General features: G+C 67.8%; 39 protein-coding genes and 1 pseudogene. 26 read left to right on the top strand and 14 right to left on the bottom strand.

The window, feature by feature from the left end; all coding sequences use genetic code 11:
- The first annotated feature begins 50 nt into the window (after positions 1-50).
- The 12 genes and pseudogenes from ACWDSJ_RS24980 (at position 51) to ACWDSJ_RS24925 (ending at position 11449) form a co-directional block, all read left to right on the top strand.
- Positions 51-974 carry a Cas10/Cmr2 second palm domain-containing protein gene (locus ACWDSJ_RS24980; protein WP_450034633.1) on the top strand — a complete coding sequence of 308 codons (924 nt, stop codon included), beginning with the start codon at positions 51-53 and terminating at the stop codon, positions 972-974.
- A gap of 3 nt (positions 975-977) precedes the next feature.
- A complete protein-coding gene (locus tag ACWDSJ_RS24975; RefSeq protein ID WP_450034631.1) occupies positions 978-2072 on the top strand; it encodes a type III-B CRISPR module-associated Cmr3 family protein in 1095 nt (364 codons plus the stop codon).
- Complete coding sequence (cmr4, locus tag ACWDSJ_RS24970; RefSeq protein ID WP_450034629.1) at positions 2054-3064, top strand: type III-B CRISPR module RAMP protein Cmr4; 1011 nt, start codon at positions 2054-2056, stop codon at positions 3062-3064. The genes ACWDSJ_RS24975 and cmr4 overlap by 19 nt, the downstream gene beginning before the upstream one ends.
- Positions 3051-3494, top strand: a complete 444-nt coding sequence (locus ACWDSJ_RS24965) for a type III-B CRISPR module-associated protein Cmr5 (protein WP_450034627.1) — start codon at positions 3051-3053, stop codon at positions 3492-3494. Before cmr4 ends, ACWDSJ_RS24965 begins: the two co-directional genes overlap by 14 nt.
- On the top strand, positions 3491-4399 hold the full coding sequence (gene cmr6 / locus ACWDSJ_RS24960; protein ID WP_450034625.1) for a type III-B CRISPR module RAMP protein Cmr6: 909 nt from the start codon (positions 3491-3493) through the stop codon (positions 4397-4399). The genes ACWDSJ_RS24965 and cmr6 overlap by 4 nt, the downstream gene beginning before the upstream one ends.
- Positions 4396-5361 carry a hypothetical protein gene (locus ACWDSJ_RS24955; RefSeq protein WP_450034623.1) on the top strand — a complete coding sequence of 322 codons (966 nt, stop codon included), beginning with the start codon at positions 4396-4398 and terminating at the stop codon, positions 5359-5361. Before cmr6 ends, ACWDSJ_RS24955 begins: the two co-directional genes overlap by 4 nt.
- The gene (locus tag ACWDSJ_RS24950) at positions 5358-6767 is read left to right on the top strand and encodes a hypothetical protein (RefSeq protein WP_450034622.1); all 1410 of its coding nucleotides are present in this window, start codon (positions 5358-5360) and stop codon (positions 6765-6767) included. The genes ACWDSJ_RS24955 and ACWDSJ_RS24950 overlap by 4 nt, the downstream gene beginning before the upstream one ends.
- Positions 6764-8017 (top strand): type III-B CRISPR module RAMP protein Cmr1, encoded by a 1254-nt coding sequence (cmr1, locus tag ACWDSJ_RS24945; protein ID WP_450034620.1) that lies wholly within the window; start codon positions 6764-6766, stop codon positions 8015-8017. The genes ACWDSJ_RS24950 and cmr1 overlap by 4 nt, the downstream gene beginning before the upstream one ends.
- Positions 8018-8520: 503 nt before the next feature.
- Positions 8521-10047, top strand: a pseudogene (locus ACWDSJ_RS24940) (ISL3 family transposase); the annotation flags it as partial.
- Positions 10048-10252: 205 nt separating this feature from the next.
- Entirely contained in the window at positions 10253-10558 is a 306-nt protein-coding gene (locus tag ACWDSJ_RS24935; protein ID WP_450034619.1) for a transposase, read from the top strand.
- Positions 10559-10560: 2 nt separating this feature from the next.
- Positions 10561-10962 carry an IS3 family transposase gene (locus ACWDSJ_RS24930; RefSeq protein WP_450034617.1) on the top strand — a complete coding sequence of 134 codons (402 nt, stop codon included), beginning with the start codon at positions 10561-10563 and terminating at the stop codon, positions 10960-10962.
- Positions 10910-11449, top strand: coding sequence for an IS3 family transposase (locus ACWDSJ_RS24925; protein ID WP_450034644.1), 540 nt, complete (start codon positions 10910-10912; stop codon positions 11447-11449). The genes ACWDSJ_RS24930 and ACWDSJ_RS24925 overlap by 53 nt, the downstream gene beginning before the upstream one ends.
- A 379-nt stretch (positions 11450-11828) precedes the next feature.
- Here ACWDSJ_RS24925 and ACWDSJ_RS24920 read toward each other — a convergent pair whose 3' ends face one another.
- Positions 11829-12893, bottom strand: a complete 1065-nt coding sequence (locus tag ACWDSJ_RS24920) for a hypothetical protein (RefSeq protein ID WP_450034615.1) — start codon at positions 12891-12893, stop codon at positions 11829-11831.
- 103 nt (positions 12894-12996) lie between these two features.
- On the opposite strand from ACWDSJ_RS24920, the gene ACWDSJ_RS24915 reads away from it, so the two are divergent.
- Together ACWDSJ_RS24915 and ACWDSJ_RS24910 are read left to right on the top strand one after the other, a co-directional pair.
- Entirely contained in the window at positions 12997-13866 is an 870-nt protein-coding gene (locus ACWDSJ_RS24915) for a hypothetical protein (RefSeq protein WP_450034614.1), read from the top strand.
- A gap of 1189 nt (positions 13867-15055) precedes the next feature.
- Complete coding sequence (locus tag ACWDSJ_RS24910; RefSeq protein ID WP_450034613.1) at positions 15056-15568, top strand: hypothetical protein; 513 nt, start codon at positions 15056-15058, stop codon at positions 15566-15568.
- A 203-nt stretch (positions 15569-15771) separates the two neighbouring features.
- Here the strand turns inward: ACWDSJ_RS24910 and ACWDSJ_RS24905 are convergent, their stop codons facing one another.
- On the bottom strand, positions 15772-16104 hold the full coding sequence (locus ACWDSJ_RS24905; protein ID WP_450034612.1) for a hypothetical protein: 333 nt from the start codon (positions 16102-16104) through the stop codon (positions 15772-15774).
- Between the two features lie 339 nt (positions 16105-16443).
- On the opposite strand from ACWDSJ_RS24905, the gene ACWDSJ_RS24900 reads away from it, so the two are divergent.
- On the top strand, positions 16444-17001 hold the full coding sequence (locus tag ACWDSJ_RS24900; protein WP_450034611.1) for a hypothetical protein: 558 nt from the start codon (positions 16444-16446) through the stop codon (positions 16999-17001).
- Positions 17002-17456: 455 nt separating this feature from the next.
- On the opposite strand, the gene ACWDSJ_RS24895 is transcribed toward ACWDSJ_RS24900, so the two are convergent.
- Positions 17457-17975 (bottom strand): KR domain-containing protein, encoded by a 519-nt coding sequence (locus tag ACWDSJ_RS24895; protein WP_450034610.1) that lies wholly within the window; start codon positions 17973-17975, stop codon positions 17457-17459.
- Between the two features lie 143 nt (positions 17976-18118).
- Here ACWDSJ_RS24895 and ACWDSJ_RS24890 point away from each other — a divergent pair, with 143 nt between their 5' ends.
- Together ACWDSJ_RS24890 and ACWDSJ_RS24885 are read left to right on the top strand one after the other, a co-directional pair.
- Positions 18119-18382 (top strand): 3-keto-5-aminohexanoate cleavage protein, encoded by a 264-nt coding sequence (locus ACWDSJ_RS24890; protein WP_450034609.1) that lies wholly within the window; start codon positions 18119-18121, stop codon positions 18380-18382.
- A 66-nt stretch (positions 18383-18448) separates the two neighbouring features.
- Positions 18449-19669 (top strand): TrmH family RNA methyltransferase, encoded by a 1221-nt coding sequence (locus ACWDSJ_RS24885; protein WP_450034608.1) that lies wholly within the window; start codon positions 18449-18451, stop codon positions 19667-19669.
- 11 nt (positions 19670-19680) lie between these two features.
- Here ACWDSJ_RS24885 and ACWDSJ_RS24880 read toward each other — a convergent pair whose 3' ends face one another.
- A complete protein-coding gene (locus ACWDSJ_RS24880; RefSeq protein WP_450034607.1) occupies positions 19681-20250 on the bottom strand; it encodes a TetR/AcrR family transcriptional regulator in 570 nt (189 codons plus the stop codon).
- 125 nt (positions 20251-20375) lie between these two features.
- On the opposite strand from ACWDSJ_RS24880, the gene ACWDSJ_RS24875 reads away from it, so the two are divergent.
- Positions 20376-21380, top strand: a complete 1005-nt coding sequence (locus tag ACWDSJ_RS24875) for an NAD(P)-dependent alcohol dehydrogenase (protein ID WP_450034605.1) — start codon at positions 20376-20378, stop codon at positions 21378-21380.
- A 101-nt stretch (positions 21381-21481) separates the two neighbouring features.
- Here the strand turns inward: ACWDSJ_RS24875 and ACWDSJ_RS24870 are convergent, their stop codons facing one another.
- Positions 21482-23035 carry an MFS transporter gene (locus tag ACWDSJ_RS24870; RefSeq protein ID WP_450034603.1) on the bottom strand — a complete coding sequence of 518 codons (1554 nt, stop codon included), beginning with the start codon at positions 23033-23035 and terminating at the stop codon, positions 21482-21484.
- 71 nt (positions 23036-23106) lie between these two features.
- On the opposite strand from ACWDSJ_RS24870, the gene ACWDSJ_RS24865 reads away from it, so the two are divergent.
- On the top strand, positions 23107-23601 hold the full coding sequence (locus ACWDSJ_RS24865) for a GbsR/MarR family transcriptional regulator (protein ID WP_387366249.1): 495 nt from the start codon (positions 23107-23109) through the stop codon (positions 23599-23601).
- Positions 23602-23657: 56 nt separating this feature from the next.
- On the opposite strand, the gene ACWDSJ_RS24860 is transcribed toward ACWDSJ_RS24865, so the two are convergent.
- Complete coding sequence (locus tag ACWDSJ_RS24860; protein ID WP_450034602.1) at positions 23658-24137, bottom strand: nuclear transport factor 2 family protein; 480 nt, start codon at positions 24135-24137, stop codon at positions 23658-23660.
- A gap of 65 nt (positions 24138-24202) precedes the next feature.
- Here ACWDSJ_RS24860 and ACWDSJ_RS24855 point away from each other — a divergent pair, with 65 nt between their 5' ends.
- Positions 24203-24727 carry a winged helix-turn-helix transcriptional regulator gene (locus ACWDSJ_RS24855; protein WP_450034601.1) on the top strand — a complete coding sequence of 175 codons (525 nt, stop codon included), beginning with the start codon at positions 24203-24205 and terminating at the stop codon, positions 24725-24727.
- Positions 24728-24742: 15 nt separating this feature from the next.
- On the opposite strand, the gene ACWDSJ_RS24850 is transcribed toward ACWDSJ_RS24855, so the two are convergent.
- Positions 24743-25855, bottom strand: coding sequence for an NDMA-dependent alcohol dehydrogenase (locus tag ACWDSJ_RS24850; protein ID WP_450034600.1), 1113 nt, complete (start codon positions 25853-25855; stop codon positions 24743-24745).
- 35 nt (positions 25856-25890) lie between these two features.
- A complete protein-coding gene (locus ACWDSJ_RS24845) occupies positions 25891-27384 on the bottom strand; it encodes an aldehyde dehydrogenase family protein (protein WP_450034598.1) in 1494 nt (497 codons plus the stop codon).
- 268 nt (positions 27385-27652) lie between these two features.
- Between ACWDSJ_RS24845 and ACWDSJ_RS24840 the strand changes: the two genes are divergently transcribed.
- Both ACWDSJ_RS24840 and ACWDSJ_RS24835 read left to right on the top strand, forming a co-directional pair.
- Positions 27653-28468, top strand: coding sequence for a GntR family transcriptional regulator (locus ACWDSJ_RS24840; RefSeq protein ID WP_450034597.1), 816 nt, complete (start codon positions 27653-27655; stop codon positions 28466-28468).
- A 91-nt stretch (positions 28469-28559) separates the two neighbouring features.
- Complete coding sequence (locus tag ACWDSJ_RS24835; RefSeq protein WP_450034595.1) at positions 28560-28853, top strand: putative quinol monooxygenase; 294 nt, start codon at positions 28560-28562, stop codon at positions 28851-28853.
- A gap of 360 nt (positions 28854-29213) precedes the next feature.
- Here ACWDSJ_RS24835 and ACWDSJ_RS24830 read toward each other — a convergent pair whose 3' ends face one another.
- Positions 29214-30686, bottom strand: coding sequence for an MFS transporter (locus tag ACWDSJ_RS24830; protein ID WP_450034593.1), 1473 nt, complete (start codon positions 30684-30686; stop codon positions 29214-29216).
- Positions 30687-30740: 54 nt separating this feature from the next.
- Between ACWDSJ_RS24830 and ACWDSJ_RS24825 the strand changes: the two genes are divergently transcribed.
- Positions 30741-31145, top strand: coding sequence for a MerR family transcriptional regulator (locus ACWDSJ_RS24825; RefSeq protein ID WP_450034591.1), 405 nt, complete (start codon positions 30741-30743; stop codon positions 31143-31145).
- A gap of 116 nt (positions 31146-31261) precedes the next feature.
- On the opposite strand, the gene ACWDSJ_RS24820 is transcribed toward ACWDSJ_RS24825, so the two are convergent.
- From ACWDSJ_RS24820 to ACWDSJ_RS24800, 5 genes are read right to left on the bottom strand one after another with little or no spacing between them, the layout of a single operon-like run.
- On the bottom strand, positions 31262-31558 hold the full coding sequence (locus tag ACWDSJ_RS24820; RefSeq protein ID WP_450034590.1) for a WXG100 family type VII secretion target: 297 nt from the start codon (positions 31556-31558) through the stop codon (positions 31262-31264).
- Between the two features lie 18 nt (positions 31559-31576).
- Entirely contained in the window at positions 31577-32401 is an 825-nt protein-coding gene (locus tag ACWDSJ_RS24815; RefSeq protein WP_450034588.1) for an ESX secretion-associated protein EspG, read from the bottom strand.
- A complete protein-coding gene (locus ACWDSJ_RS24810; protein WP_450034586.1) occupies positions 32398-34959 on the bottom strand; it encodes a hypothetical protein in 2562 nt (853 codons plus the stop codon). Before ACWDSJ_RS24810 ends, ACWDSJ_RS24815 begins: the two co-directional genes overlap by 4 nt.
- A 57-nt stretch (positions 34960-35016) precedes the next feature.
- Positions 35017-41538: a WXG100-like domain-containing protein gene (locus ACWDSJ_RS24805; protein ID WP_450034585.1), complete on the bottom strand. Its 6522-nt coding sequence runs from the start codon at positions 41536-41538 to the stop codon at positions 35017-35019.
- A gap of 14 nt (positions 41539-41552) precedes the next feature.
- Entirely contained in the window at positions 41553-42053 is a 501-nt protein-coding gene (locus ACWDSJ_RS24800; protein ID WP_387366305.1) for a YbaB/EbfC family nucleoid-associated protein, read from the bottom strand.
- A gap of 226 nt (positions 42054-42279) precedes the next feature.
- Between ACWDSJ_RS24800 and ACWDSJ_RS24795 the strand changes: the two genes are divergently transcribed.
- The 3 genes from ACWDSJ_RS24795 to ACWDSJ_RS24785 all read left to right on the top strand — a co-directional run.
- Entirely contained in the window at positions 42280-42696 is a 417-nt protein-coding gene (locus ACWDSJ_RS24795; RefSeq protein WP_387366308.1) for a hypothetical protein, read from the top strand.
- Positions 42697-42706: 10 nt separating this feature from the next.
- The gene (locus tag ACWDSJ_RS24790; RefSeq protein ID WP_450034584.1) at positions 42707-43012 is read left to right on the top strand and encodes a hypothetical protein; all 306 of its coding nucleotides are present in this window, start codon (positions 42707-42709) and stop codon (positions 43010-43012) included.
- Between the two features lie 7 nt (positions 43013-43019).
- Positions 43020-45896: WXG100-like domain-containing protein (locus ACWDSJ_RS24785; protein WP_450034583.1), on the top strand; the 2877-nt coding region annotated here is incomplete at its 3' end.

Here is a 45896-nt window from a genome sequence, read left to right as displayed (position 1 = left end):
GCTCTCCCGTGGGGCGGTGGCGTCTTTTGTGGGGGGGGGGGGTGCCTGGGGTGGTGGGCCCCCCGGGGGGCCGGCGCCGCCACACCGGGCCGTCGGTGACCGCGGCCGCGGTCACCGACGGCGCGAGAGCGGCCCGGGAGATCGCGAATCTCGCCGCGGGTGTGGGGATCGCGGCGCCGTCGCCGTGGTTCGCGGTGGTGATGCAGGACCTGGACCGGCTGGGGCGGGCGCTGGGGAACTTGGACGCCGACGGGCAGGCGGAGGCATCGCGCATGCTGGTCGGGTTGGCGGGGGCGCATCGCGCGGCGATCGAGCGGGACGCGGTGCCGGGGGTGGCGATCTACACCGGCGGTGACGATGTGCTGGCGTTCTGCCCGCCCCAGCGCGCTCTGGAGTTGGCGCGGCAGTTGCGGGACCTGACCACCCGGCATGTGGGTGCCAGTGGGTTGCGTGATGAGCGGGGGGCGCCGGTGACGGCGTCGTCGGCGGTGGTGTTCGCGCCGGTCGGAATGGGTATGCAGGCGGTGCTCACTCATGCTCGGGAGGCGTTGGAGGAGGCGAAAACCGCGCGGGGGCACGGGGTTTCGGCGAATCGGGACGCGGTCGCGGTGGTGGGGTTGCTGGGTGGGGGTGTGCGGGTGCGCAGTGTGCAGCCGTGGTCGGTGGATCCGGTGGCCCAGTGGTCGATGTTGCGGCCCGACGCTGCGGTGCTGTCGGCGGGGCTGGCCGCGCAGCTCGAACGTGACCGCACCGAACTCGAGGAACTCGCCGCCCACGCGACGCTGGCGCCGGTGTTGCGGGCGGAACTGGAGCGGTTGATCGGCCGCCGCGGCGGCGACCCCGCCCACGCCGAAGCGCTGCTGACCCTGGCACGCCACGAACGCCACCACCCCGACACCGCGGGAGAGCGGGCGTGGTTCGCGCCGGTGCCCGCGGTGGTGTTGGCGCGGTTTCTGGCGCAGAAGGCGAGCTGAGCGATGACCGACACCGAACCGGCAACCACCGAACCGGACGCGGGCTCGCGCGCTGGGGTGGGGGCGTGGTTGGCGGTGGAGCCGCTGGACACGGTGCGGGTGCGTGACGGGCGCGGCGCGGACGCCGGGGTGGAGACGGTGGCGGCGACGGTGACGCCGTTGCCGAGCACGGTGGGCGGGGCGGTCGGCGCGGCCGTCGGTGGTGAGATCGGGGAGAGCTTGTTCGGGCCGCTGCTGGTGGCCGATGACACGGTGTTCCCGGTCCCGCGCGATCTCGCCGTCGACGACTACGGCGACACCACCCGGCTGCGGGTGCGGGCCCGCGCCGAGGGGCAGAACTGGGATCTGCCGCAGGAGCTCGATTGTGTGCTCGCCGGGGACGGGGACGCCGTCGACGGATTCTGCACGGCCGAGGCGATGACGGCGTGGCTGCACGACGACGCGCCGCTGGCCGCGGGCGACTGGGTGGATCCGCAGTGGTGGGGCGCCCACCGTCGGCCGTCGCCGTGGGCGGTGGAACCGCGGATCGGGTTGACCCTGCGCGCGGAGGGCGAGTTCGCGGGCACCGCCGCGCCGGGGCTGCTGTATTCGGGCCCGCACCTGCGCCCCGTCGACGGCACTCATTTGGTCGTCGGGTGTGTGGGCGCGTCCGCGGTGTCGGTGAGCCGGGAGATCGTGCCGTTCGGGGGCCGCACCCGCCACGCGGTGGTGCGGGTGGTGGGGGCTCCGGAGTTGCCGGTGTCGCCGCCGTCGTATCCCGGGGGGCGGGTGGCGGTGTATCTGGCCACGCCTGCGCTGCTCGAGCGGGTGTTGTGGGCACCGGCGGGGGCGCGGTTGCGGGCGGTGGCGACCGCGGGCCCGCTGCCGGTGGCGACCGCGTCGACGCGCGGCGGGTTTTGGGGGTCGCGGCGGCTGGCGTGGGCGGTGCCGGCGGGCAGCGTGTTCTATCTCGACTTCGGCAGCGACGACACCGCGACCGCGTGGGTCGCCGCGCATCGGTGGCGGCCGCTGCCGGGACAGACCGCGGGGTTGCGGATGGTCGATGCCGGTTTCGGCACCTTTTTCACAGGAAGATGGTCATGTACCGACGATTGCTGATCCTGACCGCGGAGTCCCCGGTCCACGCCGGCGGCGCCAACGCCGAAGGCGCCCTGGACCTGCCGATCCAACGCGAAACCTCCACCGGCCTCCCGGTCATCTGGGGCCAGAGCCTCAAAGGCGCCCTGCGCGACGCCGCCCGCGACCAACCCTGGGAAACCGCCGTGTTCGGCGACCGACCCCCCACCCCCACCGCACCGACCGCCACCGCCCCCGGTGACAGTGCTGCTGGCGACGGGACGAACAACACCGAGCGGGAGGGGACACGGCCGCAGGACGAGGGGGGTGAGTTGAGTCCGGGTGGGGTCGCGTTCGGGGACGCGCAGCTGGTGGCGTTCCCGGCGGCGACGCTGGAGTCGGGGTTCGCGTGGACGACCAGCAGGCTGCTGCTGCACCGGTTGCAACGCAAAACCCTGCTCCTCGAACAGAACCTGGCGGAGGTGATGGCCCCGCTGCACGGCGTCGCGGGGGTCCTCGGGCCCCCGCGGTGGAAGGGTAACCAGGTCATCGGCCCCTACACCGGCGGCGTGCACGGCAACGACGCCCTCGCCGGGCTCGGGGCGTTCCTCGGCATGCTCGCCTACCCGACCGACGCGGTGTTCGACTACAGCCGCGCGAAGATGCGCTCGGATCTGCTGGTGCTTCCCGACGCCGATTTCACCGACCTCACCCGGTTGGGAGCGGAGCTGCTGGTGCGGATCCAACTCAACACCGCCACCAAAACCGTCGCCCACGGCCCCTTCTACGCCGAGCACCTGCCCGCCGAAACGATCCTCGCCGCGCTGCTCACCGCCACCGACGACACCCTGCTCACCCACCTCACCCACTTCTTCGACGGCCACACCCTGCAACTGGGCGGCGACGAGACCATCGGCAAGGGCGTGCTGTGGTGCCGAGTCCACGACACGGCCTCGCTGCACACCGCGCTCACCGACGACGCCCAGCCCGACGCCCAGTCCGAGGGGAAGGAGGCGGCTGATGCCCGAGCGTGAACTGCGCCGCGTCGACCAGCTCGTGGCCGTGCACGCCGCCCGCGCGCTGGCGCCGCTCGAGATCACCGACACCGTCGCCAGTATCTGCTCACGGCTGGCGCCGATGATCATGCGCAACGGGCTCGCCGCGACCGGCGCGTACCTGCTCGCCCGCGCCAACTCCACCACCTCCCGAGACGGCACCGCCTACCGGCGGGTCGCGGCCGCGTTGCTCACCGACGCCGCCACCCACGCCGCGATCCCCGCCGACCCCGACACACCGCACCGCACCCTCGACGACATCGCCGCCACCAGCGGGCACCAATACCTCATCGCCGAAGCCCGCGCCCGCGTCTTCGCCTCCTGGCTCGCCCGCCTGGCCACCGCCCAAGCCCCCAAACACACCACCACCGAGACCGCGGCCGCGGGCGAGGCGGAGGTGCGGGAGTGACGGCGTACGGCACCCTCGCGAAGGTCATCGGCACCCACGGCCACCAGGAGGAGGCGGTGAACGCGGCGCTGCTGCTGGACCGGTTCGTCCACGCCGACCTCACCGGCGCCAACCCGCCTTCGGAGTTGCAACTCCAGCATCTGTGGTCGGTCGCCGACGCCTGCGCCCGCGTACCCCCACAGCGGTTGGACGCGCTGCACGCGCGCCGCGCAGCCGCCGCCCGCGCGACGCGGCCGCGTCCCGCCGCAGTGGTGGCGGTCGAGCTGACCCCGTGCTGGCGACTGGTGGTCGGGCGCGGGGAACACACCGCCGCCGAGGTCAGCCTCACCATGTCACGGCTACACGGCGTGCCGATCATCCCCGCCAGCGCCCTGAAAGGACTCACCGCCGCCCACGCCCGCGACCACACCGACCCCACCACCCTCGCACGCCTGTTCGGCACCCCCCGCCCCACCGACACCAACCACCAAACCGACGACCTCGGCGAGAACACCACCGACGAGAAGAACCCGGGCGAGAACAACAGCGGCGACACCGACACCGATAACGGCGGCACTGACCTCGCGGCGGCGCGGCAGGGGTCGGTCACGTGGTCGGACGCGGTGCCGGTGACCGCGCCGTCGCTGGTGGTGGATGTGCTGACCCCGCACCTGAAGCCCTACTACGACAAGATCAACGACAACGTCTTCGGGACGGTGTTCCCCGCCGAATACCACAACCCGGTCCCGGTCCGGTTCCTCGCGTTGCAGAAAACCACCCTGCGCACCCTGATCACCGGGCCTGACGCCGATGACGTGCACGCTGCCGCGCGGTGGCTCGAGGCCGCGGTCGACGATCGCGGCGTCGGCGGGAAAACCAGCGCCGGCTACGGCTACTGCCGGGCGACAATCCAGGACCTGACATGAGCTACGCCCTGCACCTCATCCCGGTCGGCATCTCACTGAACGACCAGCTGAAAAAGCGCGAGATCCCCCTCAGCACGGACGATCGCCGCACCCTCGTCGACGCCCTGAAGGTCGGCGACTACGGCCCCCACAACCCGGTGCGCGGGAAACTGCGTGCTGCCACCGACCCGGCGACCAGGGTGATGCGAACCGATTCGATCCTGGGCGAGGCGATTCCGGTGCTGCGCAGCGTGCACCAGACGCCGAAGTGGTGTTCGGAGTGGCAGTCCCTGCACACCGACCGCACCGACGCCGTGGCCGCTGGCGGGCACGACGGCGACGCCTACCTGTTCCTCGCCACCGACACCGACCAGGGTCTGCTCACCGCGACCGCGCTGGCCGCCGGGACCGCCGCCGCGAGCCCGGTCCACTACCTCGACGACCCGACCGACCTCACCGCGCGCGCGATCCGGCTGCGGCCCAACGACATTCACGTGTGCCGGATCCCGGGCCTGGATCTGGAGGAGGCGCCGGTGCCGCCGGAGTCGGTGTGGACGGCGCTGGGCGCGATCGGGCACATCGCCTGCGAGACGGCCCGCCCCGGCATCGGCGCCGGCGCCGGTACCTGGCGGGTGGTGCTGCACCTGTCCGGCGGCTACAAGGCGCTGCTGCCCGCGCTGCTGGCGATGGGCGAGGCGATCCGATCGGTGTTCGAAGACCCCGACGTCCAAACCCGCGCCAGCATCAGCGCGTGGGTCTTGCACGAAACCAGCGCCGGGCAACGCATCGAGGTCCCGGTGCGCTACCTGGCGGGGCGGCCGTATGAGGACCTGTACCGGCTGCGTGACGACCTGCGCGAGGGCCATACCCCCCAGCCGGGCAACCTGATCGGGTCGTGCCTGACCCGGGATCTGCGGTTGACCTCGTTCGGGCGGGTCATGCTCGCCGTGCTGCCCGCCACCCGCCCTGAAGTCGCGCCGTGAACAGTGGCGGCGTCGACGTCGAGGCGGTGTTCGACCGCTACGTCACCGAAACCATGGTCTGCGAGCAGATCACCGCGCCGGGCGTGCTCATCAGTCTGCCCGGTCCCGCCAGCACACCGCTGCCCGAAGTCCTCACCACCATCCTCACCGACCCCCGCGTGCTGTATGTCGCGGACAACCGCGGCCGCCGCACCAAGGCCGAGACCCTGCTCGCGTTCGCCGTCTGGCTCGACCTGCACGGCCGCCCCCACCTCCCCCACCGCTGGCAATCACGGGCCGCGCGCCTGATCTTCGCGGTCTACAGCCTGCCCCACCGGTGGCCGCCCACCGCGCCACAGCCCTACCCCGACGACATCGTCCTGCCCGGCGCGTCCACCGCGACCTCGGTGCAACGACTGCTCGCCGAGACGAAAGTCGCTGCCGCGCAACAGGAATGGAAAAGCTACCTCGACGCCGCCGAGGACGATCCGTGGCTGGCGCCCCGCTACGCCCGCACCCGCGACAACCTCGAACCCGAGCTGTGGTGGCTGCACAACACCTGGCCACCCACCTCCGGCACCCCGCCCTGGCCCGCCTCGCCCGCACCGCTGATCCTGCGCGGCGGCGACGACCATTACCGCGTCGCCGACGACACCGCCGAACGCTGGCTCGAACGCGGCTCACCCTGGAACGCCGCCCGCGCCCTCGCCCCCCGGCACCCCCGGCTCCTCGCGGGTGCGTTCACGGTCGCGATCCTCGCCGCCGCCGCGGTCGTCGCGGCGGTGCTGGCGGGGTCCGGTCACATCGCGCGCTGCCTGGCCGCCGGGGAGATCATCGCGGGCCTGCTCGGGGCCGCGGCGCTGCCGCCGCGCTTCCAGGCGCTGCTGATGCTGCGGATCCCCGCCGCCGCGGCGGTCGGGGTGGGTTTGCTGCTCACCCTCACCACCAGCTGGTGGGTAACCCACACCGCCTGGTGGGCCGGAGCCGGGATGCTCGCCACCGCCACCGCCTACCTGATCCTCGACGCCCGCCGCCACGGCGCGTCCCGCCTCGCCATGCTCTACCGCGGCGCCGGGATCGCCCTCATCGGCGCCCTGTACGCGTTCGTGCTGTCCACCGCCGCCCTCGGCTGGGTCGTGCCCCGCCTCGGCGACCACGGCGACTGCCTCACCGGCTGGTGGAACCACAACCCGTATCAACCGCTGCCGCTCGACACCAAAGCACCCACCATCGACGGCGTCGACGACAAACCCGACTCCTGCGCGAAAGCGCTGCGCGCACCCACCGCCGCCGCCCCCGCCGCGACCCTGCTCCTCATGACCGGCTGGTCCCTCGGCTTCGGACTCGGCGCGCAAATCCTGTGGGACGACCGCCCCGTCACCGCCCCCCTCGCCCGCCAGCGCCGCACCCGAGGAACACCACCATGAGCACCTGGACCACCCTCCGCCTGAGAACCGTCACCCCGCTGTTCAGCGGCGACGACCCTCTACCCCCCGATGGCCGCCGCCCCGGCACCCCGGTCCGCGTCCCCTCAATCCGCGGTCAGCTGCGGTTCTGGTTCCGTGCCCTCGCCGCCGCTCACGGCATCCACGACCCGCAGGAGCTGTGGGAGCAAGAAGAACAGATCTTCGGCAGCACCCGCCGCGGCACCACCACGGCGTCGGCGATCACGCTGCGCATCGACAACCCGCCCGGACAAGGCGGCCGCCACACCTACCCCGACTGGATGAAAGACCCCGACAACGGGTTCTCCGGGACCGCGTACCTGCTCGGACAAGGACTCTGGCACCCGAAAAACCTGCTCACCCGCGACGTCGTCACACCCGGCGCGACCTTCGACCTCAAAATCCGGTTCAGCCGCGACGACACGATCAACACCCGCTTCCTCTACACCGTGTGGGCGTGGCTCACCTTCGGCGGCCTCGGCGCCCGCACCCGCCGCGGCTTCGGCCAACTGCGCCTCCAAAAGGTCACCGACCTCCCCGACATCTGGTGGCCCGACGACCTGCAAACCCGACCCGACACCATCGACGGATGGAAGAAACTCATCGCCCAACCGATCCCGGACAGTGCTAGAGCCTGCACCGAACTCGGCTGGAACACCGACACGCACACCCCGCCCGAACAACGCCCCGAATTCCCCGTCCTCGCCGCGCCCTGGTGGAACGGGCGCGTCCTGCCCATCACCGGCAAAACCCTCGCCGACGTCCTCGACAGCGCGGGCCAGGAATGGCGCAAATTCATCCTGTGCGGCGCCCTGACCTACCGAACCCCAAACAACGAGATCCGAAACAACACCACCCCCGAATGGCGCGCCGTCATCACCGGCACCGACACCCGCTTCCCCCGCGGCGCCCTCGGCATGCCCGTCGGCTACCACCGCCCCAAATACCAAGACCAGCCCGCGTGGACACCGTCAGTCACCATCGACGGCGGTGCCCTGCGCCGCGCCTCACCGATCTGGCTGCGCCCCACCCAACTCGCCCCTAACACCTGGATCGTCTTCACCCACGCCTTCCGCAGCCGCCTCCTCCCCGGCCAAACCCACATCGCCGCCACCCACCAACCCCACACCCCCCTCCAAGTCACCGACGACATGGCCGACACCGCCATCCACGCCTGGCTCACCGACCGCACACCCCAAACCCCCCGCATACCCCCCACCTACTACCCATGACCTATGACCCGCACCGCCAGCTCGGCTTCGCCGCCCTCGCCGGGCTGGGCCGCTACACCACCCGCGGCCTTGGCGTCACCACCATCGACAGCAGTGCCGCCCCTCGCAGCACGGCAGCGAGCGGACCCCGGAAACCACTCCGGTCTGTGCACGACGCCCACCAGTACAAGTAACGAAATTCCGGAGGTTGCGGCACCGGAAAGGAGGACCAACGAAGGAGGTCTGTGCAGTCACGGCACGACACCGCAGATCGGACAGACCAAAATGGCAATAGGGCGATCGACGCGGTCTCGCCGACAGGCGAATGGAAACTGTGGGCAGCCAGTACGTCCTCCCACTTGGCCTCGGTGGTGCCCGACACGGTCTCGCCGAGGGTCTGTGTCTATCCATCCAACGGCTCTGTCCTGGTCTGTCCAGATATCGGCTCTGTCCAAGGGTCTGTCTATCGAACGGCTCTGTCCCAAATTCGGTGGTGATGCAGCGGGTGACGGCACGATGTTGCGGTGTGCGAGGTGAATGTGCCTGCCGCCGTGGTGTTTTCAGGGTTGTCGTCGCTGGTGGTGGAGGATGTGGTGGACGAGGGTGAGCAGGTCGTGGTGCGGGCGCGAACGCCCGACGGTGCGGCCGCTTGTCCAGGTTGCGGTGCCGAGTCCGCGCGAGTGCACGGGTATCACAGGCGGACGGTGACCGACGTGCCGCTGGGCGGGCGGGCGGGCGGTGATTGTCACTGTGCGGGTGCGTCGTCTGGTCTGCCCAACCACGGGCTGTCGCAGCACGTTTCGAGAGCAGGTAGCCGGTGTCCTGGAACGCTACCAGCGTCGCACTGCCCGATTGACCTGCCAGGTGCGGTCGGTGGTTCGCGAACTCGCCGGCCGGGCCAGCGTCCGACTACTCTCGGCGCTGGCGGTCCGGCTGTCCCGGCAGACGGCCATCCGCGCCCTGCTGAGCATCCCGCTGCCACCGCGATCGGTGCCGGCAGTGCTGGGTGTCGATGATTTCGCGCTGCGGCGCCGACACCGGTATGCCAGCGTCCTGATCGATGCGGCCACTCACGACCGCATCGACGTGCTGCCCGACCGCAAATCCGACACCCTTACCGCCTGGCTGCGTGCGCGTCCCGGCGTCGGGATCGTCGTGCGTGACGGCTCCACTACCTATGCCGAAGCCGTCCGGCGCGCGCTGCCCGCCGCGCAGCAGGTATCTGATCGGTGGCATCTGTGGCACGGCCTGGCCGAAGTCGCGCAAAAGGCGGTGGCTGCACACAGCTCCTGCTGGGCCGAGGCCGGGCCGAGGCGACAGACCTTGACCCGCGAGAAGACCACGCTCGAGCGGTGGCACGCCGTTCACAATCTGCTGAATCAGGGGGTAGGGTTGCTGGATTGCTCACGGCGACTGGGACTTTCACTCAACACGGTGAAACGTTACGCGCGTGTTCGCGAACCGGAGCGGCTGCGCCGCCCGCCGCAGTACCGGGCGTGCTTGGTCGACCCGTATCGCGACCATTTGCGGGCCCGCCGCGCCGCTGAGCCCGGCGTCCCGGTGCTGCAGTTGTTCGACGAGATCACAGCTCTCGGCTATGCCGGAGGACTGAATCTGCTCTACAAGTACGTCAACCAAGGTCGCCTGCCGGCGACCGGATCATGCCCTCACCGCGGCGGGTGACCCGCTGGCTGTTGACTCGCCCAGTCGCGTTGTCCGACGACCGCCGCGCCCACCTCGACGAACTGGTGGCCGCGTGCCCGGAAATGACCGCCCTCGCCCGGGCGGTGCGCGAGTTCGCCCAGCTCATGAGCGAACGGCGCGGTGCCGAGCTGGACTGCTGGATCAAGCAGGTCCGCGAGGCGGGGCTCATCGAGCTCGAACCTTTTCTGACCGGGCTCGAGCAGGACCACGACGCCGCTGTCGCCGGTCCGACCATGCCCTGCAGTGCCGGCCCGATCGAGGGCGTGAACACGAAAGCGAAGCTGATCAAACGCCAAACGTCCGGCCGCGCAGGCTTTCCGCTACTCCGCCACCGAATCCTGCTGGATAGAGCAGCAGCCGCTACCATCGAAAGTGGGACAGAGCCGATATCTGGACAGACCCCAGGCTGTGCTCCGATGTATGCGCTGCAGTCCAGCCAGCGGCTTCCGAAGTTGGCCGAGGGAGCTTGCATGGCATCCGGGGGTTCCTGAGGTTCCCCCGCTTTCTCGGAGGGCTCTGACTGTGGTCCGATAGGACCGGAAGGAGTCATTCGTGGCAGCACCGAAGAAGTACCCGGACGAGCTGAAGGCGCGGGCCGTGCGGTTGTATCGGGAGTCGGACCCGAAGCCGACGATCCGGAAGCTGGCCGCCCGGCTCGGGGTGCATCACGAGGCGTTGCGGCTGTGGATCCGCCAAGCAGAGGCAGATGCCGGCGAGCGCGATGACAAACCGACGACCGACATGCTGGCCGAGAACCGGGCCTTGAAGAAGCGAGTCGCCGAGCTCGAGCGAGTCAACGCCGTATTGCGTGATGCGAGTGCGTATTTCGCCTCGGAGCTCGGCCAGACCCGGCGGTGATCGTGGCGTTCGTCAGCGAACACCCCCAGCACCCGGTCGAGCTCGTATTACGGGTTCTGGGCATCGCGTCCTCGACGTATTACGGCTGGTTGCGGCAGGCGCAGGCGCCGTCTGCGCGGCGGCTGGCCGATCAGGAACTGCTGGCCGAGATCGTCGACATCTATACCAGCTCCGGCGGAACCTACGGGTCACCGCGGGTGCATGCGATGCTGCGCCGGCGCGGGATCTCGGTGGGCCGCAAACGAGTCGAGCGGCTGATGCGGGGTGCCGGGTTGCAGGGCGCGTTTCTGCGTAAGAAGTGGCGGCTGGGCTCGACTCGGAAAGGATCCGCGTGCCACTCCGGCGCCGGACCTGGTCAACCGGGACTTCACCGCCGGCGAGCCGGATCGCTTGTGGGTGGCTGACGCCACCCGCATCGTCTGCGGTGAGGGAGTGTTCTGGCTGGCCGCAGTCCGCGACGCCTTCTCGAACCGGATCGTGGGCTGGAAGTGCTCGGACCGGTGCGACACCGAGCTGGTACTCGGCGCTCTCGAGTACGCAGTGTGGACCCGCGACGTCCGAGACGGGCACCTGGTCCATCACTCCGACCGCGGCTCGACCTACACCGCTATCCGGTTCGCGAATCGGTTGGCCGACAACGGGATATCTCAGTCCATGGGGTCGGTCGGCGACAGCTACGACAACGCCCTCATGGAGAATTTCTTCTCCACCCTCAAGACCGAGCTGGTGTATCGGAACAGTTGGCGCACAAGGGAAGAAGCCGAAAACGCCCTGTTCGCCTACATCGACGGCTGGTACAACACCCAGCGGATCCAGAAGAAGCTCGGCTGGAGATCTCCCGACGAATACGAAGCCAGCTACCATCACCAGGTTCCTACGGGAACCAGATAACCCGCTCTCCGGATTAGCGGGGGAACCTCAGGGGAACCTCAAGCGGCAGTGTGTGTTGGGAAATGACTGGAGGACTAGGAGTTCCGTGTGAAGTGTGTGGCGAGCCGTTCGTACAGTCTTGCCAACGTGGATTCATCGCCCCCGGTCCATCCAGCCACGGGTGGAACCAGTGCACTGTGTCGGGAGCACCGACGGGGCGGACGAACACATGCTGATGGAATTGCCTGACGCTGCGGCCATTGCTCGCTGAAATACGCACTCTGGTGATAATTCGGTGCGCAGTGCGTGTGCCGCGCGACGAACGGCCGACCCGATACCCGCGCCCTCGGCATCGCTCAAAGCTGCCGAGGTCGGTGGCGGATACCTGGTCCGACGTGGGCTAGCCGGATGCTGGCGCGGTGGGCGTGTTCAGGTGGTAGGACGTACCTTCGGCGATGGACAGCAGGTCGGCTGCGAGCATGTAGGTCTGCGCGATGCATGTCCTTGCTTCATCGATCGAGGGATCCGCGTGAACTCCCTTGCTGGACAGCGCGTCCAGGGCGTTGAGCCGGGTGCCGAGTTCGGCGATGATCGCCTGCAGAACTGCGCCGTTCTTGTGTTTGCCGACCTTCTCGCGCACGTACTGCAGCAACCGGTTGCGGTAGGCGTCGTCGGACATCCTGCGGTCAATACCGTCGAGTCCGGTGACGGCCTTGTCGGTGGCCGGGTACAGACTGTCGGCCAGGGATTTGATCATGCGTCGGCAGGAGGTCATCGCGTGTGAGATGGCCTCGCTGTTGCCGTCTGCGAACCGGTCCTGTGCCGCGACGAAGTTCTTGGACGCCTCCGGCGCGTATTTCGTGAGCAGTTGGTTGGTGTGGGCCTGAACCTGATCGAAGAAGCCGGATTGGGTCTGGCCGACCATGAGTTCGTCTTCGGCGACCACGAGGTAGTCGTGCACGCTCTGGCGGATCCGAGACAGAATGGTCTTCATCTCGTCCAGCGGAGCGATCAGCTTGGCTTGCGCCGCGTCGTAATCCCTGGCTACAAAGTAGGTGTCGATCTGCGTCAGGTTCCGAGGCACCCTGTCGTAGCTGGCATACGACGTCTTGATCATCTCCAGTCGTGCTTCGATACTGTCGACTGACAGACCGACGACGTTTCCCTCGTTGTTGCGGCGAGACGCAAAGTACCGCTCGATCTGCCTCCCGAACTCCGCCGCTGCGGCATCCGACCCGAGCTGCGCGATCATCGTGTTCCGCAGCGCGCCGAGGTCTTCACGTGGTCTGCCCTTTTCGGCGAATTCACCGAGTTGAGCCACGAAGAAGACCTGCGCGCTGACGTCATGGCGCTGAACCGCGATGCGATGCGCGCGACGAACCAGCGCGCCAACACTCATCGAGGTGTCCTCGAATTCGTCGAGCGCACGGCGGGTGAGGGTCAGAATCCGGTCAGCATCATGCACCGAAGCAGTATAGGAGGGGCCACCGACAGCGGATCCGACCTGCAAAACTATTTGAAATATTGTTCGGAGCGTTGCGCAGCGGCGACGCGTACCGTTTGCAGACATGTCGAAGATCGTTGAAGGACAGTGGGCTGTCGAAGTATGTCGTGAACGTGTGCGGCGCGCAGGGGAGATCAGGGCCGAGATCGGGTCCGAGTGGGCCAGACACATGGCCGACCATCCGCGGCGGATCAACGTCGTTCGGGGAGATACGGACACGTCGTGGATCTTCGTGGTCGAAACGGTGATCCCGATGCAGGTTCGGCTCAGCGCTCTGTTCGGGGAGTGGCTGTACGAACTGCGCGCCGCCCTAGACGGTATCGTGTACTATCTCGCCGTACGAGACAGCGGACAGAATCCTCCACCTGCCGAGCGCAGCATCTATTTTCCGGTGTTCACGGACGCCGCAAAATATGACGATCCCAACCACCGCGGGCGGATGAAAGCGTTGTCCGACAAGACCTTCGAGGTGCTGCGGCATGTCCAGCCGTTCAACGCCCAACCGGACCATCGCTCGAACGTGTTGTGGTGGCTTGAGGAACTCGCCCGGATCGACCGCCACCGGCAGGGCCACGCGCTCGCCCCGCACATCGAGAACGTCCGGATCGGTTACCGGCACCCGCTACGGTCCATTGGAGCCATAATCGCAGAACCGCACAGGTTGATCCCGGTCGACGAGTCTGCGCCGACACCGATCTTGAAACTGGAAGCCCCGGCTGACTGGGATGCGCAGCGGGTCCGGAATCACCTGAATATCACTGACGCCATCACCAGCCGACTCGATGTCACCGAGTGGGTGGGCAATTCATCAGCGCCTATGAAATCGATGGAGCTGAGCAGAAGGATGGTTCGGTGCGAGCAGTTCGTTCGGGACGGCGTTGTAGATCCACTCGCGTCGGGTGACATCGTGCTATCGCCAGCGCCGGAGCAATGACCAGATGTGCGCCATCAGTTTCCCTGAGCAGAAGCTCTTGACAGGGAACTGTGCTCGTGCGGCACGGCCAACGGCTTTGGGCGTGCTGGTCATGTCGGGGATGCCTTTCCTTGCGGACGGGTTCCGATGGACTGGCCCCGGCTGAGAGCCGATCTGATTCCACATTTACCCTCAGATCCAGCGTGATTTCTGCCCGCTGTGCCGATCGGCCGTGGCATCCAAGCGCGATGAGGTCGGGCTTGTCGGAGTCACGATGATGGCATTCGATGCTAGTGCGGATCTGGCGTGCCGGTGAGATTGAGCTTGCCGACAACGCAGTCCCATAGCTTCGCTATTGGATGACTCGGGCTTGGATAGAGATGCGCACTCCTGCTTGACCACACCCCCTACCGATCAATAGCAGCGCTCATCCGGGCTGCGCCCGCACGGCATCCGCTCGTGCCGACGAGCGTGCTTCGGGTCAGCAACTAGTGTGAACGTCGGAGCCATCAACGATCAGCCATCCAAGAACTCAAGGCGGGAGTCTCGCCGCGCTCGACGTCCCCTTTCACACGGTTACGACTGGCCACGTGTCACCGGGCATCGGCGTCCGCCCCACACGCGGACAGCGAGAGGAACCGAGCGTCCGCCGCTGCAAATGTTCCGCCGGGCATCCCGTTTAAGTCGGGGATATACGTCTGGGAAGTGAAGGTTGAAGACGCGGACCTTTCTGAGCGCTGGTGGTTCAGCGTGAAATAGTTTCAGGTACGGGGGGTGGTCACGGTGTCACCCACACCGTGACCAGCGCTCGCTGCCAGTCTTCAGGAGCAAGCAAATCGCCGACCGCCGCGACGTGCTTATGCGCACAATGTCTAAGCTGCGGCTGCGGGTGGCGTCACTGTTGATGTCACATCCACGGCTCCTGGGTCGATGCTCAAGTGTGTCCTGGTGCGAGCAGGTCAACCGTAACGATCGCAGAAGGGCCTGCCGCCTTGCCGAACTTAAAAGGACCTACCCGTGGATTTTCCCAGCGATCCCAAGCGGGGCCATGACAAGGGGGTATCGCCACAGGCGATAGCTATCGCTCGGCGGTGGATGCGCCAATTGGACATAAATCCCGAGGATTTGGCGACCGACTCTGTCGAAGATCTTGAGGCACTGCTGCTAAACAAGCTCAACCTCCTCGCGACACTTCACCCCAGAAGCGAGCATGCAATTTGTCAGCGTGTCCGGAGAGGTAAATACGGTCGCCGACGCCCTCGATTACTTCGAGAACATCAGAAGGAGCATCGCCGAGCGAGTGGTTCAAGTGCCCGCACAGCAGCAGATGACACAGATCAGGGATGCCGTTGAGACTCAGGTCAAGGACCCGACAGAACGAGAAAACCTGCTCTCCAAGATCGCCGAACTCGAATCCAAGTACGCGCAGGTAGTGGATCAATTCCACTCGTACACCGACGCTCATGAAGCCAAGATATTCGACATCCAGGTCGCCGAGCGCCGGTTCAAGTTGCGGACATCATTACTTGAGCGTGAGCCAGCTGCGGTGATCATCGGAGGGATCCTCCTCACACTGATGACACTCGCGCTTATCGGTGGCATGTACAGCCACACATCAACTCCTGACGTACTAAGCAACGCTTACCTGCTCATCCTCGGATTCTTCTTTGGCCAGACTGTTGGTGTAAGAAAGAAGGACGCCGCGCTGCTGGGTGAACAATAAGCGATTTCGACAGACACGCCTCACGTAGTCATGATGATGTGGGACGGCGTCCATCGAAGACCAGCACGACCGAGCCGTTACGGACATCCGCTCATGCCCGCGTGGCGGCCGTTGGTCAATCGACCACAGTGCCTGTCTGGTACGGCTTCCCAACGCACCCCCATGCCGAGTACCGTGCGTTGCCGGGCCGGATGGTGTAGAGGCTAGAAGGTTTCGAGCCCGCCCAAAGCCGCGACCAGCGAGCGCAGGGCTTCGATGATGGCTGCTTGTTGCTCATCAGGAGCGGTCGCTGTGGATGCATGGGCAACTGCCTGACGCGCATTTTGCAGATGTTCAGGCTCGATACGGCTGGCGGCCTGTTTGTTAGCGGCGGTGACGATGGCCTGGACGCGAACGAATTCGGCATTCTTTGTATCCCCTATGAGTTCTGACCAGGGCGCAAGGCTCGATGATCCCTTTGCTGCCCAGTGTTGTCGCGCGGCTTCCCAACCGATTTCCGCAAGCTCCCACAGCCTCGCCTCCTCGATGGCGTTCACTTCACAACCCGTCTGTCTCTCGGCGCATGATGGCTCCTCTCGGCTCGTGCTGTCATCGTCTCGTCCAGCGATGGGCTGAGTGGCGTCGACACACCCACACTGGTCGAGACCTTCGATCTCCTGTCATGCCGCTTATCGAGCGGTTCGGAGCCGCCGCCAGGCTCAAGGCAGCTCGGCGACCGGGCGAATTACCCACAGCTCTGATGCCCATGCCAGAACTACAGCAAGCTCGGCATGCCCGCTTCCGGCCTCGTATAGGACGACGCAGTATCCATCAATCCGGTAGGTTTGTACATCACGACGCTTGGCCCGAAGTCGAAGGCAAACAGGGGGTTTCGAATGCGGCACGGCACAGTCATCGCACTGTCCGCGGGATGCGCGAATCCATACTGGTGGTCGCAGCCTCTCGCGACGATCTTCGCAGCCGCTATTGCCCTGTTAGCAGCATGGATTGCATGGCGGAACGTAACACGCCAGTTGGGCAACGAACGACGGAAGGAGCGCCGGGCTGAAAGGCTGGCGGCGGCCGTCGAAGCCGTGGAGGCGATGCGGGAAGGACTGTTCAATATTCGGCAGCGTAAAGCCGCCGGGCAACGTGATCGAAAGCATCGGACCGACGAAACTCGCGAAGCGCGCAGCCTCTGGGAGAAGCAAGCAGCCTCTCGGCACGCCCGAATCGAGATCGCCAAGGCCCGACTCGAACTGCTCGGCATGACTGGAGCGGGGCCCGCTTTCGAGCAGGCAAGTCTCGCCTTGAACAGCTACTCACGGCAAGGCGGCCAGAATCGCGAACTGTTCGCGGCAGCGGAAGCGGCGATCCATGATTTGACTAGCGCGCTGGCATCGGAACTCAATGTTCTTCCGCCGCAACACTTTAGGCTCATCAACAGCGTGTAGGGCTTGTTTACTACCCCTTCGATGAAGCGGCGTCAGCGATCAGCACCGCTACGACGGTGATTACGATACCAACATCCGCTCATGCCGCGACCCGGACGGTCCCGCGGCCGTGGACCGGTTCCAGTGACCGGGCCTGCGGGCGCATCGTGGTGCATGAGTACTTCAGCGGACATCGACGTCGCCTTGGCCGGTGACGACCTCGTGTTGCGGCTGGCCTCAGCGGCCTACCTCGCCCGGTTCTCCGGAACCTCCCGCGTCCACTGCACCTCGGACCTGCGCCTGCACTTCGCCTGGTGTATCGAGCACCAAGCCCACCCGCTCGCGATGAACCGCCCCGAGATCGAACGCTATGTCGGCTGGATGCGTGAGGTCCGCCGGTTCAAGCCCGCCACCGTCGCCCGACGCATGGCTGTAGTCGCACCAATTCACAGATTCCCCAAACCCTTTGGTAGAGTTCACGATAAACACGATCTACCCCCTCCACGTGTCACCCGTACGACCCGATTCGGGCAAGAATCCCCCCTCGCGCACGAATCGGTGTCATGGATGGCAGATCCCCGTGTTGTGTGTGCGAGCCGCCCTCGCGCGGGAAGTACACCGGTGACATGGTGGGAGTTCGAACCGGTGGCGAAGTCGGCGAAGCGGGACGAGCGGGCTACCGCGAGGACTGTGACCATTACCTTGGCCCAGTCGATGTCGGCGATCGTGGCGTGCGCGATGTCCAGGCAAAGGCATTCGGCGAGGTATCCGCCGCTGGTGTCCATAGGAATGGGCCGCAATCCCACCGCGTCGAGGTACCGGATCGTATCGGCGTCGGCCTCGGCCATGCCGCCGCCGGACATCGAACCCCAGTCGGCACACAGCGCCGGTTCGCCTCGGCGGCGGCGGTCGTGCGCGAGCGCTTGGCGGGTAGCGTTGGCGGCGGCGTAGGCGATTGTGGGAAGCCGCCGAGCAGGCCGCTGATCGAGGACCACAGCACGAAGTGATCGAGCGGGACGCCCATCTCGCGCACCGCGCGAGATGGGTCTCGTTCCGGGTCGTCTCCACTGGAATTCGGCATTCCCGGGTGCTCAACTGTCCGAGCATCGCTCGCGCCTGGTCGTAGCTGCTGTTGGCGGTGAGGAGCAGTTCGACGGCGTTGCGGGACTACGCGGCCAGGATGCACCGGATCATCGGCGATGCCCATGTCCCGATCCTGCTCCACGGAATCGACGAGAGCCGTTGGGCCGCAATGGATTACGAGAGAGCCAATGGGAACCGGGCTCGTATCGGCCTCGAGGACACCTCGTACCTATGTGGCGGTGAGCTCGCCCGCGGCCACGCCGATCTTGTCGAAAGTGTCGTGACCGCAGAGAAATCGGAGGACCGGAAATCCCCGTGACGCGCCGATGACTCTGTGTTTCGCCCGTCGTGGTCGGGCGGGAGCGTGCCGATAGTGTGGTCTTCCGTGGAGTTCATCGACTCGATCAAGGATCCGCGGATCGTGGTCGCGCGGTCGCTGGCGACTCGTGCCGGTCGGGTCGCCGAGGGGCGTTGCCTCATCGAGGGACTCGGGTTGATCCGGCAGGTCCGGGCGGCGGGGGCGCGGGTGGATTACGTGCTGTGTTCGGCGAGCGCGCGGGACCCGGAATCGAATACGGAACTCGAACTCGCCGGGGTGACAGTCCATCTCGTGCGGGATGGCCTGCTGCGGAAAGTCGTCGGCGGCGCCAAGCCGGTCGACTGGGTGGCTGTGGCGCACCTGCCCGACGAGGTAACCACCGATGCGCCCTACGGCGATTTCGCGGTCGTCTGCGAGCGGGTCGGTGATCCGGGGAATCTGGGGACGATCGTGCGTACCGCTCGGGCGCTGGGTGTGCGGGATGTGGTGCTGACCGACACGGAAACCGATCTGTCGTCGCGGCGAGTGCTGGGCGCGGCCCGCGGGGCGGTCCTCGCGTGCCGGGTGCGTCGCTTCGACGACCCCCACAGCGCGCTGAACGCCTTGCGGGAGGCCGGTTTTCAGGTCGTGGTGACCAGTCCGCGCGGTGCGCACCTGCAGGCCATGGCGCCGATTCGCGGCCCGAGGGTGGCCCTGGTCGTGGGCAACGAGACCGACGGGGTCAGCGCGGAGACCCAGGCGCAGGCCGATCTCGTGGTGCAGATTCCGATGGCCGGCGCCGTGGAATCGCTCAATGTCGGAGTGGCGACCGGTATCGGTATTTACGAACTGCGGATGAGGATGATCATGAGCATGCTGACCGATCGGATCCGGGATACCCTCGGCCGCAACGTGGGCGCTGCCGCCGGTCTCGTCCGTGAGGCATTCGACGCGCATCTGCGTCAGGCGGGGGATCTGACCAGCGACCAGGCGGTGCTGCTGATGATCCTGGCCTGCGAGAACAGTGCGTCGTTCGCGCAATTGCGCCGCGATATCGGGGTCGGCGGCGCCGAACTGGAGGAGCTGCTGATCCCGGTTCGCGCGCGTGGTCTGCTCGCGGTGGACGGGGACACGATCACGATCACGGCCGAAGGCGAACGTGCCCTCGCCGCGCTGTGGGCGATTCAGGAGCGCGTCGAGGACGGACTGTACGCCGGTTTCACGGTCGCCGAACGCGAACAGCTCCGCGACCTGCTACATCGCGTGCAACACAACGCGATTCAGGTCGCTCGATCGGTCGACGAGTGAGCGGGGTCAGGTCAGAGGGACTGGCACGGTGTCGGTGTCGGGAAGGCGCGGGCGGTCAGGGCGGTGGCCAGGTGGGCGTAGCGGTCGGCGAGTTCGTGGGTGCTGAGGGGGCGGTCGTGGCGGAGCCACCAGGTGATCGTGTCGGTGAGCATGCCGCCGAGCAGGGTGGCCACCAGGTCGTCGCTCGGAGGTGATGCGCGTAGGTGGGTGCCGGTCATGTCGGTGAGGGTTGTGCGGATTCGTTCGGCGAACCAGGGGCTGCCCTTGGCTTCGAGCAGCGCGCGGTACAGGCGAGCGTAGTCGCCGACATGGTCGAAGAATCGCCGGAGTCGCACCACGGGATCCAGCCCTTGGTCGAGGCCCTCGGTGAGCGCCGCCGCGGCCTCGTCGAAGATCTGCTCCACGAGTTCGTACTTGTCGCGGTAGTGCCGGTAGAACGCGGCCCGGCTGACCATCGCGTGTTCGCAGATCCTACCGACGGTCACACGGTCGAATCCCCGCTGTTCCACCAGCTCGACCAAGGCCTCGCGCAGGAGTACGCGCGTGCGGCGCACGCGCAGGTTCTCATGTGGCACAGACACTTTCGACTCCTTGTCTCCACCGAGACAGAACACCGATCTTGTCACTGGCCCGCCGACTCACCGGCCCTGACGATATGTGGCACGACCCCGACATCACAGCGTGCCACGAAACGAGGACCTGCCACATGGTCACCCCGACAACGCCATCCGAGAACACCACCGCGACCGCGACGATGCGAGCGGTGGAGTACGACCGCTACGGCGGGCCGGAGGTGCTCCGAATCCGGCGGGTCCCGGTGCCGGCGCCCGGTTCGCGTCAGGTGCTGGTGCGCGTGCACGCCGCCTCGGTCAATCCCGCCGACATCAAAATCCGTGCCGGGAATCTGAAGCCGCTGTCCCGCTGGCGCTTTCCCAAACGCACCGGACTGGACTTCGCCGGTGAGGTGACCGCCCTCGGTGGCGAGGTCACCGATATCCTTGTGGGACAGCGGGTCTGGGGGTTCGTGTCCGATCCCACCGGACGCGTCGGCAGCCTCGCGGACTACCTGGCCGTCGACGCCGACATCGTGTCCCCGGTCCCCGCCGGTCTCACCCTCACCGACGCGGCGGCCCTCCCCAGCGTCGGCGTCGCGGCCCTGTGCGCCCTGCGCGACCGACTGCGCGTGCGTCCCGGGCATCGGGTCCTCATCGTCGGGGCCAGCGGCGGCGTCGGCAGTACCGCCACGCAACTCGCCACCGCGATGGGTGCCCGGGTCACGGCGGTGGCCAGCACCGCCAACCACGACCTGTGCCGCGCCCTGGGCGCCACGGCGACCGTCGACTATTCCGATCCGGCCCCGCTGCGCGGCCCCTTCGACAGCGTTCTCGACTGCCACGGCACCCGGCTGGGCGTCTATCGCCGCCTGCTGGTCAGCCACGGCCGGATGCTGTCCCTGGTCCCCACCGCCCTCGGGGCCGCCGCGGTGTCGCTGTTCACTCCGGGCCCGCGGATCCGGCTGATGGCGGCCCGCCCTCGCCGCGCCGACCTGGCCGCACTCGCCGGATACATCGACACCGGCGCACTACGCCCTGTCGTCGCCGCTACCTATCCGCTCGACGACATCCGCACCGCACATCGGGACCTGCACACCGGGCACGCCCGCGGGAAGACCGTCATCGTTCTGCACCCCGCCGGACACTCTGAAGGGTGACCACGCCGAGGTCCAACCGTCATGGGTCCCGGGCTGTCCGCCGGTTCGCACGGCCGTGGCCGCCCCTTTCTCGATGTCGATCACCTCGGAGGCCGCGGCGATCACGGGCGATCCGGGCCGTGGGGCGCGCGGCGCGGCAGCAACAGCACAGCCAGTCCGGCACCCACGGCGGCGATCGCCGTGCACAGCCACAGCATGGTCGCGAGGCTGTCGACGAACGCGGCGGTCACCGCGTGCGACAGCGGCGCGGAGTTCAAACGATGCGCGATCGAAAGTCCTTGTGCGGCATTGCTTTCCACCGCCGCCGCGACCTCGGCGGGAAGTCCGGTGGTGTCGACGCCGCCGCGATAGGCGGCATTGAGGACGGTGCCCAGCAAGGCGATGCCGACCGTGCCGCCGATCTGCCGCATCGCCTGGATCAACGACGACCCGGCGCCCGCGCGATCGGGATCGAGCTCACCCAGCGCCGCGTTCATCGCCGCCGGCATCGCGAAACCCGCACCCGCACCGGCCAATGCGAACCAGACCGCGACGAAGGCGTAGCCCGAATCGACCCCGGTCATCGTGCCCAACGCCAGTCCGGCGGCCGTGATCGCGAATCCCACCGCGACGGTGACCCGGGTCCCGGCCGCGGTGTCCAGCGGGGTGGCGCATTTCGAGCCGAGCACCATTCCGGCGATGAACGGCAGCAGTTTCAGCCCGGTCGCCAGCGCGTCCGATCCCTGCACGGCCTGGAAGAACTGCGGCATGGTGAACAGCAGCCCGAACATCGCGAACATGGTCACGGTGATCAGCACCGTGCCCCATACGAACGACGTGGATCGCAGCAATCGCGCGTCCACCAACGGGGTCGGGGCGCCCAGCCGATTCAGCCGCCGCTCGAACAGCGCGAACAGGATCAGCAGTACCGCCGCCGCCGCGAGACAGACCAGCGCCCAGCCCTCGCCCCAGCCCCGTTCGCCCGCGCGGGTCACGCCGTAGACCAGGCTGGTCAACGCCGCCGAGGACAACACGATGCCGACATAGTCGATCGACGGCGGCACGGCGCTGCGCGATTCGGGGATCAGCGCGAGGACCGCGCCCACGGCGAGCACCGCGACGGGCACGTTGATCCAGAAGATCGACGCCCAGGAGAAGTGATCGAGCAGCAGCCCACCCACGATCGGGCCGAGCGGCAACCCGATGCTGTTGGCCACGACGAAGAAGTTGATGGCCCGCTTGCGTTCGGCCTCGCCGGGGAACAGCACCGCGATCAGCGACATGACCACCGGAACCAGCAGCGCCGCACCGACTCCCAGGAAGGCCCGCGCCGCGATCAGTCGATCGGCCGAACCGGCCAGCGCGCACAGCACCGATCCCGCGCCGAACAGGGTCAGCGCCGCCGCGAGAATCTTCTTGCGGCCGAAGCGATCTCCGAGAAGACCCGCGGGCAGCAACAGCGCCGCCAGCACCAGGTTGTAGGAGTTGGCCACCCATTGCAGCTGCTCGGTGGAGGCGCGTAGGTCGACCGCCAATTTCGGCAGGGCCACGTTCAGAACCGTGGTGTCGAGCCCGACGACCAGCACCGCCAGGCACAACGCCGTGAGGACACCGAAACGGCGGGCCGCGGGCAGGCCCACCGGGGTGGAACCGAGAGTTCGGTCGTTCATCGTCATGAGGCCAGACACTATTACTAATATCTGATAGTTTCAATACTTCAGATATCCGCTGTTATATGCTGTGCCGCATGGCAACATCGGGGCAGCCGGACACGGAGGAGCAACGCGAGTTCGTCGAACGCCTCGCCGGGGCGATGACCTCGACCGGTGTTCCGCCGATGGCCGCTCGCGTCCTGGCTCGCGTGCTGATCAGCGACGCGGGCGTCATGACATCGGCCGAACTGGCGGCCGCCCTCGAGGTGAGTCAGCCCTCGATCTCCAGCGCGGTCCGCTTCCTGACCCAGACCGGATTCCTCACCCGCGAACGCGTCCCCGGCACCCGCAAGGAGCGCTACCGCGTCCGCGGCAACGTCTGGGAAACCATCCTCACCCTGCGCAACGATTTCCTCGCGGCGTGGCAGAGCCAATTGGCAAGCGGCGCAGACCTGTTCGGCGAGGACACCGCGACCGGCCGCCGCTTGGCCGAGGCCGCGGACTTCTTCGCCTTCGCCCAACAGGACATCCACGACCTGATCCAGCGCTGGCGCGACCGCCAACGGCGGATGTACGGCGCGACCGACTGAGCCCGGGCCATCAGTGCCCGCGCTCGGGGTTGCCTCGCCGGTCCGCCCGCGTGTGGTCAGCCCGTGATGGGCGCGGCGACGGCCTCGGCGTAGCCGCGATCGGCGGCCCGCCGCAGCTCGGCGGCCAGATGCTGGGTGTCCTCCAGGGTGTAGATCGAGGTGACCCGGCCCCAGCGCAGGTCCAACACCTGGATCATGGAGTTCGCGTACGGCTCACCGGCGAGCGTGCTGGCGATATCGACGACGGTGACGACTCTGGTCTTCCACGGCCAGCCCTTGACGAGCACGTCGCGAACCTCGAACCGGCCATCCCGGAACAGCCGCCCCATCCGCTCGAAACCCTTGGTGATCAGCTCCGTGCCGCGTCGGCGGCCGCCGAGCGCGTGGTCGCCGGCGAACTCGTACACCGCGTCGCCGGTCATCCGCGCGACCCCGGCGGTGAGATCGCCGTCGCTCATCCGCGCGAAGGCCTTCTGTATCTGCCGAGCGACGAAATACCGGTACACAGCCCACCTCACCAGCACGAGTACTTTCATTGAACTTACACCGCGACGAGCGTAACCCGGCGTAGTTCAATGACTCAACCCTCTAGACTCGGGTCATGCGTTTGACCAGTTTCGCCGAGATGCACTGCTCCATCGGCCGGTCCCTGGAACAGATCGGGCACTGGTGGAGCCCGCTCATCCTCCGAGACCTCTACCTGGGCCTGCATCGCTTCGACGACATCGCCGAGAACCTCGGCATCTCCCGCAATCTGCTCACCCGCCGCCTCGACGAACTCACCCGAGACGGCATCATCGAACGCCGCACCTATCACGAGCGCCCCCCGCGGCACGAGTACCACCTCACCGAAGCCGGACAGGAACTCCTCCCCGTGCTCATGGCCCTGATGGCCTGGGGCGACAAATGGGCCACTCCGCCCGGAGGTCCCCCCGTCGAACTCGTCCACGACGACTGCGGGCAGAAATTCACTCCCCAGGTCAGCTGCTCCTCCTGCGGTCAGCCCCTCGCCGCGCCGCGGGTCACCGCCCTGCCCGGACCCGGCGCGGCCCCGGGACCGGGCACCCGGGTGCTCGCCCGGGATGGCGACACTCTCGCCGCCACCGTGGAATCCGCCCACGTCTGAGGTTCCGCACAGAGATCAGTGTTCGTGGACGATCACTCCGCGAAGGTTCTTTCCGGCGAGCAGATCGTCGTAGCCTTCGTTGACCTGTTCGAGGGTGTAGGTATTCGTGACCAGTTCGTTCAGTTTCAGCTGACCGCGCTGATACATACCCAGCAATCGGGGGATATCGGTCATCGGATTGCAATCACCGAAGTTGGTGCCCTTGATCGTCTTCTTCCACAGCGTCATGATCGCGCTCGGGACGTGGAGATTGCTCTCATCCAACTTGTTGAGCCCGACAATGACGATCGTCGAGCCTTTCCCGGCGGCGGCGAATGCCTCGTTGATCAACTCCTCGGTCACGATTCCCGCGGTGAGGAGGACCTGGTTCGCACCGTTACCATTGGTGTCGGCGCGCGCGAATTCCGCGGCTTCGGCCATCGTGGCGAACGCGTCGGTGGCGCCGAATTCCAGTGCCGCCGCCCGTTTGTTGGGCAGCGGATCCACCGCGATCAGATTCTTCGCACCCGCAATCCGCGCACCCTGCACCGAGTTGATACCGATCCCGCCGATTCCCGCGACGATCACGGTGTCGCCCGGCCTCACCTGCGCCGCATTGACCGCCGCACCCCAGCCGGTGGGCACCCCGCACCCCACCAGCACCGCCTTGTCCAGCGGCAGGCTGTCGTCGATCTTGACCACCGAGGCTTCCGAAATGGTGCCGTACTGGCTGAAAGTTCCCAGCATGCACATGGTCCCGTAGTCGCCGCGCGCGCCGGTCATCGGGAAACGCCCGTCGGGCAGATACCCCTCGAGGATGGTGGCTCCCATATCGCACAGCGGCTGCTGTCCGGTCGAGCACCAATGGCATGTACCGCAACTCGGAATGAAGGAACAGACGACGTGGTCACCGGGCGCGACGCGGGTGACGCCGGGCCCGACCTCCTCGATCACACCCGCGCCCTCGTGGCCCAGCACCATCGGCAACCGCGCGGTGAGATCGCCGTGGGAGATATGAACATCCGAATGACACAGTCCGGCGAACAGATATTTGATCAATACCTGCCCCGGCCCGGGCGCGATCAGGTCCAGTTCTTCGATTTCGATGGGTTTGCCGGCTTCGACGACCACCGCTGCCTTGGTTTTCACGATAATTCTCCTCGGGAGTTCGCTGACGACAGCGGTCAGAGCTTGACGAAGACCGACTTCTCTTCGGTGTAGGCCTGGTACCAGTTCGCACCGAATTCCCGCCCGAGACCGGATTCCTTGTAGCCGCCGAACGGCATCGTCGGGTCGAGCTCGAGGAAGGTGTTGATCCAGACGGTGCCGGCCTTGATCCGGCGGGCAACCTGATGCGCGCGGCTGACATCGCGAGTCCAGACCGCGGCGGCCAGTCCGTAGGTGGTGTCGTTGCCCTGCAATATCGCGTCGTATTCGTCGGTGAACGGGATGACCGACACCACGGGACCGAAGATTTCCTCCTGGGCGATGCGCATCGAGTTCTCGACGCCGTCGAAGATGGTCGGCTGTACGAAGTAGCCCTTGCCGTCGATGGTCGATCCGCCGCTGGCGGCGATCGCGCCCTCGGATTTTCCGATGTCCAGATATCCCTTGACGCGCTCGAACTGCTCGGCCGACGCCAGGGGACCCATCGTGGTTTCGGGGTCGAAGGGATCGCCGACCTTGATATTCGCAGCGACCGCGCTCAGGTTCTCCACGAACTCGTCCTTGATATCGCGCTGGACGAACAGCCGGGTGCCGGCGACGCAGACCTGTCCGCTGATGGTGGAGAAACCGGCCAGCGAATTCGCCAGTGCCCCTTCCATATCCGCGTCCGGGAACACGATGTTCGGGGATTTGCCGCCGAGTTCGAGGGTGACCCGCTTCAGGTTTCCGGCCGACGCGTGCAGGATTCGGCGGCCGGTTTCCACCGAGCCGGTGAAGGTGATCTTGTCGATGCCCGGATGTTCGGAGATCGACGACCCGGCCCCGGGCCCGAAACCGGTCAGGATATTGAGGACTCCGGGCGGGAGTCCGGCCTCCATACCCAGCTCACCCAGCCGCAGGGCGGTCAACGGCGTCTGCTCGGCGGGTTTGAGGATCATCGTGTTCCCCGCGGCGAGCACCGGGGCGATCTTCCAGACATTGGCGCAGATCGGGGCGTTCCACGGCGTGATCGCGCCGACGACGCCGATGGGTTCGCGCAGCACGTAGTTGAAGTTCGTCGGCGCCGACGGCGCGGTCTGGCCGAAGATCTGCTGTGCCGCGCCGGCGAAGTAGAACATGCTCTCCACCGCAACGCCGATGAACGCCTTCGCGGTCGCGATGGTCATCCCGTTGTCGAGGGTCTCGAGTTCGGCCAGTTCGGCGGTGTGCTCCTCGATCAAGGCGGCGAACTTCCGCAAGATGCGGGCGCGCTGACCTGGACCCAGCTCGGACCACGGCCCCTCGAACGCCCTGCGCGCCGAGGCCACCGCCGCGTCGACATCGGGCTTGTCCGCCTCCGCGACCAGTGCCAGCACCTGCTCGGTGGCCGGATTCACCGTCGCGAAGGTCTTACCCGACTTCGCCGGCACCCACTCGTTGCCGATCAACAGCGCCGGGCGGTGATCGTCGAGCCAGCGGGCCACCTTCGGGCTGCGGGCCTGACCGGTAACCGGGGTGGTCGTTGCAGTCATCTTCTTCCTCACTGAAAAAGGGCGGACAGTGCGCCATCGAGCACGACAGCCGACCGAGGCTGGGCCGGTCTCATGAGCTGCCGTGTACTGTATTTAGTATACTATCTGTCGTTATCCTGCGGCCGGTTTCGGCAGATTTCGCACCAGCGTCCCGGCCCTGGTCTCAGGCGCCGACCTCGACGGCCGCTCTCCGATGTAGCTGATATACCGTTCCCTGGGGCCTTCGGCTTCCGTTCCAGGTTCACCGCCGGCGAGGGAGCACGAGGGCATGTCCACCAGCAACCGCACCGCGCGCCACGTCGTCCTGCCCGACAGTTTGAAGCAGATCGCACTCGCCGAGATCCGCCGCCGGATCTTCGCCCGCGAGCTCGCACCCGGTGCCCGGATCGATCAGGAACCGCTCGCCGACGAAATCGGCATGAGCAAGATCCCGGTGCGCGAAGCGTTGTCGGCCCTGGCGGCAGAGGGTCTGGTGGAGATGGTTCCGCGCCGCGGCGCCTTCGTCGTCCCACTGTCGAAAGCCGACATCGAGGACCACTATTGGATGCTCGCCCACCTTTCCGGGCGGGCCGCCGAACGCGCCGCCGAGAACCTGTCCGAGGAATCACTCGCCGAACTCGAGCGACTGATCGAGCAGATGGAAGCCACCACCGACGAACAGGAACGAGCCCGGGCGAACTTCACCTTTCACAGCCTGATCAACCACGCGGCCGAATCGCCACGGATCCTGGCCGTACTCCGCACGCTCGGCAGCCCGATCCCCCTCGAGTTCTACGAATCGAATACCGAGATGGCGGCCGAAGCCGACGCCGAGCATCGCAACCTCCTCGAAGCCCTGCGCTCGCGGTCGGGCCCGCGGGCCCGTGCGGCAATGGAAGACCACTTCCTCCGGGGGAGCCCAGAAGGCGATCGAAATCCTCGACGCCCAGGGTTTCTGGGAGAAGTAGCGACCGCGCGGTGGCCGCGGTTCCACTGCCTCGGTGACCGGTCTCGACGCCGGATACGCGGACGCGGTCGAATCGGTGCGGTGGCGTCCACCTCCATCCCGGTGACGCGGCTCACAGTTTTCGTATACTGTATCTAAAATCCGACACGATAACAAGCCGTTGACATGCTGGTTTGATAAATCGTATACAGTATCTGCCAGATCGGATCGCGCCGAAGGAGACCCCAGCATGACAATTCAGGCAGTCCTCGAACTCACCGCCAAGACCGACAAGGCCGAGGAATTCCGCGAGTGGCTCGTGCGAATCCTCCCGGACACCCGGGGATACAAGGGAAACGTCAGTGTCGAGTTCGTCCGTAATCAAGACGACCCCGCCGATGTCGTCATCCTGGAAAAGTGGGACACCCGTACCGATTACGAGGCATACCTCGCATGGCGCACCGAGACGGGCATCCTCGACGAACTCGGCGAGTTCATCGAAGGGGAGCTGAAGGTCCGCTACTTCGATCCGATGGGCGTCTGACCCAGATCAGATCGGACAACGGCTCAGCGTCGGGTTGTCCTCGACGCTGAACCGCCTCCGAGCCGGACACCCCGTCACTGGCGGTGCGACCCAGAGGCGCGCGCGATGGTGAAGATCCAAGTCAATGCGGAATCAGTGCGTTCTGTGTTCATCGAGATGTACTTCAAGGACACAAGATGCCGTTCGCGACCGGGGTCTTCTAGTACCGCGACCGAACAATGTGCTTGGTGAGCACGCCACTGCCTGACCGGACGGCACTGGGAGACCAATCAGTTGATGGAGAATTGCCGGATCGAACCCGACATGGTCCGCATACAGGTCCGCCGAGCCGACAAGCTGACAGAAATATGAGGCCCGCGGTCAGCGGACGGCGCTTCGGTCGTCCGGGTGGTCGACTGCGGCGTCCGCCGATGCCGACCTGGTCTGCCGCAGGAGCGGTACGCCGACGACCGCGCCGACAGCGGCGGCGATCGCGCCGAGAACGAAGGCGAGGTGGTAGCCGGCCGTGGTTGCCGATACCGGGGTGGTGCCGGGAGTGCGCAAGATCGCGTTCGTCCGTGCGGCCGCGACGGCCGCGAGGACGGCCAAGCCGAACGAACCGCCGATCTGTCGTGCGGAGTTCAACAGGCCGGAGGCCAGGCCGGCCTCGTCCTTCGGGGCTCCCGCGGTCGCCGCGATGGTGCCCGCGACGAAACCGATGCCGATGCCGAGGGCGGTGACCAGGGTCGCGGGCAGGACGTGCAGGGCGTAGTTACCCGAGACCGGCATCAGCGCGAACATCCCCATCCCTGCGGCGGTCGAGACCATGCCCGCGATGAGAACGACCGCACTGCCGAAGCGGTTCGACAGCACGCCCGCCACCCGCGAGAACACGGCGATGGCCACGGCCATCGGCACGAATGCCAGCCCCGCTTCGATCGGGCCGTACCCCAGGACCTGTTGCAGATACAGGGTGACGAAATACCACATCGCGAGCATGGCGAAGCCGAGCAGAAAGATGACGACGTTCGCCAGCGTCAGCTGCCGGTTGGCGAACACCCGCAGCGGCACCACCGGACTCGTGTCGACACGATGCTCTATGACCACGAACGCAGCCAGCAACGCGATCCCGACCCCCAGTGGCACCAGTGAAGCTGGGGAGGCCCAGCCATGGTCGGGCGTCGTGACGATCGCGTAGACGACCGCGACGAGACCTGCCGTCACGGCGGTCGCGCCGAGCACGTCGAGCCGGCGCTCACCCGTGGCCTCCCGTCCGAGGTGAATCTTCGGCAGTACGCGAGGCGCCGCCAACACAGCGACCACTCCGATAGGTACGTTGATGAAGAACACCCAGCGCCAGTCGAGGAGCTGGGTGAATACTCCGCCGAGGAACATGCCCGCGGCGCCGCCCACTCCCCCGACCGAGCCCCAGATGCCGAAGGCGCGAGTCCGCTCCCGGTCCTCGGTGAAGGTATTCGTCAGAATCGATAGCGTGGCCGGCGCCAGGACGGCCGCGCCCAGGCCTTGGACGCCGCGCGCGCAGGTCAACATGAGGGCATCGGTGGCCGATCCGCAGATGAGCGACGACCCGGCGAATATGGCGAATCCCCAGGCGAATACGGCCCGCTGCGGCAACAGATCGGTGAGCCTTCCCCCCAGGAGCAAAAATCCCGCGAAGAGGACGGTATACGCATTCACGACCCATTGCAGTCCTGCGATCGAGAACCCCAGGTCGTTCTTTACGGATGGCAGAGCGACATTCACCACCGAGACATCCAGAACCACCATGAACTGGCCCAGACAGCACAGGAGGAGAATCAATACCTTTTGGCGCTTGTTGATCTCGGGCTTCATAAGGCGACGGTATTCCCTAGAGCGCGGTCTAGGTCAAACCCGTATATTGGCAGAATGATCGACGGGGTGACCATCGGGGAGGCGGCGCGCATCACCGGCGTCGGCATTCACGCGCTGCGCTTCTACGAGCGCGAAGGACTGCTCGCCGGGCCGATCGGACGGAGTCGTTCCGGGCAGCGCCGCTACTCGGACCGCGACCTCGAATGGATCGTGATCTGCACGAAACTCCGCGCCACCGGCATGCCCCTCGGACGCATCCGGCGCTACGCGGAACTGGTCCGCGAGGGTCCCGGCAACGAAGCCGAACGGCTGGAACTTCTGCAAGAGCACCAGGCCGCCGTCCGCCGCCAGATGGGCGAACTTCGCGAGAACCTCAGCCTGATCGACTACAAGGTCCAGGTCTACCGGGATCGCTTGGCCGACGGGCAGGCGACTGCCCTCTGGTCCGCTTCGGGATAAGCACGGTGCCGATTCACCACGGTCGAGCTCGACGGCTGACCGACCTTGGTGGCGCGAGGTGCTGAATACCCCCACCGCACTCGACCAGAAACAGCGTTCTCGGTGCAAGCCGCGGGTCAATGGTCCATATCGTCCATCTTCTTCGCCGCGTCCTTCATCCCCCCACTGAACTGATTCAAAGAACGAACCATATTCGTAGACCCATCGAGCAGATTGTCCCGGGAAGTGATATAGCCCTTCTCACCCTCGGTGAACTTCTTACCGAAATTGTCGTGGCCCCAAGGAAACCCATGGTCGTCCAAAGTGGTCCGCAGCCCGGTGAGCGTGTTCCAGACGCGGCTGGCGATATCGTCCATGCGCCCCGCCGCGGCGCGTAGAGCGTCGGTGTCGACGTGGACTTTGCGGTCGCTCATCGGATTCTCCTTGTCGGGTCAGTATCTGTCGTCGGAGACGACGCCGAGGCCGTCGCCGCTTTCCCAGTCGGTGTCCAGTCGTTGCATCAGGTTGTCGATGTCGCGCTGGATGCGCTCCACGAAGCGTTTGGGGCTGGTCGCCATGGCGACCGGGGCGTCGTTCATCTGCATGACGTAGCGGCCGTCGTCGGTGACGTCGCGCCACAGCATTTTCGTCTCGTGGATGCCGCGCGGGCCGTATTTCGAGCGGCCCTGGACGATGAGGACCGTGCCGGTGAGGTCGGCGCGCCGCTCGAAGAACTTGCGCGAGGCGGTCGCGGGGCGGTCCTCGTCGCCGCCGTCCCGGATGAAGCTGCCGCCGCCGTGGCCGGTGTACTCCTGCGGATCGGTGATCACCGGGATGCTGGGAATCCGGCCCGCCTCGACCGGGGGCAGCGACGAGACCACCGCGGCGGCCAGGCCGCGGGGGTCGCATTCGGTCACCACGAAACCGTCTGTGTGCCAGAAGGTTTTGCCGGGCTTCTGCGCGAAACGGAAGGCCTGCAGGCCGTTTCGGGCGAAGTGCATGTACAGGCGCTTCTTCCCGTTGTCCATATCGTGCTCGTCCCAGCCCCGCAGCCGGATGAAAAGCTCAGGGGCGCACATGACCTCGATCATGCCGTCCCAGGCCGGATCCCATCGTGCCCGCAGTTCCACCCAGGTCTTCTCCTTCAACCGGGCGGACTCGTCGATCGTCATGGGATCGTCGAGGGTGTAGAACAGCGGCGTCGGCAGGTTGCCGTCGCGATACTTCTCGCAGAGCACCTGGAACTCCAGGCCGGTGAATTCCCACGTCTGGTTCACGGCTCGGCCACCGGCCTCACCGTGTAGGTCGGTTCGTCGACGACTCCGTCGAGATTGTTCGCGCTGTCCAGGAACTTGGCTCGCTTGTACTCCTTGCCCGACGTGCCGGCCGCCCCGCCGCCGGCCCCGCCACCCATGGGAGCGCCGCCCATCGGGACGCCGTTGGGATCGGCGTGCGCGCCGGGCACGCCGACGTCGTACGAGCCGTTCGCACCCGCGATGCTGGCCCGCGGGAACAGCCGCGACACGTCCGGACCCGCCGCGGGGTTGTCCAGGCCGAGGCTGTGTTCGACGCCGGAGACGGCCGCCCCGATCCCGCCGAGCGCGCTGTCGATCGCGCCGCCCGCCGCTCCGAGCGCGCTGCCCACGCCGGAGATGCCCTGCTGAACCGCGTTGAGGACCGGCGAGAGCAGACTGTCCAGCCCGGAGCCCAGCCCCGACCCGGCGCCCAGCAGCGATTGCAGCGCGGACAGGCCCGAGGCGCCGCTGGCCAGCAGTCCGGCCAGGCCGGAACCCGAACCGCCGAACGGTGATTGCGGCCCGCCGGAGCTGCCGCCCGGCAGCGAGCCGACGCCGGAACCCGAACCCGAACCGCCGAGCAACTTCACCAGATCATTGCCGAGCGGGGCGCCGGAACCGGTGCTGAGCAGCGAGGCCAGCGTGTGCGCGAGGCCCGAGCCGCTGCCGGAGAGGCCGAGCAGCCTGGCCAGATCCTGCGCGACGCCCGCGCCGGAACCCGAACCGAACAGCGATTCCAGTTCGTCCTCGAGCGCGCTGCCGCTGAGCGAACTGGAGTACGGGCTGTAACCCGAACCCGACGTGGACCCGCTGCCGAGCAGGCTGCCGAGCGTGGACGCCAGGCCGGAGCCGTAACCGCCGCCGCCCCCGCTGATCGGCGAGTACGCGCCGCCCCCGCCGCTGTATCCGCCGGAGTTGTAGCCGTACGCCGACGAGCCGTCGGAGCCGTAGCCCGAGTCCCCGCCGGAGCCCGAACCGAGGCCGTAATCCGCCGGCGACGAGCTGGGTCCGGCCGCACCGCCGTAACCCCCACCGCCGGAGCCGCTCTCACCACCCGAACCGTAGCCGCTCGGCAGTCCCGCGCCGCCCGTGCCGCCGCCGGACTCCCCGCCGCCACCGCCGTAGTCGCCCGCGCCGGAGGAGGCGCCGCCGTAACCGCCACCGCCGTAACCACTTCCGCTGCCGACACCGGATTCACCGCCGCCGCCACCGTATCCGCCGCCGCTGCCACTGCCGAATTGCGAAGCGGCCGCGGAGTATCCGGCCGAATAGCCCGCCGCGTAACCGTCGGAGTAGGAACCCGTGCCGCTGCCCGAACCGGAACCGCTGCCCGACTCACTGCCACTGCCGGACCCCGATCCCGACCCGCTGCCGCTGCCCGAACCCGACCCCGAACCGCTGCCGCTACCCGAACCGGAACCGCTCCCCGAACCCGTTCCCGTACCGCTGCCGGTCCCCGAGCCCGACCCGGATCCACTGCCGCTCGAACTCGAACTGGTGTTGCCGGTGCCGCTGCCCAGCACGGTGATCAACGGCATCGCCTTGACGGTGTTCTGGATACCCGTCACATAGCGGTCCTTGTACCGATCCCGGTACCAGCCGCGCCACTTCTGGAGCGTGCAGTCCGCGTAGCGCACGTGCGGCTCGCCGCGGCCGTGGCGAAAGTCGTCGTAGGTGTAGGCGGGCATGCCGTCGAAGGTCGCCTTCAGGAAGGCCGCCGAGTACAGCAGGGCCGAGGCCAGCTCGTTGACGCTGTCGCCGAAGGCGTGCGCGCCGTTCTCGAAGCGATGCACCGCGGCGACCGCCGCGTCCTTGCCGGTGCCGCTCCACATGTCGTCGGAGATCTGGGACAGCTGGGTGGTCAGCGCCGCGATGTCGGTGCTCAGCTGGGTGGCCATCCACTGGTAGCGGGTGCCCGCGATATGGGTGTTCCAGTCGGCGCCGATGAGGGAGCGGCCGAAGTTGTAGAACCCGTCGAAGCCCCACGAACCGGCGTCGGTGATCGAGACCGTGATGTGGCTGTCGGCGTTCAGCGGCACCGTCGGCGCGTTCGGCATGTCGTCGGAGGTGCTCGGCGAGAACGAGGAGGGCGGATTGCGGGTGCCCGGATCCTTGGTCAGGCCCGCGTTCGGGATGGCGGCGAGGTCGTCGACGGAGTGGTTCTCGGCGGTCCGATAGGCCTTCAGCGCGCCGATGAAGGTCTTCTCCATGTTGTCCAGGATCTTCTGGAAGCCGTCGAGGCCGTTCCAGATGTCCTGGCCCTTCTGGTTGAACTCCTGGGTGAGTTCGGTGCCGCCCATCTCGTTCGAGACGGGCGGGATGCTGTTGAGGTGGTTGTCGGTGATGAACTTCTTGTAGAAGTCCAGCTGCTTGATCAACTCCTGAACGGCCTTGGCGCTGTTGAGGAATACCTGGTCGACCGCGGTGACCTGTTTGTTGAGCGTCAGTCCGCCGTTACCTGCCTGGGTGTTCAGGTTGGACCAGTCGGTCTGGTCCTGGCCCGAGGTGTCGTTCGGGCCGCCGGTGGTCGTACCTGCCACTTGCTTGCTCTCCTGATCGGGTCTGATGGGTCGAGTCCGCGCACCGAATCGCGTGCGTCAGACTCCGGGTGGGTCACCCTCGCGAATCATGGTTTCGGTCGTCGGGGCCGGTTTGTCTCGTGACCGCGCCTGAGCGCCACCGTCCTCGCCCATGGTGAACATGACGTCGACATCGGCCAGCGGCACCTCGACCGCCGCTTCCTCGCCTTCCGCGGGCTTCAGCACAATGGCCTTGGGCGGCTTGCGGTTTCGGCGAGCCGGGTCCTTGCGATCCTTACGGCTCCCGCGATCCGATGCGTCCGGCGGCCGCCCGCCCGCCGAGGCCGGAGCTCCGGGCCCGCCACCGCCCCCGAATGGGGAGCCGCCTTGGCCCGCGTGGTCCTGACCCGCGCGATCCCGATTCGCGGGGCCTTGGCCCGGGTGATCTTGCCCCGCGTGATCTTGGCCTGCATGATCCTGGCCTGCTTGGTCCCGACCTCCATGGTCCTGGCCCGCGTGATCCTGATTCGCGGGATCCTGGCCCGCGTGATCTTGGCCCGCGTGGCCCCGACCCGCATGGTCCTGGCCCGCGTGATCCTGGCCTGCCTGATCCCGACCCGCGAGATCCTGGCCCACAGGGCGGTGCTCGTCCTGACTGCCGGGCTGTCCGCCGCCGCCCTGGCCGGTGTGGCCGTTCGCGCCGCCGTCGCCCGCGCCCAGCGTGCCATCGCCACCGGTGCCGTCGCCGCCAGCTCCCCCGAAACCATTGCCCGACAACGCATCCGCAGACCCGCCCGGCGCGGTCGCGGCCATCGATTTGTGCGCCTCGGGCCCGTACTCGTCGCCGGACCGCGCGGTGGCCGGATCGCCGAGAGCGGAACCACCCGAGCCAGAACCGGCACCGGCCGAATCACGCTGCGCCCCGGACGAATCCGATCCCGCGCCGACATCGTTCCCGACAGTCGCCGAATCAGCCTGCCCCAGGGCCGAATTCGGATCCATTGCCCCCGGGAGAGCCTCCAGCCCGTTGGGCACCCCCAGCGCACTCAACAACGCGGAAAGCCCCGGCAATACCGACGACAGCGCCGACCCGAGCGATCCGGACAGCCCGTCCCCAGCCCGACCACCCAACTGGGACAACAGATCCGCCAGCTCGGGCTGCCCAGCCAGCGAGGCGAGCCCCGACAGCGCTCCCGACGACAGTCCCGCCAAACCCGCCAGCGCCTCCGGCGAGAGCCCGGCGAGCCCCGCCAACGCCTCCGGAGACAGTCCACTCAACCCCGACAACGCCTCCGGCGAGACCCCACTCAGCCCCGCCAACGCCTCGGGGGACAGCCCACTCAACCCTGCCAGCGCCTCCGGCGACACCCCACCCAACCCCGACAACGCCGCCAGTTGCGCGGGCGACAACCCCGACAATCCCGCGAGCGCGGCCGGGGACAGCCCCGCCAGCTGCGACAACCCCGCCTGCTGCGCGGCCGACAACCCCGACAACGCGGACGACAGCGCCGAGGACAACCCGGGCAGCCGCGGATCCAGATGCGCCAGCCCCCGCAACCCCGCCATCTCCCGCGCGAGCAGCTCCGGCGGAACGCTCGGCGGATGACCGTAGAACCCGCCGCCCCACTCCGGCGACCACGGCGGATTCCACTGGAAATTCGGCATATTCGGCGGCGGCGGGAAATCGGGCGGCGGCGGCATGCCGGGCATGTTCTGCTCGATCAGCTCCGCCGGGATGAACTGCGTTTCCGACGGCGCCATCGGCGGCAGGAAGCCCAGCGGCGGCACCCCGTCGCCCGCGGGCAGCTGGCGCGAGCGGAAGATGCTCGTCAGATCGCTGCCCTTCACCCACGGGCTCGCGCGGTCCACCGGCTCGGGCTGCGCGCCGTCGGGCTCGTTGACCTGAACCTTGTTGTCCCCGTTCACCTTCCAGGTGGTGCCGTCCGGGCGGCTACCCCGCGAGAGCCCGTCGGTGTCGGTGATGCGGACCGTGCCGTCCGACCGGGTCTCGCGCAGCGAGCCGTCGGGATTGCCGACCGCGATCATGCCGTCGGGCCGCGTCTCGCGGATGATGCCCTGCCGGTCGGTGAATCTCACCCCGCCCCTGCCGGTCTCCGACACCGAATCGCCGTGGAAGACCTTGAATCCGTGGGAGGTGTTCTCCAGGATCGCGCCGTTGGACAGCGCGACCGTGCCGCCCTTGCCCCCGACCCCCGCGTCGGTGACGCTCCCCCGCTCCGCGCCGGGCGGGGTCACCGTGACCTTGCCCTTCGAATCCTTCGAATACGTCGTGCCGTTCGGGTCGGTGACCTTGCTGCCGCCCTTGGCGTCCGAGATCAGCGTGGTGCCGTCGGGCCGGTTCAGCACGACCTCGGACGGGCCGCGCGCGCCGTCGAGCCGCTCGCCCCACCAGGCGCCCTCGGGCGATTTCGGCACCGTGGTCGTCGACCCGTCCGGGAAGGTGGTTTCGCGGCCGCCGAGCGGGGTGCCGCTGTCGCCGATGACGTGGGTGGTGCCATCGGGCTCGGTGACCCGCACCGCACCGTCCGAGCGCAGCGTCTGCACGGTGCCGTCGGGCCCGCTCACCACGACCGGCTTGTCGTGACCCGTCTGCACCACCGTGCCGTCCGGCTTGGACACCGTGACATCGCCGTTGGGCTGTTCGTAGGTGGTGGTGCCGTCGGGCTTGACCGTCGTGACGGTGCCGTCCGGCGTCTCGGTGCGCACGATGCCGCCGGGTTCGACGGTGTGGGCGGTCCAGTCCGGCCGGGTGAACCGGATATTGCGGTCGGCGTCGACGCTGACCGTGTGCCGCGGATCGCCCGGATGGGTGAGGTGGACGACCCGGTTCTTGGTGTCGACCGTGAAGTCCGTTCCGTCCGGCGAGGTGATGTGCACCTGATCGTCGTTCCTTTGCCAGGTGGCCGCGCTGTCGTTCCAGTCCGCCTTGGACCCGGAAGGCTTTCCGCCCGAACCGAATCCGGTCTTCGAGCCGCCCTCGGAGACGAACGACGCCGAGCCGTCGGGGCGCACGGTGACCGTCGAACCGTCGGGGCCGGTCGTCTTGACCGAGCCGTCGGAACCCACCTCGACTTTCACCGGCCGACCGTCCGCGCCGAAGAACCGCACCGACTTCTCCTCGGTGTCGATCGAGAGCCGGTGCGGGTCGTCGAGAGCGCGGCCCACCCGCACGGTGTGCTCGTCGGGCTTGATCAGGTGCAGGGTGCCGTCGGTGGAGCTGATCAGCAGTTCGCCGTCGGCATTGGAGTTCCAGGACCCGCGGTCGGTGCGCACCTGGTGCGAGGTGCCGTCCGGGTGGGTGACGACGGTCGGCCGATCGGGGCCGAACTCCACCCTGTGACCGCCGGGCACGAATCTCGTCGTCTGTCCCGAAGGGGACGCGAATTCCGTTGTGCCGTCGGGCTTCACGGTCGTGGTCGAGCCGTCCGGTCCGCGCGTGATCACCGTGCCGTCGGATCCGACCGTGTGCGTGACGCGGTCCGGGCGGCCGAAGGTCTGCTCGTCGAACCGCCCGGCGCCCTTGCCCGGCCTGCCCGCGGGCGCGCCGAGCGGATTGCCGTCGGCGTCGACGAATCGGACCGCCCTCGTCTCCGCGTCGATCCTGATGCCCTGCGCGTCGCCGGGGCGGGTCACCACGACGGTGCCGTCGGAGTCGACGGTGTGGCGGGTGCCGTCGTGCGAGGTCACGGTGAAGCCGCCGCCGTCGTTCTCGGCCCAGCTCTGCCGATCCGTCGGCACCAGGTGCACGGTGCCGTCGGGGGTGGTGACCTCGGTCGGGCGGCCCGGCGCCGCGACGACCTTGGTGCCGTCCGGCTCGTATCGGGTCCGCACGCCGCCGGAGCGGTGGTCGATCACACCGTTCGTTTCGATGGTCGTGACCGCGCCGCTCGCGCGGGGGAACGTCACCGAGCCGTCCGAGTTGTACCGGTGCGCGATGGTCCCGCCGCCACCCTCCATGCGGCCGGGCAGTCCGACGAAGACCACGCCGTCCCGCACCACGACCTCCGTGCCGTCCTCGAGGCGGACGCTCAGAGATCCATCGCGGTCCCGGGTGAAGGTGAAGCCCTCCTCGCCACCGCGCGAACCGCCGACCCGTGCCCCGAGGCCGGGCAGTCCGCCGCCATCGAGAGTGTGTTCGCCGGGCGGACGAGATCCATAGGGGGCGAGGTCGTTTCGGTCCGGGGTGGCGTTGCCGCCGGATCCGGAGCGACCACCGATCGATCCGGTGTCCCCGGAATTGTCGCCGCGCCCTCCGGACCCCGCGACCGGCGCGGTCGAGTCGCCCGGTGAGCCGCTGCGGACGCCGCCGCCGATCGGCGGGGCGGAATTGCCGAGTGAGCCGCGGCCACCGGGCGGATTCCCCGCGCCGACCAGAGGGCTACGATCACCGCCGGTGCCGGACAGTGGCGTCTCGGGCACGCCCCGCGCGGGCGGCGGCGAACCACTTCCGGTCGGTCCACGATGCACCGGCCCACTGTTGGCCGGACCGGAGTCCGAGGACCCCCGCCCGGAACCCGTTGTGGTCGTGAGGTTCTCGCCGAGGTTCCCGCGACCGCCCGTACCCGTTGCTGTCGTCGTGTTCTCACCGACACTCCCGCGACCACCCGAACCCGTTGCGGTCGTGGCGTTCTCACCGACATTCGCGCGACCAGCCGGGGCGGGAGCGGACCCGTCGCCGGGGTTGCGGATCGGCACACGGGTGTCGGTGGACGGGGCGGGCGCGGTGGAACCCTTCGAGGAGGCCGAGACCGACGGTTCCGCGGCGGCGTTGCCCGACGCGCCGCGGGAGGGCGTGGCGGCGGGTCTCGAACCAGAGGCGTCCCCGGCGGCCGAGCCCGCGGACGAGGCGGGCCGGGAGTCGCCCGCGGCCGCCGAATTCGACGCCGCCGCACCGGTTTCGGAGCGGGCACCCGACGAGGAAACCGGGCCCTCGCCGCCGGGCCGAGACCCGGCCTGCGTCAGCGGATTCGAGCTCTCGCCGCCCGGGCGAGATCCGGCCTGCGTCAGCGGATTCGAATTCTCGCCGCCCACACGAGACCCGGCCTGCGTCACGGGACTCGAATTCTCGCCGCCCACACGAGACCCGGCCTGCGTCACGGGACTCGAATTCTCGCCACCCACACGAGACCCGGTCTGGGTCACGGGACTCGAATTGTCGCCGCCGGGACGGGCATTCGCCTGCGTGAGCGGATTCGCGTTCTGATCGATCACCGACGAACGCGCGGGTGGGCGCGCGCTGCCGTCGCCGGTGTTGCCCGTCGACACCGTGGACGTCGAGGAATTGAACGAATCACCGTGCGCTAGGCCGTTGTTCGGATTGCCGCGCCCACCGCCCGCCTGCTGATCGCCGGTGGTCGTGATCGGCGTGGGCCGCCGCGTACCGTCCTCGGAATCGAACGAACGCGAGCCATTGGCGGACGGCGACGCGAAGGAATGCGCCCCCGAATTCGAGCCCGTGAACTCCCCATCGGCGATCACCTTGCCGCCGAACGCATTCGGCGTCTCGCGCCCCCCGAAGCTCGCCGGACCGGTCGCCGGTGACCCGGCGAAGTCGTCGTGCGGCGAGACGAACCCCCCGGCCTTCCCGAACGCCCCACCCCGCCCGGACAACGCCTCGACCTCGAACCCCTTCGTGCCCGGCCCCTCGAATTTGCCTCTGTAGCCCCGGATTCCGCCACCGAGCACACCGCGCGCCGCACCACCGGTCCAGCCATAGGCATTGCCGAACTCACTCCAGTCGCCGGTGATCGCGCCCGCCGTCACCTGGGTCACCGCATTACCGAACACACCGCCCGCACCGCCGATCAGCGCGCCGTTGCCCACCCGGACCCACGGGTTGGCCATACTGTCGCCGAACCACCTCGCGGTCTGCTTGCCCAGATAGTCGCCGAACAGTTTGCCCAGACCCGCGCTGGCCGCGCCGCCCGCCAGCGCCACCCCGAACTCGGTGGCGTCGAAGTTCTTTCGATGCCCGGCCGCCATCTGCCCCAGCTGCACACCGGCATCGATACCCGCGGAGATGAGCATGCCGCCGAGGATCCTGGCCACCCAGCCCTTGGCCAGCTCGGCGAACTTGTCGCCGAAGATGCGCAGCACCGACGCCACGATCCGGTCCTGGATGACCCGGGACAGAAAGCGGACGATCGCCTGCGTCACGCCGATGTCCGCGGCCTCGGCGGCCGCCGCGGTCGGGGGGAACAGCCAGTCGATGGCGATCTCGATGGCCAGCGCGGCCAGCGAGATGATGACCATCAGCTTGGCGGCCTCGACCTGGGTGCCCATATCGAAGGCGGCGTCGCCGATCTGGTCGTAGTAGCCCGCCAGCGACTCCAGCGAACTCTCGCCCTTGATCAGGCCGTCGAACATCTCGCCGATGCTGTCGCTGCCCGCGCCGGCGCTGTAGGCGGCCACCGCCGTCCGCTTGGCCTGTTCGATATCCGGGATCACCGAGCGCAACTCGGCGGCGGCGTCGTGCCAGGCGCGCGCGACCTGCCAGATGGCGGTCTCGTCACCGTCCGGCCATTCCGAGCCCGCGACATAGCCCAGCCAGCGCAGCTCGGGAGGAAGATCGAGTCCCATGACGCGACCCGCGCCTACCGGTCGGCGTCACTGATCATCGAGCGCGGCGGACGGTAGTCCTCGACATCGCTGTAGCGCGCGGACTGCGCGTCCTCGTCGCGGCGCTCCGGGGCTCCGGGCGGCGCGAGCGACGCGGGCGGCGCGACCGGGATGAAACCCGTCAGATCCGGGACGTCCTCGAGCATGTCCGACAGCTTCGGCAACCGGGATCGGTGCTCCTGCAACGGAGCCACGAGTTCCCCGGCCGCCGCCTGCACCTTCCGCACGGCGGACTGCACCGCCTCGGTCATCGCCTTCGCGATCTCGTCGTAGGTGAGATCACCGATATCGGGGGCGAATTTGGTCTCGATGAGCACGCCGTCGGCGTTCACGGTGACCTGGATTCGCTTGTCGCAGGCCGTAACCGTCGCGGTGAGACGAGCGCGTTCGCGTTGGACGGCGGCGATACGCGACATCTGCGCCGATAATGCGTCCATCATCATCGCGGCATCGGCCCGCAACCATTCATTGCTCATCGAAACCTCCGCCGCCCATGCTAAACCGACGCCGCCTCGGTCGCACCGGAAACAATCGGCTTCCGAGATTCCCTGCTGCACAAGGTCATTCCCCGTTACAAAACTTTGCAAGGATTTAGCATACGGTGCCGAGCGAGTTGCGGTAACCTGCGAATCAAGCAGAGGTGGCATTGTTGTCCGCGAGCCGGGCCTGCCTGACATTGTCTGGGCGAGAGGAGGTTTCGACGTGGCCCACGAGCCGCGGCGTCCGCCGCCGACAACTCCGGCGGAGATCGAGGAACAACGGCGCGAGATCGCCGAGCTCGAACGGCGGCGCAAACTGCTCACCGCGACCGCACTCGTCTGCGAGAAAAGAATTCAGGTCACTGTCAATGCCGATGGCGTGCTCATCGAGACGAAATTCGCCGCGGATATCTGTGATCTCTCCTATGACGAAGTCGCCGAGGCCATTCCGATCGCGGTGCGCGCCGCGGCCACCGAGGTACTGCGGAAAGGGCGCGCCCTGACCTGGTCGTTGCTGGATCGCGACACCGATGTCGCCGTCACCGCGGGCGAGCTGGGTGCGGTCGGGCCGGCGGCGGCGATTCCCCTGATTCCCACCCGCGCCCCCGGCGGCCCGGGTGAACGGCGAACGACATCGTGAGGGAGTGGACATGGCAGACGCGGTGGAGGTCGATCCGGCCAAGCTGACGGCCACCGGAAACCACATGTTGACGGTGCGCGACAAGCTCGGCGGCATCGTGTCCCATTTGAACGGCGCGGTGGGCACGGCCGGACCCGAGACGTGGGGCACGGACTCCTTCGGCAAGGGCTTCGCCGACGGCGACGACGGATACGTCCGGTCCCGCACCGAATTGCTCTCCGGGGCACACGAACTGGTGATCTCGCTCGGTCAGTTCGGACAGGGCATGATCGACGCGGCGAACAAGATGACCGCGGCCGATCACCAGGGCGGATAGCCCGGGTATGGCGCTGTATCTGCCGCCCGAACTGCGCTGGGTCTCCTACATCGCCGGGGCCGAATGGCCCGACGGCGACGAGGACAAGATGTTCGCGATGGGCGACGAGTGGAAGAACGCCGCGAAACAACTCGAGGCGCTGCTCGACGAGATCAAGACGGTGCAGAACGAGCTGCGGTCCGCCTACGCCTCGGGCACGGGCGGCGAGCAGGCCGTGGCCGAGGTGGGAAAGCTGCTCTCCGGCAAGGGTTCCGTCGACGAACTCGCCAAGTACATGTCGCAGATCGGTCAGTCCACTCGCAACGCGGGCACGACCATGGAGCAGACCAAGCTCATGGTCATCGTCTCGCTGTCGCTGCTGGCCGCGGAGATCGCGCTGGCCTGGCTGTTCCCGCCGACCGCGCCGGGGGTCGAGGCCGCCGCGGTGGGCGCGACCCGCGCCTTCCTGTATCGGCTGGGCCGGCAGGTGATGGCGTTCCTGGAGTCGATTCCCGGGGTCGGCAAGCTCATCGGGCAGTTCGTCAAATTCGTCAAGATCGTGCCGGATCTGCCGAGCAAGGCCGGCGACCTGCTGGCCAACCCGATCGGGCTGGGCGTCAAGCGGATCACCCCGGCCCGCACGCTGCTGGACATGATGCCCGAGGCGATGGCGCGCAATCCCTTCGTGCGCGACGTCTTCGACGTGATGCCGGACGAATTCGCCAAATGGCTGGTGAAAAGCGGTGTGAACGTGGGCCTCTGGTCCGGCGGCCAGGACCTGCTGGTGCAGACCATCCAGATCGCGAAGGGCCATCGCGACGAGCTCAACGGCCAGGAGCTGGGGCTGTCCATGGGGGCGTCCATGGTCGGCAAATGGGCCAGCCATCTGCCCGCGGTGTACGTGGAGAAGTGGGGCGGGGATCTGTTCAAGTCGTTCGGCATCGACTCCACGCGCGGTCTGGCCGGAATGGCGAACGGCGCGGCGACGGGCATGACCACGAACGTCGTCAGCGGCCTGGCGGGAGCGGGGTTGTATTCGCTGGTCACCGGGACCAGTTACTACGACAACATCAAGACAGCGCAGATCGGGGCGGCGGTGACCGGAGCCATGGTCGGCGGCCAGCGCGGCTTCATCGGCCAACTCGGCGCGCGGCCGGGGACGGGAGCCGATTTCACCGCCACGCATCCGGAGCTGAATGTCGGCACCGGAGGCGGGAACCGGCTGGGCCTCGGAGGCACCGACGGAGGCGGTAACGGCGGCCGCGGGGGTGGACCGAATCCCTCGGACGGCAGCGGTTCTCACGGTGGTGGACAGAATTCTCCGGGCGACAACGGTTCCCGCAGTGGTGGACAGAATCCCCTGGGCGGCAACGGTTCCCGCAGCGGTGAGCGGAATTCCCTGGGCGGCAACGGTTCCCGCGGTGGCGCTGACGACATCACGCCGGTCGCCCACGGCGGCGACAACACAGGCGGGAACCGGGCCGCGAATCCCGCGCCGCCCGCACGCGGTTTCGCCGAGCAGCAGCAGGCCCTGCGCGACCAGCACGAGCGGAACTATTCCACCGCCCGCGATCTGGACCGCGCGAACCAGAACTTCTTCGGCCGCCAGGCGCGCAATCTGAATCCGTTCAGCGAGCGACCGGCACAGTACAGCATCAACCGCAATGCCGAAATCGCCCGGCACGGCGCGGAAATGGACGCGCTGAACAGCCAGGAGAAGGCGCGGATCGCCACCGGGCACGCCCAGGACGCCGCGCAGCGCGCCACGGTCGCGCGCAACGCCGCCCGCGACGCGGACCAGACCGCGCGCGCCGCCGAGGCCAGTCACGACCCGAACGCCACCACGCTGCGCGCCCAGGCGAATCAGGCTCGCGCGCAGGCGATCAACGCCGCGCGCGCCTCCACCGAGGCCACCAACGCCGCCCACACGGCCACCGCCGACGCGACCGGCGCGCAGAACCGCCTCGCCGGACTCGGCAACGACCCGGCGATGCGCAACTCCTGGGACTCGGTGGCGGCCGCGCAGCGACCCGCGGCGACCGGCGGCGGCGGGCAGGGTCACGAGCTGCAAGGCGTCGGCGGTAACGACGGGAATTCCCCGGGGCCGCAACATAATCGGCCACCCCAGCACGACGGCGGCGACGGCGACGGCGGTGGTGGACATCAAGGTCCGCTGCCGAAACCCCAGCGCGACGCGGCCGACGATCTCGTCGACCAGCGCCGCGCGGAACTCTCCGCCGCCATCGACAAGCACGAGGCCGCCAACAACGCGGTGCGGCAACGACTCGACACCATGCAGCAGCGGCTCGACACCTTGCAGCAGAACCGGGCCCCGCTCCAGGATCGGGTCGACACCGCCCGCGCGGCGCGCGACGACGCCGATCAGCACGTCGCCGACATCAAACATCAACTGCGCGGGACCACTGATCCGGCGCAGCGGACGAACCTGAAGGCCGACCTGCGCCAGGCCCAGCACGAGGCCGTGCGCGCGCAACGCGATCTCGAGGCGGCGGAAGGGGATCTGCGCCACGTCGACCGCGATATCGCCAAGCAGCACGACCAACTCAACAGCGTGGCATCGAGGGTCCTCAGCGGCGCGCCGAAGGAACTGCTGAACGTCCTGCCGCACGCGGTGAAGGACGGCCTGCTCGATACGCAGAAGAACGCCCAGGCCGCCGTGGCGACCGCCAAGGCGAATCTCGACGCCGCCATCGCGGATCAGCAACGGGCGCACGGCATTCCGGTGACCCCCGCGCCGACGCTGACCGAATCGCACGCCACCGTCAACCAGCACGGGGCGAACGTCCAGGCCGCGCGCGCCACCGTCGCGGCCCCCGAACCGGCCGCGGTCGCCGCGGCGCGCGGGAATGTCACGGCCTACGACAACGCGCAGACCGTCCTCAAC

This window comes from Nocardia sp. NPDC003482 (assembly GCF_053588115.1).
Note: the sequence above shows the minus strand (reverse complement) of the source record. Positions and strands in the feature narration are given on the sequence as shown.

Coding starts and splice junctions, on each gene's coding strand:
- ACWDSJ_RS24975 (WP_450034631.1), top strand. CDS start 978: ATGACCGACACCGAACCGGCAACCACCGAACCGGACGCGGGCTCGCGC.
- cmr4 (WP_450034629.1), top strand. CDS start 2,054: ATGTACCGACGATTGCTGATCCTGACCGCGGAGTCCCCGGTCCACGCC.
- ACWDSJ_RS24965 (WP_450034627.1), top strand. CDS start 3,051: ATGCCCGAGCGTGAACTGCGCCGCGTCGACCAGCTCGTGGCCGTGCAC.
- ACWDSJ_RS24955 (WP_450034623.1), top strand. CDS start 4,396: ATGAGCTACGCCCTGCACCTCATCCCGGTCGGCATCTCACTGAACGAC.
- cmr1 (WP_450034620.1), top strand. CDS start 6,764: ATGAGCACCTGGACCACCCTCCGCCTGAGAACCGTCACCCCGCTGTTC.
- ACWDSJ_RS24915 (WP_450034614.1), top strand. CDS start 12,997: ATGTCGAAGATCGTTGAAGGACAGTGGGCTGTCGAAGTATGTCGTGAA.
- ACWDSJ_RS24910 (WP_450034613.1), top strand. CDS start 15,056: ATGCAATTTGTCAGCGTGTCCGGAGAGGTAAATACGGTCGCCGACGCC.
- ACWDSJ_RS24900 (WP_450034611.1), top strand. CDS start 16,444: ATGCGGCACGGCACAGTCATCGCACTGTCCGCGGGATGCGCGAATCCA.
- ACWDSJ_RS24875 (WP_450034605.1), top strand. CDS start 20,376: ATGGTCACCCCGACAACGCCATCCGAGAACACCACCGCGACCGCGACG.
- ACWDSJ_RS24870 (WP_450034603.1), bottom strand. CDS start 23,035: ATGACGATGAACGACCGAACTCTCGGTTCCACCCCGGTGGGCCTGCCC.
- ACWDSJ_RS24865 (WP_387366249.1), top strand. CDS start 23,107: ATGGCAACATCGGGGCAGCCGGACACGGAGGAGCAACGCGAGTTCGTC.
- ACWDSJ_RS24860 (WP_450034602.1), bottom strand. CDS start 24,137: ATGAAAGTACTCGTGCTGGTGAGGTGGGCTGTGTACCGGTATTTCGTC.
- ACWDSJ_RS24855 (WP_450034601.1), top strand. CDS start 24,203: ATGCGTTTGACCAGTTTCGCCGAGATGCACTGCTCCATCGGCCGGTCC.
- ACWDSJ_RS24845 (WP_450034598.1), bottom strand. CDS start 27,384: ATGACTGCAACGACCACCCCGGTTACCGGTCAGGCCCGCAGCCCGAAG.
- ACWDSJ_RS24840 (WP_450034597.1), top strand. CDS start 27,653: ATGTCCACCAGCAACCGCACCGCGCGCCACGTCGTCCTGCCCGACAGT.
- ACWDSJ_RS24835 (WP_450034595.1), top strand. CDS start 28,560: ATGACAATTCAGGCAGTCCTCGAACTCACCGCCAAGACCGACAAGGCC.
- ACWDSJ_RS24830 (WP_450034593.1), bottom strand. CDS start 30,686: ATGAAGCCCGAGATCAACAAGCGCCAAAAGGTATTGATTCTCCTCCTG.
- ACWDSJ_RS24825 (WP_450034591.1), top strand. CDS start 30,741: ATGATCGACGGGGTGACCATCGGGGAGGCGGCGCGCATCACCGGCGTC.
- ACWDSJ_RS24820 (WP_450034590.1), bottom strand. CDS start 31,558: ATGAGCGACCGCAAAGTCCACGTCGACACCGACGCTCTACGCGCCGCG.
- ACWDSJ_RS24805 (WP_450034585.1), bottom strand. CDS start 41,538: ATGGGACTCGATCTTCCTCCCGAGCTGCGCTGGCTGGGCTATGTCGCG.
- ACWDSJ_RS24800 (WP_387366305.1), bottom strand. CDS start 42,053: ATGAGCAATGAATGGTTGCGGGCCGATGCCGCGATGATGATGGACGCA.
- ACWDSJ_RS24790 (WP_450034584.1), top strand. CDS start 42,707: ATGGCAGACGCGGTGGAGGTCGATCCGGCCAAGCTGACGGCCACCGGA.